Here is a 49,823-nt window from a genome sequence, read left to right on the forward strand (position 1 = left end):
GTTGCGGAAGAAGAAGATCTCGACGCAGAACTGCCCGGCCTGCTCGTCGATGGCGAAGACGTCCGCCTCCTCGACGCCCTGCGTGTTGATGTCCTGCCCGGCCTGCACGGCCGAGAGCGCCGCCAGCCGGTCGCGATAGCGCGCCGCCTTCTCGAATTCGAGCTCTTCGGCCGCCTCTTGCATGCGGGTCGAGAGCAACTGTTTGACGTTGGAGGAGCGGCCCGAGAGGAAGTCGCGCGCCTGGCCGGCCAGCGCCTGATAGTCGGGGATCGCGATCTCGCCCGTGCAGGGGCCGGCGCAGCGCTTGATCTGGAAGAGCAGGCAGGGACGCGTGCGGTTCTCGTAGAAGGAATCGGTGCAGGAGCGCAGCAGGAAGGCCTTCTGCAGCGCGTCGATGGTCCGCTCCACGGCCCAGACCGAGGCGAAGGGGCCGAAATAATCGCCCTTGCGCTGCCGCGAGCCCCTGTGCTTGGCGATCTGGGGCGCCTCGTGGTCGCCGCTCAGCAGGATATAGGGGAAGCTCTTGTCGTCGCGCAGCAGCACGTTGTAGCGCGGCCGCAGCTGCTTGATCAGGTTGGATTCGAGCAGCAGCGCTTCGGTTTCCGTCCCCGTGGTGACGAACTCCATATTCGCCGTCTCGGCGATCATGCGGGCGACGGCATTGGTGTGGGCCATGCCGCGCGCGTAGGCCGTGACCCGGTTCTTCAGGTTCTTGGCCTTGCCGACATAGAGCACCTCGCCGGCGGTATCGAACATCCGGTAGACGCCGGGCTTGTTGGGCAGATGCTTGGCGAAGCCGGCGATGACCTCGATGCCGTGCTTCAGCGCCCCAGGCGCGGTCTCGCCGAGATCAAGCGCCGGCGTCGGCAGGGCCTCCTCGGCCTCGGGTTCGGGGGCGGCCCCGGTGTCCGGCAGGTCCTCTTCGGGCGGGGGCTGGGTCGGTTCGCGATTCATCGCTCGCATGTAGGATGCGCGGGGCGTTTCGTCATGTCAGCAGTCGCGCTCGGGCACTGAAGGTGGCCGCTCCCAAGGGAGCTCGCTTGATCACAATGGCCCGCGTCGCCATGTGCAGGCGACAGAATCGAGATCGAAAGCGCCGCATGTCCTTATCCGAACGTTTGCAGATCGTTCTTGCCTCGCGTCCCGAAGGGCGCCCTGCGCCTGCCAATTTTCGGGTGGAGCGGGCTGCGATGCCGACGCCTTCCGAAGGCGAGGTCCTGCTGAAGATCCTCTATCTCTCGCTCGATCCCTATATGCGCGGGCGGATGAGTGCGGCGAAGAGCTATGCTGCGCCGACCGAGATCGGCGCCGTCATGGAGGGCGGTACGGTCGCCGAGGTGCTGGAGAGCCGGCATCCGAACTTTGCGGCGGGCGACCTCGTGCTGTCCCATTCCGGCTGGCAGTCGCATGTGCTGGCGAAGGGCGAGCAGCTGCGCAAGCTCGATCCGGCTGCCGCGCCCGTCACCACGGCGCTCGGCGTTTTGGGAATGCCGGGCTTCACCGCCTATGCCGGTCTGCTGACCATCGGGCAGCCAAAGACCGAAGAGACCGTCGTCGTCGCGGCCGCCAGCGGCCCGGTCGGTTCGGCGGTCGGCCAGATCGCGAAGATCAAGGGCGCGCGCGCCGTCGGCATCGCGGGCGGGCCGGAGAAATGCGCGCTCGTTCGTGACACCTTCGGATTCGACGCGGTCATCGACCATCGCGCGCCGGATTTCGCGGCGCAGCTCGCGGCGGCCTGTCCGGAGGGCATCGACGTCTATTTCGAGAATGTCGGCGGCAAGGTCTGGGACGCGGTCTTCCCGCTGCTCAACACCTTCGCGCGCATCCCGGTCTGCGGGCTGGTCGCGCAGTACAACGCCACCGGGGATTTCGAGGGGCCCGACCGGCTGCCCGTGCTGATGCGGCAGGTTCTTTCGAAGAGCTTGCTGATCCGCGGCTTCATCCAGCGCGAATTCATCGCCCAGCGCCCGGACTTCGAGCGCGAGATGGCGGCCTGGATCGCCAGTGGCGCGGTGCACTACAAGGAAGACATCGTCGAGGGGCTGGAAAGCGCGCCCGAGGCCTTCATCGGGCTGCTCGAGGGCGGCAACTTCGGCAAGCTGATCGTGAAGCTCTAAGTCTGGGCTGGGGGGCGGGGCCTTTTTGCTTGACCTGCTGAGGTCGCCTTGCCCAAGTCCCGCCGATCTTGATCCTCCCGCGCCGTCACCCCGGGCGACCGAAGGGAGACCCGGGATCCATGCCTGAGCCTTCTTCGTGAGGGCTCCGGAATGGATCCCGGATCGGCGCCGCTTTGCGGCTTGTCCGGGATGACGGCGCGTTGGGACGAACGCATAAGCGCCATCACCGCCAACCGGATCCTGCCCATGCCAACCTTCGCCATCGCCTTCCCGGTGATCGACCCGGTCGCGCTGCAGCTCGGGCCGATCTCGGTCAAATGGTATGGGCTGGCCTATGTCGTCGGCCTGCTCGGCGGCTGGTGGTATGCGCGCCGGCTGGTTTCGTCCGAGCCGCTCTGGGCGGGGCGGGCGCGGCCGAAGGCCGACGAACTCGACGACATGCTGCTCTTCGTCGCGCTCGGCGTCGTTCTCGGCGGGCGGCTGGGCTTCGTGCTGTTCTACGATCTGGCGCGTTATCTCGCCCGGCCGCAGGACATCCTGGCGATCTGGCAGGGCGGCATGTCCTTCCATGGCGGGCTGATCGGCGCGACGCTGGGGTTGTGGCTGTTCGCGCGGCGGCGCGGCTATCCGGCGCTGGCGGTGTTCGACATCGCCGCCGCCGTCGTGCCGATCGGGCTGTTCCTGGGGCGCATCGCCAATTTCATCAATGCCGAGCTGTGGGGCCGGCCGGCGCCGGATGTGCCCTGGGCGATGGTGTTTCCGGGTGGCGGGCCGCTGCCGCGCCATCCGAGCCAGCTTTACGAGGCCTTCTCCGAGGGGCTGCTGCTCTTCATCCTGCTGGCGCTGCTGGTGCGGGCGGGCGGGCTGAAGCGGCCCGGCCTCGTCGCGGGTGTCTTCGGCATGGGCTATGCGGTGGCGCGCATCGTCTGCGAGTTCTTCCGCGAGCCCGACCCGCAGCTCGGCTTCCTGTTCGGGACCTCGGTCGATGCGCTCTCGGGCGGCATCACCATGGGCATGCTGCTCTCGCTGCCGCTGTTCGCGGCGGGGCTGGTTCTCGTGCTGCGCGCGCGGCGGGGCGCGGCGTGACCGCGCTGAAGGCGGAACTCATCCGCCTGATCGCGGAGGAGGGGCCGCTTCCCATCTCGCGCTTCATGGCGCTGTGCCTCGGCCATCCACGGCATGGTTACTATAGGACGCGCGATCCCTTCGGCGCGCAGGGCGACTTCACCACCGCGCCCGAGATCAGCCAGATGTTCGGCGAGATCATCGGGCTCTGGGCGGCCCATCTCTGGCAGGCGATGGGTCAGCCTGCGCGCGTCGCCCTGATCGAGATCGGCCCGGGCCGCGGAACGCTGATGGCCGACATGCTGCGTGCGACCCGCGTCATGCCCGGCTTTCGGGAGGCGCTGGCGGTGCATCTGGTCGAGACCAGCCCGGTGCTGCGCGAAATCCAGGCCGCGACGCTCGCTGGCAAGGCCGAGCCGGTCTGGCACGAGCGGATCGAGACCGCGCTTGAGGGGCCGGCGATCATCGTCGCCAATGAACTGCTCGACGCGCTGCCGCTCGACCAGTTCGTGATGACGGAGCAGGGCTGGCGCGAGCGACTCGTCGGGCTCGACGGCGAGGGGCGCCTCGCCTTCGGGCTGGCGGTGGCCGCTTCCGACGGAGTCGGGCCCGCAACGGCACCGACCGGCGCGGTGCTGGAACAGCCGCTGGCGGCCCTGTCTCTGGTCTCGACCGTCGCATCGCATCTGGCGCGGGCGGGTGGCGCGGCGCTCTTCATCGACTACGGCTCGCTGCAGTCGGGCTTCGGCGACACGCTGCAGGCGATGCGCCGGCACGCCTTCGTCGATCCGCTGGAGGAGCCCGGCGAGGCGGATCTCACCGTGCATGTCGATTTCGCCCGGATGGCCCAGGCGGCGCTGCGGGCGGGCGCCGCGATCCACGGCCCCGTCCGGCAGGCGGATTTCCTGCTGGCGCTCGGCCTGGCCGAGCGGGCGCAGAACCTGTCGACCAAGGCGACGCCGCAGCAAACGGCGTCGATCGGCGCGGCGTTCGACCGGCTGACCGAGCGGGGCGAAACCGCCATGGGCGATCTGTTCAAGGTTCTGGCCATTTCGCATCCGGGCTTGCCGCCGCTGCCCGGATTTGACCTTCATCGCCTGCCAGAGCAGGGCTGACATGGGCGGCTCCGCCCGCCGAAACCGGACGATACGATGTTCATCACCTCTCCCGATCTCGCCAGCGAACCCGGCATCCGCCACGCCTTCTTCACCCGGCAGGGCGGCGTCTCGACCGGCATCTACGCTTCGCTCAATGGCGGGCTGGGGTCGGCCGACGATCCGGAGGCGATCGCCGAGAACCGGAGGCGCATGGCGGCGCATCTCTCGGTCGAGCCGACCCATCTGGTCAGTCTCTATCAGGTGCATTCGGCCGATGTGGAGGTGGTGACAGGCCCCTGGCCGGCGGAGCGGCCGAAGGCCGACGCGATGGTGACGGCGGCTTTGGGCGTGGCGCTCGGTGTCTCCAGCGCCGATTGCGGGCCGATCTTGTTCGCCGACAGCGAGGCGCGGGTCGTTGGCGCGGCCCATTCGGGCTGGAAGGGCGCCTTCGGCGGCGTCGTGGCCGCGACGGTAACCGCGATGGAGAAGCTCGGCGCGCGGCGCGAGCGCATCATCGCCGTGCTCGGGCCGACGATCAGCGCCGCCGCCTATGAGGTCGGGCCGGAATTCATCGAGCGCTTCAAGGCCGAGAACGCGACCTATGCCCGCTTCTTCACGGCTTCCGAGCGCGCGGCGCATGCGATGTTCGATCTGCCAGCCTTCATCGGGCTGCGGGCGCAGGAGGCGGGAATCGGCCGTTTCCTCGATCTGTCGCTGTGCACCTATGGCGACGAGGAGCGGTTCTTCAGCTATCGCCGCACGACCCATCGCGGCGAGGAGGATTACGGGCGGCTGATCTCGGCGATCGCGCTGGTTTGACGATTACTTCAGGTGCCGAACGACGTCCTTGCTCTGGTGCAGGATGCGAACGATCTCGATGCGGTGGGCCGTTTTGCGATAGAAGACGACGTGAGATCCGACAGGGAATCTTCGGTGGTCTCGTTTGATCTCGTCGCAGGCCGGGCCCATGTCGGGTGTCTCAGCAAGATTCTCGATCGCCTGCTGAATGCGACGGAGATAGACGTTCGCTTGCGATCGGCCCCATTCGCGTTCGGAAAAGGCGGATATGTCCATCAGATCGGCGCTGGCGCGGCGACGCAGGATGAACCGCTTCAAGCGTGCTCCCCCGCCTTCTTCGTTTCCGCTTCGATGAAGGTGTCGAAGTCGAACTCCTCGTCAAAACCACTGGCCTCGCCCTCTTCGAGCGCGGCGCGCAATGCGGCGATCCGGGCCTCCTGATCTTCAAGCAGGCGCAAGCCAGCCCGCACCACTTCGCTGGCAGAGCCATAACGCCCTTTCTCGACCTCCGCTTCGATGAAGCTGACGAAATGGTCGCTGAGGCTGATCGAGGTATTCTTGCCCATGAGCTAATCCGAGTCGTTACCAAAATCGAGTATAGCGCTGCTCGCCCACCCTGTCATGCGTGGCCGCGCCTTTCCCCGGCTGGCCGGGCCGCTATCGTGCCCGCTCCCGCGTCGCCGAAAGCCGCCTATGCCCCGCACCATCGACTACTATTTCTCGCTGCATTCGCCCTGGACCTATCTAGGCCATGCGACCTTTCTCGACATCGCGGCGCGGCATGGCTGCCGGATCGTCTATCGGCCCGTGCCGCTGCGGGCGGTGTTCGACGAGACCGGCGGGTTGCCGCTGCCGAAGCGCCATCCGGTGCGCCAGCGCTACCGGTTGATGGACCTGCAGCGCTGGCGCGAGCGGCGCGGCGTGAAGCTTGTGCTGCAGCCGAAGCATTTCCCCTTCGATCCGTCGCTTGCCGACCGTTTCCTGATCGCGATCGTCCAGGCGGGCGGGGACCCCGGCCTGTTCATGGGGGAAATCATGGCGGGCGTCTGGTCCCGCGACGAGGACATGACGCAGCCCGAGGCGGTGGCCAGGGTGGCCCGTGCCTGCGGCTTCGATGCGCAGTCGCTTGCGCTCGCCGCCGAGAGCGAGGCGGTGATCGGGACCTATGAGGGCACCATCGCGGCGGCGGTGGCGGCCGGGGTGTTCGGCGCGCCGAGCTATGTGCTCGACGGCGAGGTGTTCTGGGGGCAGGACCGGCTCGAACTGCTCGACAGTGCGCTCGCCAGCGGCCGCGCGCCCTTCCGGCCGGATCCGGCCGCCTGATCGACGAGTTCAGCCGACGATGTCGGGCGTGCGCCAGCCGAGATGCTGGCCGGCGTCGACCGCGATCATCTGGCCGGTGACCGAGCGGGCACGGGCGAGGTAGAGCACCGCCTCCGCGATTTCGGCGGCGTCGATCTTGCGGCGCAGCAGCGTGCCGGCCGCCTCCTGCTCCATCGCCTCCGGCCCGTCATGCGGGTTCGGCAGCGTCGGGCCGGGACCGACGGCGTTGACGCGGATGCGCGGTGCCAGCGCCTGCGCCATCGTCTTGGTCGCGGTCAGCAAGGCGGCCTTGGTCAGGGTGTAGGAATAGTATTGCGGCGTCAGCTTCCAGACGCGCTGGTCGATGATGTTGACGATGGCGCCCTCGCGCCCCTCCGGGAGCCGGTTGGCGAGAGCTCCGGCAAGGACCGAAGGCGCCCGCAGATTGATCGAGAACTGGCGGTTCCAGGTCGGCACGTCGAGGGTCGTGACCTCGTCGACGAGGAAGCTGGAGGCATTGTTGACGAGCAGCGTGACGGGGCCGAGAGCGGCCTCCGCGGCCGGTATCAGGGCCGCCACGGCCTCCGGATCGGCCAGATCCGCGACCAGCACCGCAGCGCGGCCGCCGTCCCGGACGATTCCCGCCGCCAGCGAATCGGCCTCGTCGCGCGCGCTGCCGCAATGGATCGCGACGGCATAGCCATTCGCGGCCAGGCGCTCAACGATGGCGCGGCCGATGCGGCGGGCGCCGCCGGTCACGAGCGCGACGTCACCCATCGATCCGCTCTCCTATCTTCGACCGGGCTTGCCCGGAAGCGTCGGTCGAGCGGCGCTGCAGCCGCCGCTCCCAGTGCTTCGCCACCCGCAGATAACGGTAGAAGGCGTAGTTCATCGCGGTCATGAAGCCGTAGACGCCGCGCAGGGCATGACGCCGGCCGATATAGGCCTTGATGAAGTTGGCGGGGAACTCGACCGCGAGCCGGAACACCGACAGCGTCTGGCCGCGGCGGTCGAGATCGTCGGCCTGGGCGTCGCTGTAACTGTTGAGCTTGCTCATCTGTTCGCCGAGCGAGCGCACGGAGTAGTGATGTACCGTCCTCTTGAGGCGCGCGACACGCGCGCCAGGCGCGAGATCGACGCGGTCATGGACGGGCGAGGGCGAGTAGCGGCCCTTGTCCTTCCGGTAGAGCCGCACGGGGGCTAGCGCATAGGCGAAGCGGTGAGGCGCGGGCTCGCCAGGGAAGATCTCCGCAATGCGAATCTGGTAGGCGTCCGCGGCCGGGCCTGGGCCAGCGAACAGGCTGGCGATCTCTGCTGCGAGATCGGGCGGGACGACCTCGTCCGCATCGATGTTGAGCAACCAGTCATGCCGACACTGCTCTTCCGCGAAGCGCTTCTGCTGGCCATAGCCCGGCCAGGGATTGAAGACGACCCGGGCTCCAAGCCTCTCCGCGATGCCCTGCGTGCCGTCGGTCGAACCCGAATCGACGAGGACGATGTCGTCGCTCAGGCCGCGCACCGCTTCGATGGTGCGGCCGATCCGGTCCGCTTCGTCGCGGGCAATGATGAAGATCGAAAGCTGCGGCACCCTGTGTCCATCATTGGCCTGAGGCGCCCGTGGCTTAAGCATGCGACGGCAGGGGCCGCAAGCGGCCCTGGAAAAATGTGGCGAGAATGGGAACTCGACGTCAGGTCGCGAGTTGAGAGTGCGGGCCGAAGCGACGTGTCACGACATCGTTAGTATTCGGTTCACCATTAGCTGTGCTTTAACAGTGATTAACACGTTTTTACGCATTCGCCGCAGTCATCCCAATCGTGCCCCATTTTTGCCGCGGTCTGTGAGGCAGATGTGGTGCCGCTGCAACAGACAAAATCGTCGGCAGGTCTTATAACCGGCTCATCGACATCACCCGCCGGTCCCGCCGGCAAAACGACGACCCTCAGGAGTTCCAAATGAAGAAGTTTCTGCTTTCGAGCGTTGCGGCCCTCGGCCTCGTCGCCGCCGGCGCTGCCTCGGCCGCTGACCTGCCGTCCCGCAAGGGCCCGGTCGTCGCCCCGGTCTACGCCCCCGTCTTCACCTGGACCGGCTTCTACGTCGGTGCGAACGCCGGCTACGGCTTCGGCAACGTGAATGCCGGTACGGTGTTCGGTAACCGCACGGTCAACATCGGCGACCTCGACGGCTTCGTCGGCGGTGGCCAGGTCGGCTACAACTACCAGATGGGCCAGTTCGTCGTGGGCGTCGAGGCCGACATCCAGGGCGCCGACCTGAACTCGGGTTCGAGCTTCTTCGGTGACCGCGTTCGTACCGAGTACTTCGGCACGGTTCGCGGCCGCGTCGGCGTCGCCTTCGACCGGTTCATGCCCTACGTCACCGGTGGTTGGGCTTACGGCAACGTGAAGACCACGATCGGCGGCGTCGGCTCGACCGACAAGACCCACACCGGCGGCTACGCCGTCGGCGGCGGTCTCGAGTACGCCTTCACCAACAACTGGACCGCCAAGGTCGAGTACCTCTACGTCGACCTCGGCGAGAAGACGGTGTTCAACTCGGGCGTGAAGGTCGGCACCGACTTCTCGGTCGTCCGCGCCGGCCTGAACTACAAGTTCTAGTCTGCCTCCCCTCGCGGGGAAAAGAGAACCCGGTGGCTTCGGTCACCGGGTTTTTTGTTGTCTGGACTGGTTTTGCCGGCCTCTGCGGCCGATGGGAAACGCGGTCCTCCCAGAAAGGCCGGCCTCTGCGGAAAAGACCGGCGATGCGAGAGGGTCAGCCCTTGAACCGGGTCGCCTCGAAGGCGGGGACCTTCGTCGCGAAGGCATCGAGCCAGGCGACGAGCCGGGGATGATCAGTGCGCCAGGTCCCGGCGAAGCGCAGATCGAGATAGCCGAGCGCGCAGGCCAGCGCGATCTCGCCGATCCGCGGAGAATCCGGATAGGCGGGCGGCGCGGCCTCGAGCGACGCGAGCGCGCGCGAAACCTTGCCAGCCTGGTTGGCGACCCAGGCGGCGTTGCGGCCCTCCTCCGGGCGGAAACGCGTCTCGTAGACCTGCAGCAGCGCGGCATCGCAGAGTCCGTCCGCCAGCGCCTGCAGGCGCAGCTGCGCGAAGCGCTCCTCGCCCGTCGGGATCAGGCGTCCGCCGCCGGCAAGGTGGTCAAGATAATCGACGATCACGCGTGAATCGAACAGCGTCGTCCCGTCCTCCAGGACCAGCGTCGGAATCTTGCCGAGCGGATTCTGCTGGCGCAGTGGCTCGGACGGGTCGTTGGTGTCGGCGACGACGATCTCGATGCGATCGCTCAGGCCGAGTTCGGCGGCGGCCATCTTGACCTTGCGGCCGAAGGGGGAGGCGGGGGAGGAGCGGAGAACGAGCATCGGCAAAGCCTCGAGACTGCGGGCGTGTCAGCCGTCCGGACGGATCGGCTCGCATAGATAGCGCGGCTGCGGTCCTTGGGCGAGGCGTTCCGACAGGGCGGGGAGGATGATTCGGGCTTCGTCGCCGAGCATCCAGGGCGGGTTGACGATCAGCATGCCGGTGGCGCTGAGCCCGCCCGCCGCCTCTGGACGATCGACATCGATTTCCAGCCGCAGCAGCCGGCCGATGCCCGCTGCCAGAACCGAATCGACCAGGCCTTCGACAGCGCGGCGGTCCTTGATCGGGTACCAGACCGCGTAAATCCCGGTCGCCCATTTGCGATGCGCGGCGATCAGCTCCGCTGCCAGGGTTGCAAACTCGTCCTTCTCCTCGAATGGCGGATCGATGAGCACGACACCGCGCCGTTCTTTCGGGGGCACATTGCCGCGCAGGGCATTCCATCCGTCGATCGCGAGCGCCTTGCAGCGCTCGTCGCGTCCGATCGCGGCGACGAGTTTCTTGTGGGTCTGGGGGTGGAGTTCGGCTGCGATCAGCCGGTCGTCGCGGCGCATGGCCTGGCGGCAGAGCCAGGGGGAGCCGGGATAGGCGCTCGGCCCGTAGAGAGCACGTGCACCGGCAACGGCATCGCGCCAGGGCTTGAGCAGAGCCTCGACAGGAGGAGCGAGCGGTGCCTGGTCCAGCCGGGCGACGCCGTCCTTCCATTCATGCGTCCGCAGGGCTTCTTCCGAGCCGAGGTCGTAGCGGCCGGCGCCGGCATGGGTGTCGATGACGCGATAGGGCGTGTCCTTGGCGTTCAGATGCGTCAAGATGCGCATCAGAACGACATGTTTGAGGACATCGGCGAAGTTGCCGGCGTGGAAGCCGTGGCGGTAGTTCATGCCGCGCTCTTACGCGGCTTTGCGCCTTCTGTCAGCGCGGCGCCGGCACGGTGATGTCGCGCGTGCGGCAGCCTGAGCGGTCGACCTCCTGGCAGGTCTGGAAACTGCGCAGGTCCTTGGACAGGCAGATGCGGACCTCCTGCAGCACGCCGCGGCGGCAGGCGACCGACATCATGTCGGTCCGCAGTCCCGGATTCGCATCGACGAAGGCGCGCTCCAGATCGATGGCGGTCCAGTTCTGCTCGCGTTTGGGGTTTGCGAGCGCCGGCGGAATGATGATCTTCTCGCGCGCCCGGCGTGTGTCGGCGAAATAGTCGCTTGGGCTGGAGCCCGAGCAGGTGCCGTGCTTGCGCCACTGGTGTCGCGCAAGCCCTTCGCTGGGAAACAACCCCTTGGCCTGGTCGAGCGCAATGCGCGAGGGCGTGCGCCCGGCCGGCCCGCATTCACTGGGGTAGCCCTGCTCATGCTGCGGCCAGAGGCCGTGCACCACGAAGCCCAGGCCCGCGCCCTCGGCGCATTGCTCGCGATTGCGGTCGCGCTCCCCGTCGAGTTCGCAGAAGCCGGGCGACCAGGACAGCGCCAGGACATAGAAATCGAAGCTGCCGGGTTCTCCGCCGCGCTGGTTGCGGGGCTGGGCCTGGGCGGTCGTGGCCAATCCCAGGAGAAGCGGCAGGGCCAGTGCGAATCGGGCGAGGCGCATCGGCGGCTCCGCCTCAGGGACGGGCCATCTTGCAATCGGGCGCATAGGCGCGGTGGCGATCGAGCCCGCTGACGCACCAGTTGACGTTCCAGGTCCAGCCGAAGAGGCCGAGATTCTCCCGGACCGAATAGTCGATGCGGTGCAGCGTCCCGTCGTTCAGGGCGATGCGGCCGGTGCAGAAGCGGCGCGGAATCAGGTCGTCGCCGAGCGGCCGGAAGCCGATCGGCCGGATGCGGTCATAGGCCACCGCCTGAAGCGGGCCCCAGAAGCGGCTTTCGCGCGTGTTGAACCAGCTCGTGATCTCGCCCAGCACTGCGGGGTCGTCGCAGGCCGGCAGGGCGCCGGTCAGCGGCACGGTGCGGTTCTCGGCCCGGTCGGCCGGGTGGACGATGCGGCGGCCGGAGGCCTCGGCCGATGCGGCGGCCGTGAGCAGGGCGAGGGAAGCGAGAGCGGTTCGCAGCAGGGCGCGGCGCATGAAAGTCGGCCTCGTGGAGGGGCAGGAAGCGATGGCGCACGATGGCGGCGGCCGTTTGCGGGGTCAAGGCGGCGGCGAGGCGCCGGGGCATCGCGGCGCCGGCTGTGGCTTTTCGATCCGCCGCCGCATCTGACGGAATGGCCGCCGTGCGGCCAGGGCGCTGGCCCGCGAGCGGCGGATCGCGGAAAGTGGCGCGCGAGGATGCAGGAGGATGCCATGACGACGGAGAGCGACCGGGCCGCGACGGCCATCGCCGAACCCGCGGAGCTGCGGGCGCATATGGGCCCGGTCAACCCGCTGGCGGAACGCAAGGTGCTGGACCGGCTTGACGGGCATTGCCGCGATTTCATCGCGCTCTCGCCCTTCCTCGTGCTGGCGACGGCCGACGGCGAAGGCCGCGCCGACGCTAGCCCCCGCGGCGATGCGCCGGGCTTCGTCGAGGTGCTCGACGAGCGGACCCTGTTCATTCCGGACCGGCGCGGCAACAACCGGGTCGACAGCTTCGGCAATGTGCTGGCCTCGCCCGGCGTCGGGCTGATCTTCATGGTGCCAGGCATCGCCGAGACCTTGCGGGTCAACGGCCGCGCGACGCTGACGCGCGATCCCGACCTGCTCGCGCCCGCGACCGTGCAGGAGCGCATGCCGACGCTCGGCCTGCTGGTTTCGGTCGAGGAGGCCTTCTTCCATTGCGGCAAGGCGCTGATCCGGTCGAAGCTCTGGGATCCGGCGAGCCGGGTCGAGCGCAGCCGCTTTCCCTCGCTCGGGCGCATCATGGCGGATCAGACGAAGGCGGTGGGCGTCGCGGAGGCGGAGGCCAATCTCGAAGAGGCCTACCGGACGCGGCTCTACTGAGGACCGCTACGCAAATGCTTCCTCTCCGGGCCGCGACGGCCCGGAGAGGTGAGAGCCATGTCGCTCAGCGGCGGCTGCGCGAGCGGATCTGGTAGGCGTCGTAGTTGAACTCGGCCACCTGCTGCCAGAGCAGCTGCTCGTTGCGATAGGCCATCATGTGGTCGTGCAGCTTCTTGAACATCGGATTCTTGGCGCCGATCTCCTCGTAGAGTTCGGCGGCGGCCTTGGCGCAGGCGTCCATGATCTCCGGCGAGAAGCCGCGCAGCTGCGTTCCCGAGGCGATCAGCCGCTTGATCGCGGCCGGGTTGACGTCGTCGTATTTGGCGATGGTCAGCGAGTTGGCCTGATGCGCGGCGGCGACGAAGATCGCCTTGTCGGTGGCGCTGAGCTCGTTCCATTTCGAGCGGTTGATCATCAGCAGGATGGCGGACGCGCCCTCCCACCAGCCGGGATAGTAGTAATAGGGGGCGACGCGGCTGAAACCGAGCTTCTCGTCGTCATAGGGGCCGACCCATTCGGCGGCGTCGATCGTGCCGCGCTCCAGGGCGGGGTAGATGTCGCCGGCGGCGATCTGCTGGGGCACCGCGCCGAGCTTGGCGATGACCTGGCCGGCGAGACCGCCGATGCGGATCTTCAGGCCCTTGAGGTCATCGACCGTCTTGATCTCCTTGCGAAACCAGCCGGCCATCTGGGCATTGGTGTTGCCGATCGGCAGGCCGATGACATTGTACTGCGCCAGCAACTCGTTGAAGAGGGCGAGGCCGCCGCCCTGGAAGAACCAGGCGTTCTGCTGGCGGGTGTTGAGGCCGAAGGGCACCGCCGCGCCGAAGGCGAAGGAAGGGTCCTTGCCGACATAGTAGAAGGCGGCGGTGTCGCAGCATTCGACCGTGCCGTTCTGCACGGCATCGAGCGCCTGCAGGCCGGGAACCAGTTCGCCGGAAGCGAAATGCTGGAGTTGGATGCGCCCGCCCGACATGTCGGACACCGCCTTGAGGAAGATGTCGCCGGCGCCGAAGACCGCGTCGAGCGCCTTGGGGTAGCTCGAGGTCATGCGCCAGTTGATCGTCGCGGCCTGGGGCGCCTGGGCCGAGGCGGCCGTCGTGCCGGCGGCGAGGGCGGCTCCGGCCAGCCCGGTCTTCAGCATGTCGCGTCTGTTCGTCATCGTCGTTTCTCCCTGCTCGGCCCGCTTGTTCGGCTGGGGCCTTCCGATGGGGCGCGCCGGCCGGGCGGCCGGAGCGCAGTGATGCTGTCGCCGGTCCGTCAGCCGAAGGAGGCCTCCAGCATCGCGGCATAGTCGGCCGCTGTGGCGGCGCGCGGGTTGGTCGCGCTCGAATGGTCCTTGGTCGCGGCCTCGGCGATGGCGGGAATCACGCCGCGTGGCAGGCCCATGGCCGAGAGGCTGCCCGGCATGCCGAGGCGCGCGACGAGGCCGGCGATCCAATCGGCGAGGTCGGTGTCGGGTGCGAGGCCGAGCACCTTGCGGATCTCGGCATATTTCGCCTCCGCCTCAGCCGCGTTGAAGCGCAGGACGGCCGGCAGCAGGACGGCATTGAGTGTGCCGTGATGCAGCGAGATTTCCTTCAGCCCCCCAAGCGGATGGGAGAGGGCATGGACGGCGCCGAGCCCCTTCTGGAAGGTCAGGCCGCCCTGGAGCGCGGCCATCATCATCTCCTTGCGGGCCTCGCGGTCGCTGCCGTCCTTGACCGCGCGCTCGATGAAGCCGACGGCCCGCTTGAGTCCGTCCAGCGCGATCGCTTCCGCCGGCGGGTTCTCGCGCGGGCTGAGATAGGTCTCGATGCAGTGGGTGACGGCGTCCATGCCGGTGGCGGCGGTGAGCCAGGCGGGCAGTCCGAGCGTCAGCTCGGGGTCGCAGATCGCCAGACGCGGGATCAGGTGAGGCGAGATGAAGCCGAGCTTGCGACCGTCCTTCAGCGTGATCAGCGCCGCGCGGCCGACCTCGCTGCCTGTGCCCGAGGTCGTCGGCACGGCGATGACAGGGGCGACCGCGGCCGTGACTTTCGGGATACCGCCGAGGATCGCGGCATAGGTCTCGAGCGAGCCTTCATGGGTCGCCAGCAGCGCCACGCCCTTGGCGAGGTCGATCGGTGAACCGCCGCCGATGGCGACGAGCCCGTCGCAGCCATGCCGGCGGTAGAGTTCAAGCGCGGCCTCGACGGCCTCCTCTGTCGGGTTCGTCGGGGTGCCGTCGAACACCGGCGCGCTGGCGAGCGCGGGTGCCAGCGCCTGGACCTTCGCGACCAGGCCGGCCGCGACGATGCCCTTATCCGCGATGATCAGCGGCTTGGCGACGCCGAGCCCCGCCAGATCGGCCCCGATGGCGTCAATCTCGCCATAGCCGAATTTGACGGTCGTCAGATAGGTGATCAGGGCCATGAGTTTCCTCGCCTGTTGGTGCCAGTTAGCGACGGGCCACAGGCCCGCCGTATCGTGGTCTTACCGGTATGGCCACGAGTTGACAGCGCGTCGCGGGAGCCGTCAACAGGCGGGTGTGGAAGGGGAGGGATGAGGCCCATGCAGGTCGAGAAGGACAGGAGGCCGGTCACCACCCAGCTGGTGCAGCAGATCCGGCGCCTGATGGCCGAGACGGGATTGAAGCCGGGAGACCGGGTGCCGCCGCAGCGGGAGCTCGCCCAGCGACTGGGGGCCAGCCGCCCGACCGTGCGCGAGGCCGTGCTGCAGCTCGAAGGGATGGGCCTGATCCGGATCGAGCCGGCGCGGGGCGCCTTCGTGGCCGAAGGCTTCGACCGCCCGGAGGCCGATCTCACCGGCTGGACTTTCGAGCAGCGCTTCTCGGAGGTGGAGATCTACCAACTGCGCTTCACGCTCGAGGCGTCAACCGTCCAGCTCGCGGCGCGGCACGCCTCGCAGGAGGATCTCGGCCGCCTCTCGGAGCTCAACGAGACGATGCGTCTGGCGATCGAGCAAGCGCGCTATCTCGACGCCATGGAGGCGGATTTCGGCCTGCATATGGCGATCGCGGAGATTGCCGGAAACCGTGCGATCCGCGATATCCTGGGCCTCTACCGGCCGATCATCACCCGCAGCCAGCGGCCGCCGGTGCAGGAGCCGGCCCGGCTGCAGGAGGCGTTCGCCGAGCATGGCGCGATCCTGCGCGCGCTCGGCCGCCGCGACGGCGAGACCGCGGCGGTCGCGATGCGGCACCACATCGTCCAGTCCTCGGACCGGATGAAGGTGCCCTTCATCGCCAGTTGATCAAGGCGCCGAAGGGCTGGTCTCGGCATCGACAGGCGCGCGGCCGGCCGCGCGCCGCTCCAGCAGGATCAGGGCGAGGCCGGCCGCCACGATGAGCGCCGCGCCGGCGAGCATGGCCGACGTCGGCCAATCGCCGAAGATCAGCCAGCCGAAGATCAGCGCCCAGACGATCAGCGTGTATTGGTAGGGCACGACGACCGAAGCTTCCGCCAGCTTGAGCGAGCGCGTGACGCAGAGATGCGCGACCATCGCGACGATGCCGAGCAGCCCCAGTAGCGCGGCGTCCGTCCAGCTCGGCGTGACCCAGCCGAAGGGCAGCAGCACGAGGCCCATCAGCAGGGCGCCCAGCGTCTGCCAGGCGACCAGCGTGACATCGGGCGTGCCGCGCAGATAGCGGCCGGCGATCATCATGCCCGCGAAGAGGACGCTGCCGAGCAGGGCCAGCAGGGCGGGCATCGACAGGCTCGCCCCCGTCGGGTTCAGCGCGATGGCGACGCCGGCGAAGCCCGCCGCGATGGCGAGCCAGCGCCCGGCATCGACCCGCTCGCCCAGCAGCAGCACGGCCAGCAGGGCCGACCAGACCGGAGCCGCCAGCCACAGCGTCATCGTATCCGCCAGCGGCAGATAGGAGACGGCAAGGTAGAACAGCGCGACCTCGCCGGAGCCGAGTGCCACACGCAGGACCTGGAGGCCCGGCCGCTCGGGCCTCAGCGTCCGCATCAGCCCCTGGCGCAGCACGAAGGGCATCAGCACGGCCAGCGCGGCGGCGCTGCGCAGCAGCAGCACCTGGCCGACCGTGTAGGTGGCCACGAGCCATTTCCCCATGACGTCGTTCAGGGAGAACATCAGGATGCCCAGCAGCATCATGAAGATGCCGGCGAGGGTGGCATTGCGGATGGCCATGGAGAGCGGTTCGCCGTTTCGGAGGTCGGACTGTGCAGCATCGCTTTGACGGAGCACGAGGCTGCGGGCAAGCGACCAGGCCGCGCAGCGGCCAGAAGCCGAGCGCCGCATTATAATTTTGTATTGACTTAATTAAGCTAAGACGGAATCATTGGCCCATGGACGCCTTCACCGCTCTTGCCGACCCGACCCGCCGCCGCATCATCGAGATGCTGGCGGAGGGTGAACTTTCGGCCGGGGAGATCGGAGAGCGGTTCACGCTGTCGGCACCGGCGATCTCGCAGCATCTCAAGGCGCTGCGCGAGGCCGGGCTGGTCCGGGTCACGGTCGCAGGCCAGCGGCGCATCTATGCGTTGGACCCGGACGGCATCGACGGCTTCGAGCAATGGGTCCGGCGCGTGCGCGCCTTCTGGCCCGACAGGCTGGCGGCCCTCGAGGCCGCGCTACGAAAGCCCGATCCGGGCGAGGAGGCGTGATGCAGACGCAGACACAGCAGGCGAATGCGAAGGCGTATGGCGAGGTGCTGGAGAGTGGGGCAGTGCGCTTCGAGCGGCTGCTTCCCGGGCCGATTGAGCGGGTCTGGGCCTATCTGGTCGAGGACGGGAAGCGTGCGAGCTGGTTCTGCGGCGGCAAGACGGAAGCCCGCGCCGGCGGCCAAATCGAGCTGTTCTTCAAGCATTCGCGCATCACCGACGAGACGCCGCCCGAGAGTCATCGCCAGATGAACGACGAGGGATCGCTGATGACCGGCACCGTCACGGTCTATGAGCCGCCGCACCGCCTGGCCTTCACCTGGGCGGGCATGGGCGACCCCGATTCCGATGTCGAGATCGAGCTGACGCCGATGGGGCAGCAGGTTCGGCTGGTGCTGATCCACCGCCGGCTGGCGACCAAGTCGCGCACGGCGATGGTGTCCAGCGGCTGGCATCTGCATCTCGGCCTGCTCGAGGACCAGCTCCTCGGTCAGAAGCCGCGGCCGTTCTGGTCGGCCCATGAGCCGCTGATGGCGGAGTATGCGCAGAGGCAGCGCGACGCAGCGCTGTAGGGCCCGCCGGCGGCCGCTCCGGTCAGGCGGATCGGCGCGCCGCGTCGGCCTGACTGGGGGCCGCCGCCGCGGGTTCGGTGGCTTCCAGCGCCAGCACGGTCCGAAGCAGCGTCGCCTGCAGCTCCGAGAGGTCGGCCGTCTCTCGGGTGCGGACGGCGATCTCGGCTTCGCGGGCTGCGGCTTCCACCGCGGAGAAGCCGAGCGTTCCCGCGAGCCCCTTGAGCGTGTGCAGCTCGCGGATCGCGGTTTCGCGGTCGCCGGCCAGCAAAGCCCTGGTGGCTTCGGCCGCGGCACGCGTGGCGTCCGGCCAGAATTGCCGGGTCAACTCGTCAAGCAGATCGCCGCCGATCTCCCGCCTCAATTCGGCGCGGATGAACGGGTCGACGGGGTCGATAACGGTCTCGCCGGCGGCGGCGTCCGCGGCCTGCGCCAGCGCTGCCGGCTTTGCTCTCTCGTCGGGGTCCGGCAGCCAGCGCGCGAGGATCGCGGCCAGCTTGGCGCGGTTGATCGGCTTGGCGACGAAGTCGCTCATCCCCGCTGCCAGGCAGGCCTCGCGGTCGCTGGCGAAGGCGTTGGCGGTCAACCCGATAATGGGCAGTTCGACGCAACCCTGCTGCCGGATCGCCTGCGTCGCCTCGAGCCCGCTCATCACCGGCATCTGCATGTCCATCAACACCAGATCGTAGCGCCCTGAGCTCACCAGGTGAGCGGCGATGCGGCCATCCGGGGCGTGATCGACCTCGACACCGAAGCGCTGGAGGAGTTCGCGCGCGACGGTGAAATTGATCGCGTTGTCTTCCGCGACGAGGATGCGGCCGGTGAAGCGCCGGTCCCCCGTCGGCTCGGGCTTCGGCTGCAGCGCTGGCTCGGGCGCACGGACCGGCTGTCGCTCCGATGGTGTGACGGGTCCGACCGGCAGGGTGAACCAGAAGCGCGTACCACTGCCTTCTCGCGATTCGACGCCGATGTCGCCGCCCATCGCGCCGATCAGCCGCCGGCAGATGGCGAGGCCGAGCCCGGTGCCGCCGAAGCGGCGGTTGATGGTGATGTCGAGCTGGCTGAAATCCTGGAACAGCCGGTCGCGCGCCTCGGGCGGGATGCCGATGCCGGTGTCGGTGTCATCGACCTCCACCGTCAGGCGATCGCCGTCGATGCGGCATGACACATGGACGCCGCCGCGATCGGTGAACTTGACCGCGTTGCCGACGAGATTGAAGAGGATCTGCCGGAGCCGCGTCGCATCCGTCGTGACCCGGGCTTGCGGCTGCTCGACATGCAAGGTGATGTCCTTGTCGCGCGCGCGGGCGCCCATCACATGGGCGACGCTGGCGAAGACCTCGCCGAGCTCGAAGGGAAGCATTTCAAGCTCGACGGCGCCGGATTCGAGCTTCGAGAAGTCGAGAATGTCATCAATGAGCGCAAGCAGGGTATCGCTGCATTCGCCGATCACAGAGAGCTTCTCGCGCTGGCTCTCGCTCATCGGTGTCCCGCGCATGATGTCGACCATGCCGATGATGCCGTTCAGCGGGGTGCGGATCTCGTGGCTCATCGTGGCCAGGAAGATCGACTTGGCGCGGGCCCCGGCTTCGGCGCGCTTGGCGGCGTCGGCGTTCTCGATGCTGAGCCGCTCGAAGCGGCGCCGCGCGATGCGGATCTGGTAGAGCTGGACGCCGAGATAGGCGACGATCATCGCCAGCGAAACGATCAGCGCCGTCATGGCGCCGCCGAGCTGCTGATAGGCTGCCGTCAGCTCGTTGCGGTCCTCCACCCGTATCCGCGACTGGGCGAGGTTGGTGACGTTGAGCAGGCGCTCGGTGTTCTGCATCAGCGGCGAAAGTTCTGCGAGCAGGGCCGCGGCCTGCGCCGTGGCCCCGGCATCCTCTGCCAGCGCATCGATGGTCGGAGCGAGCGCGAGGATGCGATCACGCGCATCCTGCGCCAGCGTCAGGATCTCCGGAGTCTGGCCGAACTTTGTCCGGTAGTGATTGCTGATGAGAACGGTGGTGCGGCTGTAGAGGATGTCGTAGCGCAGCCCGACATCGGCGCGCCGCTGGGCGCTGAAGCCCTCCCGCAGATCCTGAACGGCGCTGGCGAGTTTTTTCGCTTCGCGGTCGAGCTGGTAGGCCGCCCAGACGAGGTCCTCGCGCACGCTTTCATCCGTCGCCCGGTGACGCGTACCGAGCGCCGAAAACATCGCCATGACGACGCCTCCCAGCAGGATGCTGAGCCCGACGAGCGCCAGGATGCCCAGATTGTTCAGCCGGTTCTGTTTGCTGGGCTTATCCATCGGGCGGCGCCTCGGTGCGGTGCGCGCTTCAGCGCACCTCGATGGACTTCACCTGCCAGGCTGAGCGGCCGAAATAGAGCTCGTTGTAGAGCGAGGGCTGCTCGTCGAAGGGGTAGATCACGAAGATCGGCCCCTTGTCGCGCACGGAGATCGGCTTGTCGTTGATCTTCGTCGCGAGGATCACGGGCCATTTGCGGAAGTCCTCGACCGGAATCTCGACCGCGTAGTCGTTGAGCGCCGTCACCTTCAAGGTCGTCCCGGTCGCGCCGACCTGGTCGAGCAGCGCGGCCCCGAGGGGGCCTTCGAAGCGCATCTTGTCGGAATACCAGGGCGTGCTGGCCGTCGTCATGCGCTTGGGCAGAGCGTCCAGCATCGCCGCGTCGAAGGTCGCGCCATCCGGCCCGTTGCGATGGGCGATCTTGCCCGAGACGGTCAGGATCACCGGACCCTTGGCAGCAGGGATTTCGGCAGCGCCGGCCTGGCCGGCAGGTGCGAGGCAGGCAAGGCAGAAAAGGAGTGCGAGACGGATCAGCATGACAGGTCTCCTGTCGGTTGTAAGGGGTTCGCCGACGGCGAGCTCAGCTCGCGAGGGCGATCGGCGTAGTCAGAGGATCGGACGTGGCGTTGATCAGGGCGAGAATGTCGGTCCAGCGGGCCTCGAAAGCGGCGACGCAGGCCGGATCGAAATGGCGGCCGGAGCCGGCGAGGATGAACTGGCGGGCGTCTTCGGGCGGGCGTCCGGGCCGGTAGACGCGGTTGGCGCAGAGCGCCTCGAACACATCCGCCACGGCAGCGATGCGCCCTTCGACGGGGATGTCATGGCCCGAGAGACCGCGCGGATAGCCCTTGCCGTCCCAGCGTTCGTGATGGGTCGCCGCGATGCGTTCGGCGCAGCGCATCAGGGCGGAGCGGCCATCGGCGAGGATCGCCTCGCCGATCGACACATGCGTCCGCATCACCGCCATCTCCTCATCGGTGAGGCGGCCCGGCTTCTGCAGAATGAAGTCGGGGATGCCGATCTTGCCGACGTCGTGCATCGGCGCGGCGGCATGGATGGTCTCGCATTGCTCGGCGTCGAGACCCAGCCCCTCGGCGATGATCTTGCATAGTGCGGCCATGCGCGCGACGTGATCGCCGGTGTGTCCGTCGCGGCAGTCGATGGCGCGCGAGAGCCGCCGCGCCATGTCGCGCTGGCTCTCGACCAGATCCTGCGTCGCCTGGCGAACCTCCTTGGCGAGCCAGGCCGCCTTGTCGCGCATCGCGGTTTGCGCCTCGCGCAGCGCCAGCAGGTTCTGGACGCGAACGCGCAGTTCGACGGGCTCGATCGGCTTGCGCAGGAAGTCGGTCGCACCAGCGTCGAGTGCCGCCAGGCGGGTCTCGCGCTCCTCTGTGGTGGTGACCATCACGATCGGCTGGTCGCGATGGTTCGGCATCTGCCGCAGCGCCCGGATGAAGGAAACGCCATCCATCTCGGGCATCATGTAATCGACCATGACCAGGTCGAACTCGATGCTCGCCGCCGCCTCCAGCGCCTCGAGCGGGTTCGAGAAAACCGTGATGTGATGGTCGCCAATGTTGTTCACAACGCCGCGCAGCACCATCAGATAGGTGCGGTTGTCGTCGACGATCATGATCTTCATGCGGTTGGCCTTTGCCCGGTCAAGCGGCCTCCTGTCGTCGCATGCGGCCGAGGCGGCAGCACCCGCCCCCGCTGCGCCTGCAATTCGGCAGCCACTACTCCTGCCGTTAGGGCAAGCGGATTAAAATAAGTTCAATCCGGATGTGTAAAATGCGACGGTCCGGCAAAAAACTCGTGGCCGGACGCTTGTCTGCTGTCATTTGACCTTGCGAAGCGATGTGCGACGCTGCATCCCCATCGCGCCCCGTCCGGACGACCCATGCCGATCTCCCAGGCCTTTTTCCGCCGCACCAATCTCCTGCTGATGGCGGCGGGCATCCTTGCGCTCGTCACCATCGTGGCGGGCTCGCTGTGGCTGACGCTCGCCTCGGAGCGATCCTTCGCCCAGGTCGTCGATGCGCGCGAGGTCCGCAGCGCATCTGCCGATTTGATGTCGCTCGTTCAGGATGCGGAGACCGGCCAGCGTGGCTTCCTGCTCACGCGCGATGCGACCTATCTGGCGCCCTATACCGAGGCGGTGGCGCGCTTCGAGGAGCGGTTCCAGCGGCTGGCCGAAGCGGTCGCCGACGAGGTCGACATGGGGCCCTATGCGGCGCGTCTGCGCCGTGCGCTGGACGCGAAGATGGCCGAGCTGGCCGAGACGGTGGCTGCGTCGCAGCGCGGCGATTTCGCGGGGGCGCTGGCGCTCGTCGAGGATGGCCGCGGCAAGACGCTGATGGATGAGGCTCGTGCCGCCTTCGCCAGTATCCTCGAGCGCTCGGAGGCGCGCCTGCTCGCCGCCATCGCCGCGCAGGAGACGGCCGCCTCGCGGCTGCGCTGGGTCACGATCATCGGCGCCATCGTCATTCTCGGGCTCGCGGCGGCAGCGGCCTGGACGATCCTGAGCTACACCAACGAGATCGTCGGCGCCCGGCGTGAGCTCGAAGTGCTGAATGCCGGGCTGGAGGAACGCGTGCGCGAGCGCACCGATGCGCTGATCAAGGCCAATCAGGAGATCCAGCGCTTCGCCTATATCGTCACGCATGATCTGCGGGCGCCGCTGGTCAACATCATGGGTTTCACCAGCGAACTGGAGGAGACCCTCAAGCCGATCGGGGCCTATCTCGACGCTTCCGACGACAAGGCGGTGGCGCTGAAGGCCGAGGCCGAGGCGGCGCTGAAGACCGATGCGCCGGAGGCGCTGGAGTTCATCCGCTCTTCGACCCGCAAGATGGACGGGCTGATCAACGCGATCCTGAAGATCTCGCGCGAGGGCAGCCGGGCCCTGAAGCCCGAGCGGGTGATGCTCGATGCGCTGCTCGAGGCGGCCGCGGCGGCCGTCCACCACCAGGCCAGCGAGACGGGCGGCGGCATCGCCATCGAGGCGAAGACCGACCGCATCGTCAGCGACCGCTTCTCGCTCGACCAGATCATCGGCAATCTGCTCGACAACGCCATCAAGTACCGCGCGCCCGATCGGCCCCTGCAGATTGTCGCGCGCACGCTGGCGCCGCGCCCGGGCTGGGTGGCGATCGAGATCGAGGACAATGGCCGCGGCATCGCGGCCAGCGACCACGAGCGGATCTTCGAGCTGTTCCGGCGCTCGGGAACACAAAATACACCGGGCGAGGGGATCGGGCTTGCGCATGTACGCACGCTCGTGCGCAACCTCGGCGGAGACATCACCGTCCGGTCGGAATTCGGGGTGGGAACGACCTTCACGGTCCTGCTGCCGGCCGATCTGCGGAGCGTGAAGCGGAGCCACGAATCATGACCAACGCCAAACCCGTGTCGATCGTGATGATCGAGGATGACGAGGGCCATGCCCGGCTGATCGAGAAGAACATCCGGCGGGCCGGGGTCAACAACGAGATCATCCCGTTCACCAACGGCACCGAGGCGCTGGCCTATCTGTTCGGGCCGGACGGGTCGGGCATGGTCAGCTCGGGACGCCAGCTCCTGATCCTGCTCGATCTCAACCTGCCCGACATGGGCGGCGTCGACATCCTCGAAAAGGTCAAGGCCAACCCGCACACCAAGCGCTCGCCCGTGGTCGTGCTGACGACGACCGACGACAGCCGCGAGATCCAGCGCTGCTATGACCTCGGCGCCAATGTCTACATCACCAAGCCGGTGAACTATGACGGTTTCGCCAATGCCATCCGCCAGCTCGGGCTGTTCTTCTCGGTCATGCAAGTGCCAGAAACCCCGTGACCTCCGCGGATGATCCGGCCATGCCCCATCGGCCGCTGACGGTTCTCTATATCGACGACGACGTGGCGCTGGGCCGGCTCGTGCAGCGCATCCTCGCGCGCAAAGGCTATGCGGTCGAGCATGTCGGCGATGCCGAGGCCGGGCTGGCGCGCATCGCGGAGGGCGGCATCGACGCCGTGATCCTCGACCATGACCTCGGAACGAGTTCGGGGCTGGAGGTGCTGGCGCGTCTCGCCGGCAGCGAGGGCGCGCCGCCGGTGGTCTATGTCACCGCCTCCTCTGAACTCGCCATCGCGGTCCAGGCCTTAAAGGCCGGCGCTGTCGACTATGTGGTCAAGACGATCGGCGAGGATTTCGAGGTGCTGCTGACCGCTGCGCTGGAGCAGTCGGTCGAGCGGGCGCGTCTGCTTCGCGCCAAGGAGGAAGCCGAGCGCGAGGTCCGCGACGCGCGCGACCGCGCCATCGTGCTGCTGGCGGAGGTCAACCATCGCGTCGCCAACAGCCTTGCGCTGGTGTCGTCGCTGGTACGGATGCAGGCCGCCTCGGTGCAGGATGCCGGGGCGCGCGCGGCGCTGGCCGAAACGCAGGCGCGCATCACCGCGATCGGCAATCTCCACCGCAGCCTCTACACCTCCGACGACGTCCGTACCGTCGATCTTGCGGCCTATCTCGAGACGCTGGTGCGCGAGCTCGGCCATTCCATGTCGGCGGCCGGGCGCACGCCCGATATCCGCTTCGAGGCGGTGCCGATCCTGATGAAGACAGACAAGGCGGTGTCGATCGGCATGATCGTCACCGAGCTGGTGACGAACGCGATCAAATACGCCTATCCCGAGGGGACGGGCGAAATCCGTGTCTCGCTCGCGCGCGAGCCGGACGGCGCGACGCTGCTCGTCGTGGCCGATGACGGGGTGGGCTGGTCGGGGCAGGGACCGGCGACGGGCACCGGCCTCGGCGGCAAGATCGTCGGCGCGATGGCGCGCAGCCTCGGCACCAGCATCGACTATGCGCGGCAGGCCCAGGGGACGCGCGTGACGATCCGGATCGTGGAGGACGAGCCCGCGGCCTGAGGCTGACGGCGTCTCAGAGGCTCGCGGCAGCGCGTGCGGCCTGATCGTACTGTCCCGAGAGCGAGCGCATCGCCGTGGCGATCTCGGAGAGGCGCTTCGGGTCGAGCCCGGTCGATAGCACCGACTTGACCAGAAGCTGCTCGCGAATCCGGGCATAGGCACGGCAGGCTTCCTCGCCCGCAGGCGTCACCTCCACCGTCTTCTCCTTGCCCTTGCGACCGGCCTTGAGGAGCTTCAGGCGCTCCAGCTTCTTGAGCGCGTAGTTCACCAGATGCGTGTCCTCGATGTTGAGGACGAGGCAGATATCGGCGAGGCGCTTGGCCTTGCCGCGATGGTTGACGTTGTGCAGCACCAGCACGTCGAGCGGGGACAGGTCCGGCGTGCCGGCGGCCGCCATGGCGCGCACCATCCAGCGATGGAAGGCGTGCACCGTCATGCTCATCGCGAACTCGAATTCCGACAGAGCCGGCATCGCCCCCGCCGCCAGATGGCCGGAGGAGACGATGGGGCCGAGTTCGGTGGAGGAGGGCGGTGATGACATCGTCGCTCGCCGGAGGGGCCGCGGGGGAAGCGGACCCCGCGCCCGGTTGAGGGCGCGGGGCGGCAGCCTCACATCTTCTTGTAGGCGTCGACGATCGCCTGGCCGTCGGCACCGGCCTTCTTCAGCCAGTCGCCGGTCAGGGTGTCACCGGCCTTCTTGAAGCCGGCGGCGAGCTCGGCGCTCGGGGCCTGGACCTTCATGCCCTTGGCCTTGAGCTGCTCGAGATACCAGCCGGACTTCTCCTCCCACATCTTCCAGCCGCGCGCTTCGGCGTCGGCGGAGGCCTTGAGGATGGCGTCCTGCGTCGCCTTGTCGAGCCCGTTGAAGGCGGCCTTGTTGACGAAGGTCGCGTTCTTCGGGATCCAGGCTTGGACGTCGTAGAAATGCGTCAGCGACTCCCAGACCTTGGAATCGTAGCCGGTGCCGCCCGAGGACATGAAGGAGTTGACGACGCCGGTCGCCAGCGCCTGCGGCAGTTCCGCCGCCTGGATCGTCACCGACTGCATGCCGAGCAGATCGCCGAGGCGGGCCGTGCCGACATTGTAGGAGCGCCACTTGAGGCCCTTCATGTCGTCGATCGTGTTGAGCTCCTTCTTCGTGTAGACGCCCTGCGGCGCCCAGGGAACCATGAACAGCAGCTTCACGCCCTGGGAGTCGAGCTTCTTCTCCACGGCGGCCTTGGAGGCGGCATAGAGCTTCTTGGCGTCGGCGAAGGACGTCGCGAGGAAGGGCACGACGTCGATGCCGTAGACCGGATCCTCGTTCTCGTGGATCGAGAGGAGCACCTCACCCATCTGGGCCTGGCCGCTCTGGACCGCGCGCTTGATCTCGGGGGCCTTGAACAGCGAGGCGCCGGGATGGACGGTGATGGCGAGCTTGCCGCCGCTCGCGGCCTCCACATCCTTGGCGAAGAGCGTGAGGTTCTCGCTGTGCGGGTTGTCGGCCGGGTAGGCGGCCGGGAGATTCCACTTGGTCTGCGCGGCGGCGGGCGCGGCGAAGGCCAGAGCGCTGACGCCGAAGGCCAGGGCGGCGGCGGTAAGGGTCCTGCGGTCGATCATGATGTCATTCCCTCTCTTGTTGGTTGTGGGTGGGGTCAGTCCGGGAAAGCGAGTTTGGGCAGGAAGAGCACGATCTGCGGGAAGGTCGTGATGATGAAGACGGCGATGTTGAGCAGAATGAAGAACGGAAACGCTGCCTTCGCAATCGTCCAGGTGTCCTTGCCGCTCATGTTCTGCAGCACGAAGAGGTTGAAGCCCACCGGCGGGGTGATCTGCGCCATCTCGACATGGATAACGAGGTAGACACCGAACCAGACGAGATCGAAGCCGGCTTCCTTCACCATCGGCAGAACGATGACGGCCGTCAGGACGATCATCGAGATGCCGTCGATCAGGCAGCCCAGGATGATGTACATGATGGTCAGCGCCAGCACGAGCATATGCGTCGAGAGCTGCATGCCCTTGACCCATTCGGCCAGGGCCATCGGGATGCCGGTATAGGCCATCGCCGCGGTGCAGAAGGCGGCTCCGGCCAGGATCAGCATGATCATGCAGGTGAGCCTGGTCGCGCTCATGATGCTCTCGAAGAGCGTCTTCCAGCTCAGCGTGCCGCTCCACCAGGCGAGGAAAAGTGCGCCGGACACCCCCCAGGCCGCGCATTCCGTCGCCGTCGCGAAACCCAGGATCAGCGCCAGGAACACGGCTGCGATCAGGACGAGGCAGGGCATCAGCTTGGCGGATTGCCGCAGCTTCTCGAAGAAGGGCAGCGCGGGGTCGCGCGGTGGCGTCTTGTCCGGGTTGAGCAGCGACCAGATGATGACGTAGCCCATATAGAGCGCCATCACGAGCAGGCCCGGCAGGAAGCCGCCGAGGAAGACCTGCAGCACCGAGACGTTCGCCGTCACGGCATAGACGACCATTGGGATGGAGGGCGGGATCAGCAGGCCGAGCGTGCCCGAGCCGGCGAGGGTGCCTAGGCTGAGTTGCTCGTCATAGCCGCGCTTCTTCAGCTCCGGCAGCGAGATCTTGCCGATCGTTGCCACCGTCGCGGCCGAGGATCCGGACACGGCGGCAAAGATGCCGCAGCCGACGATGTTGGTGTGAATCAGGCGTCCCGGCAGCCATTGCAGCCAGGGCGACAGCCCCTGGAACATTTGCTCGGAAAGGCGGGTCCGGAACAGGATCTCGCCCATCCAGATGAAGAGCGGCAGGGCGGTCAGCGTCCAGCCGCTGGCGGAACTCCAGACCGTGGTGGCCAGCACCTGGCCGATCGGCACGTCGGTGACGAGCCACATCGCCAGCAGGCCGACGAGGCCGAGCCCGACGGCGATCCAGACGCCGCTGGCGAGAACGAGAATGAGGAAGCTGAGCAGAACAAGGGCGAGAACGGGAAGGCTCATGGTTCAGACGCCTCCGCCCTGCGCGACGCGCTCGACCAGTTCCTCGACCGATTTCGGCGGCTCGGGCTCATAGGTGGGGCGACCCGTCCGCAACACGATGACGAACTCGTCGAGGATCGCGATCAGCAGCGTGCCGAGTCCCAGCACGAGGGAAAGCTGCGGCATCCACAGCGGGACGGACACGACGCCGGTGGACATGTCCGAGTACTGCCAGGAATCATAGGCGAGCTTGCCGGTCTGAAAGGTGAAGTAGCCGATGAAGAGGGCTGCGACGGTGAGCGAGAACAGCTCCGCGCCTTTACGCGCCGATCCGTGCAGGCGCTCGATCAGGAGGCCGACCCGGATCATCTCGCCCTTCTTGAAGGTGTGGGCGAGACCGAAGAAGGCCATCGCAGCGAAGGCCCAACCGGCGAAGTCATCGCCAGAGGGAACGTTGAAGTTGATGTCGCGACCGACGGACAGCAGCATCATCAGGCCAAAGATCACGACCAGGAAGATGCCGGCGATGTATCCCGCTCCGAGGTAGAGCAGATCAAGGGAGCGCCGGATCATCGGGGCATCTCCCGATGGGTGGGCGGGCGCGAGCCCGCGATTGCCAGGAGCGTTCCCGTCATAGCATCCTCCGCCTCGCAACCGCCCGGCCCCTCGCCATGATCCGGTCACAATCGCGATCGTAGCCGTCGAATCCGGCTTGTCAACAACACATCGACAAATTATCGATGAAACGTCAGCGACGGTTCCGCGTCGCCCGATGGGAGGATTCGAGATGGCGCCGCGCTGGGATTTCTGGATCGATCGGGGCGGCACCTTCACGGATGTGATCGGTCGCGACCCCTCAGGCAAACTTCACGCCAGGAAGCTGCTGTCCGAGAATCCGGGCGCCTATCGCGACGCCGCGGTGCAGGGAATCCGCGACCATCTCGGTCTGAAGACCGGCGAGCCGATTCCGGCCGGGCTGGTCGGCGAGGTCCGCATGGGCACGACGGTGGCGACCAACGCCCTACTCGAGCGCAAGGGCGACCGGACGCTGCTGGTCACCACGAAGGGGTTCCGCGATGCGCTGCGCATCGGCTACCAGGCGCGGCCCGACATCTTCGCCAAGCAGATCATCAAGCCCGAGCAGCTCTACGAGGCGGTGGTCGAGATCGAGGAGCGCGTGCTGGCCGACGGCGTGGTCGAGCAGGCGCCCGACGAGGCTGCGATCCGGGCTGCACTTCAGGCGCAGTTCGAGGCCGGCTTCCGTGCGGTGGCAATCGCCTTCATGCACGCCTATCGCTATCCGGCGCATGAGCAGGTCGCAGCCCGGATCGCCCGCGAGATCGGCTTCCCGCAGGTCTCGGTCAGCCATGAGGTCTCGCCGCTGATCAAGCTCGTCGGCCGCGGCGACACCACCGTGGTCGATGCCTATCTCTCGCCCATCCTCGGCCGCTATGTGCAGCAGGTCTCGGAGGAACTCGACATCGCCCGCACCGGTGCGCGGCTGATGTTCATGATGTCCTCCGGCGGGCTCACCGCCGCCGAGCTCTTCCAGGGCAAGGATGCGATCCTGTCCGGCCCCGCCGGTGGCGTCGTCGGCCTGGCCGAAACCGGCCGCTCCGCCGGCTTCGACAAGGTCATCGGCTTCGACATGGGCGGGACCTCCACCGACGTCGCCCATTTCGACGGCGAATATGAGCGCGCCTTCGAGACGGAGGTGGCCGGCGTGCGGATGCGTGCGCCGATGATGCTGATCCACACGGTCGCGGCCGGTGGCGGCTCGATCCTGCACTATGACGGTGCCCGCTTCCGCGTCGGGCCGGATTCCGCCGGCGCCAATCCGGGGCCGGCCGCCTATCGCCGCGGCGGGCCGCTCGCGGTGACCGACGCCAACGTCATGGTCGGCAAGCTGATCCCGGACTACTTCCCGCCGATCTTCGGCGAGAAGCGCGACCAGCCGCTCGATGTCGCGGCCGTGAAGGCGAAGTTCGCGGCGCTCGCCGCGGAGGTCGGGGACGGACGCAGTCCCGAGCAGGTCGCCGACGGCTTCATCCAGATCGCGGTCGCCAACATGGCCGAGGCGATCAAGAAGATCTCGGTGCAGCGCGGCTACGACATCACCCGCTATGCGCTGAACTCGTTTGGCGGCGCCGGCGGGCAGCATGCCTGCCTCGTGGCGGATGCGCTGGGCATCAAGACCGTGCTGCTGCATCCGTTCTCCGGCCTGCTCTCGGCCTATGGCATGGGCCTGGCCGAAATCCGCGCGACGCGGACGGCCGCACTCGACGTAGCCCTCGACGGCGGCGCGCAGGCGGCGGTCGAGGCCGCGGCGGCCTCCCTCGTCGCGGAGGCGCGGGCCGAGGTCGCCGGACAGGGTGTCGCGGAGGCGGCCATCACCGCGCTGACGCGCGCCCATGTCCGCTATGCCGGCACCGATACCGCCATCGCGGTGGCAGCCGGCACGCCCGACGCGATGAAGGCGGCGTTCCAGGCGGCCCACAAGGCGCGCTTCGGCTTCATGGACGAGAGCAAGGCGCTGGTGATCGAGGCCGTCGAGGTCGAGGCCATCGGGGGCGGGGCGCGCTTCGAGGAAGCGTCGGTCGGCGAAAGCGCGGGCGAGCCGTCCGTCGCCGCCACCACCCGGATGTTCTCGCAGGGCCGCTGGCACGAGGCGGCGATCGTCCGGCGCGAGGCGATGCGGCCCGGCCAGGGGATCGCGGGACCCGCGATCATCATCGAGCCGAACCAGACGGTCGTGGTTGAGGAGGGCTGGAGCGCGAAGCTCACGGCCAAGGACCATCTCGTGCTGGTGCGCTCCAAGGCGCTCGTCCAGACCGCTGCGATCGGCACGAAGGCCGATCCGGTGATGCTCGAGATCTTCAACAATCTGTTCATGTCGATCGCCGAGCAGATGGGCGTGACGCTGCAGAACACCGCCTATTCGGTGAACATCAAGGAGCGGCTCGACTTCTCCTGCGCGGTCTTCGACAGCCAGGCGGCGCTCGTCGCCAACGCCCCGCACATGCCCGTGCATCTCGGCTCGATGGACAAGTCGGTCGAGACCGTCATCAAAAACAACCCGGTCATCAAGCCGGGCGACGTCTACTGCCTGAACGCGCCCTATAATGGCGGCACGCATCTGCCGGACATCACGGTCTGCACCCCGGTCTTCGACGAGGCCGAGAAGGACATTCTGTTCTGGGTCGCCAGCCGCGGCCACCATGCCGATGTCGGCGGCACCGCGCCGGGCTCGATGTCGCCGCTGGCGACCGTGATCGAGGAGGAAGGCGTCTATATCGACAACTTCAAGATCGTCGATCAGGGCCGCTTCTGCGAGGACGAACTGGTCGCGGTCCTGACCGGCGCCCGATATCCGGTGCGCAACGTCGTCCAGAACGTCAACGACCTGAAGGCGCAGATCGCCGCCAACGCCAAGGGCGTCGCCGAGCTGAAGAAGATGATCGCCTCCTTCGGGCTCGACGTGGTGCAGGCCTATATGGGCCATGTCCAGGACAATGCGGCCGAGAGCGTCGCGCGGCTGCTGACCAAGCTCCACGATGCCGAGTTCACCTATCCGATGGACCAGGGTTGCGCGATCAAGGTCAGGATCAGCATCGACCGCGACAAACGCGAGGCCACCGTCGACTTCACCGGCACTTCGCCGCAGCGGCCCGACAATTTCAACGCCCCGGCGCCGGTGACGCGGGCCGCGGTGCTCTATGTCTTCCGCGTCATGGTCGACGATGCGATCCCGATGAATGCCGGCTGCCTGCGGCCGATCAAGATCGTCATCCCCGAGGGCTCGATGCTCTCGCCGCGCTATCCGGCCGCGGTGGTGGCCGGCAATGTCGAGGTTTCGCAGGCTGTGACGAACACGCTGTTCGGGGCGCTGGAAGCGATGTCCTGCTCGCAGGGCACGATGAACAACCTCACCTTCGGCAACGACCAGTACCAGTACTACGAGACGATCTGCTCGGGCTCCCCGGCCGGGCCGGGCTTCCACGGCACGTCGGGCGTCCATGTCCACATGACGAATTCGCGCTTGACCGATCCAGAGGTGCTCGAGACGCGTTTCCCCGTCGTGCTGGAGGATTTCCACATCCGCGCCGGCTCGGGCGGGCGCGGCGCGTGGAACGCGGGCGACGGCACCAGCCGCACGATCCGTTTCCGCGAGCCGATGGACTGCGCGATCCTCGCCTCGCACCGCAAGGTCCGCCCCTTCGGTGTCAAGGGCGGCGAGCCGGGGCAGTTGGGCAAGACGCTGGTGCGGCGTCTGTCGGGCGCGGTCGAGGAGCTCAACCCTTGCGACCAGACGCTGCTCCAGGCCGGCGAGGCGGTGACGGTGATCACGCCGACGGCGGGAGGGTACGGCACGCCGAAGGGGTGAGGATAAGAGGCGCGTCATTCTCGGGCGAAGCGAAGCGCAGACCCGAGAATCTCGTGCCGAGCGATGCTTCGACGAGCGCGTCACGAGATGCTCGGGTCAAGCCCGAGCATGACGGCCACGCTTTCGCCGCTCTGGAAAGGTTGCCGCCACCGGCTAAGGTCTGACCGAGAGGACGGAGCCACAGCATGCCCCACACCTGGATGATCACCGGTGCCAATCGCGGCATCGGCCTTGCGCTCACCATGGAGCTGCTGCGGCGGGGCGACCATGTCGTGGCGGCGGCGCGCAATCCCTGGGGCGGGGCGCTCGGCGAGCTCGCGGCGGCGCATCCGGCGGCGCTGCTCCCGCTCGAACTCGACGTCACCTCCGACGAGAGCGTCGCGGCGGCGAAGGGCGCGCTCGACGGCCGGCCGATCGACGTCCTCGTCAACAATGCCGGCATCCACGGCCCGCGCGGCACCGAGAGCGCGCTCGCGATGGATTTCGATGTCTGGCGCGAGGTCTTCGAGGTGAATGTCTACGGGCCACTGCGGGTTTCGCAGGCCCTCCTGGCGAATGTCGAGGCGAGCAGCGGTCGCAAGATCGCGACCATCACCAGCCGCATGGGCTCGATCGGGCTAAATCCGTCGGGCTCGCTGGCCTATCGCTCGTCGAAGGCGGCGGTGAACATGGCGATGGTGGTGTTCGGCAATGCGGTGCGTGCGCGCGGCGTCGCGCAACTCCTGTTCCATCCCGGCTGGGTGCGCACCGACATGGGCGGCGGCGGCGCCGATATCGCGCCCTCCGAGAGTGCGGCCGGGCTCATCGCCACGATCGACGCATCGGGGCTGGCGCAGACGAACAGCTTCCGGACCTGGCAGGGCGAGCCGATTCCCTGGTGAGATCGGCCCGCATCACGCGTCGAGGATGAATGCGCGGATGGCGGCCAGCGCCGCCTCCGGATCGTCCGGCACGATGCCGTGTCCGCAGCGCGCGAACCGCTCGAACCGCACACGGTTTGGCGGAAGGCTTTGCGCGATCGTCTCGCTGAAGGCGATCGGCATGATCGGATCGTCCTCGCCGCCCATCACGAGAACGGGGCATTCGATGCTTGCGAGGGCTTCGCGAAAATCCATCCGCCCCTGCTCGTTGCTGGGCCCGTTGAAATGGACGCCGGTCTCATTGCGCATGATGACCCGTTGCTCCCAGTCGGCCGGGCCGATTGGTGGTCTGGCTTTGTAGAGCGGCAGGCAGATGTCGAGATAAGGCGCCCGGGTCGCCGGCGAGGGCGCCGACCAGTAGTCCCGCGCCGCCTCTCCCGCCTGCAACCCGCCGATCCGCTCGAACGCTGCATAGATCGTCGGAAAATCGATCTTGGCCGCGGTGGTGACGAGGATCAGCTTGCCGGCATGGCGGGGATGGCGCGTCGCATAGGCCTGCGCGACGAAGCCACCGAACGAGGTGCCGAGCACGATCGGTCTCTCGATGCCGATCGCGTCGCAGAGCCCCTTCAGGTCATCACCCCACTGCGCCAGCGTCCAGTTTGCGGGCAACCCGTCCTCGCTGCGGCCGCAGCCGCGATGGTCGTAGTAGACGATCTGGCAGATGTCGCTGAGCGCCGAGAAGGCCGGCTTGTAGAGACTGTGGTCGGCGCCGGGGCCGCCATGAACCAGGATCAGCGTCGGTTTCGCACGCATTCGCGGTCCATCGGGGACGAGGCCTGCGCCTTCGACATCGACGTAGAGGCGTACGCCGTTGACCATCACATGCATCGAACAGCCTCCGTCACGGCCTTTGACCTTAGCGAAGGTGCGGCCGGGTTCAATGTCCAGCCATGCCTCGCGCCATCTGTTCGCCCGCCATGCTCTTAATCGGCTAATCTATTGAAATTGATGTCAATTTCGCCTCGGCGTTAACCTGTCGTTCTTTCGCGTCTGCGAAGGGTCTCGCCAGCGTGACGATGGCGGCCTGACGATGCTGAGACTGGGACTGACGGGCAAGATCATCCTGCTCTTCGCGCTGCTCAGTCTGACGGCGGCGGCGGGGTTGGTCAGCGCGATCCGGGGCCTCGACGAGGTGCGCGGCATCGACGAAGAAGCCATCGAGGCGCTCGATCTCGCCAATGCCGCCGCTCTGCTGGCGAACCGGGTCACCTATGCCTCGCTGCTCAGCCGGCTGAACGCCGATGCCGACAGGCGGCAGATGGATGCGGCGCTCGACCAGCTCGACGGCGCGATCGAGCTGGTCGATTCGGCGCGGGCAGGCCTCGCCTCGTCGCTGCCCCCGGCCATGCGGGAGGCCAATCCGACGCTCGATCCGCGGATCCGGACCTTCATCGCCTTCCAGCGCGGCATCGTCGAGATCGGCCGGCGGGTTTCGCCGAAAGCGGCGCTGCTCGAGGCCGATGCCGAGGAGGCGCGCGAGAACGTCCGCCAGATTATCGTCACCACGACGTCGCTGCGTGATGAGCTCGGGCGGCGCGCGGACGACGCCCGGGCCCGGTCGGTGGCGCTCGCTGCGGCGGTGCGCTGGCGCACCATCGCCCTGGCGCTGCTCCTGCCGCTCGCCGGCGGGTTCGCCACGTTCCTGCTGCTGCGCCTGCATCTGGTGCGGCCGCTGCGTGACCTGATGGCGACGATCGGACGGGTGAGTTCCTCCAACGCACCGGCGCAAGTGCCGCACCAGGAGCGCTCTGACGAGATCGGGCAACTCGCCCGCGTCGTGCACAGCCTCAGCGAGGTCCGCGCGACGCTCATCACGCGCGAGGCGGAGGCCGATCTGGCGCAGCGCAACCGAAGGCAGCGCACGCAGGACCTTCACCGCATCGCCGACGAGTTCGAGCAGCGGCTCGGCACGCTGCTGTCCGAGATCGGCGTGGCGAGCGAGAGCCTGCATTCAGCGCTCCAGGACTCGGCGGTGCGGGTGCATCAGGTCTCGCGCAGTGCCGAGACGGCCGCCGCCTCGGTGGGGGGCGCGGGTGCGGAAGCCCAGCGCAGCAGCGAGGCGGCCTGGCGGCTCGAGCAGGTCATCGGGCAGATCAATGAAGAGGTCCGGCGCGTGTCGGTGATGGCAACCGAGGCGACACGGGAGGCCGTCGGCACGACGGCGCTGGTCGAGCGCCTGACCGACAATGCCACCCGGATCCGCGAGGTCGTCGGCCTGATCGAGGCGATCGCCCGGCAGACCAATCTGCTCGCCCTCAATGCGACGATCGAGGCCGCGCGCGCCGGGCCGCATGGGCGCGGCTTTGCCGTCGTGGCCAGTGAGGTCAAGGCGCTATCGGCGCAGACGGCGAGCGCGACGGGTCAGATCGTGACCCGGATCGTGCAGGTCAACGAGGCGCTGTCGCATGCCGCGGGTGCGGTCTCGGCGATCGCCTCCAGCGTCGGCGCGGTCGAGCAGGCCAGCGTCGAGATCTCGACCATGGTCGGCTCACAGGCCGAGCTGGTGAACTCTCTTGGCGAGACCGTCGCTCACATCTCGGAGGTCACCGGGACCGCGGCGGGTGCGATGTCGGAGATCGCGGTCGCCAATGCCCAGAGCGTCGGCCAGGCCGATATGGGGGCGGCGAGCGCCCGCGCGCTGGACGAGCGCATCGGCAGCCTGCAGCGCGAGGCGCTGGATTTCGTGCGCCGCCTGCGTGCAGCCTGAGGCCTTCGCCTTCGCGCTTGCCATCGTGGCGCGACTCGTCCCCATCTGCGGCATGATTTCCCTTTGCCGCATCGCTGCATGAGCTGGTCCCCGCAACAGGATGCCGCGCTGAGCGCGGTCGCGCGCTGGCTGCAGGCCGGCGAGCCGCAGCTCTTCCGCCTGTTCGGCTATGCCGGCACGGGCAAGACGACGCTCGCGCGCCACATCGCCGAGGCCGTCGACGGCGACGTCGCGTTTGCCGCCTTCACCGGCAAGGCCGCGCTCGTGCTGCGCAACAAGGGCTGCGTGGGCGCGCAAACCATCCATTCGCTGATCTACCGATCCCGGGGGGTCGACGAGGAGAGCCCGACCTTCGTGCTCAACCGCGAGAGCGCTGCGGCCAAGGCCAAGCTGATCATCATCGACGAGTGCTCGATGGTGGATGAGGATCTCGGCCGCGACCTGCTCTCCTTCGGCACGCCGGTGCTGGTGCTGGGCGATCCGGCGCAGCTTCCCCCCGTCAAGGGCGGCGGCTTCTTCACCGAGGCCGAGCCCGACATCATGCTGACCGAGGTCCACCGGCAGGCGGCGGACAACCCGATCGTGCGGATGTCGATGACGATCCGCGAGGGCGGCCGGCTGGATGTCGGCGATTACGGCAAGAGCCGCGTGATCCGGCGCAGCGAGGTCGATCCGCAGCTGGTGATGAGCGCCGACCAGGTCCTCGTCGGCCTGAACAAGACGCGGCGCAACTACAACGCCCGCATGCGCCAGATCATGGGCCGCACCGAGACCGTGCCGGTGGCGGGCGAGAAGCTGGTCTGCCTGCGCAACGACAAGAGCAAGGGCCTGCTCAATGGCGGCTCCTGGATCGTGCAGGAGCTGAAGACCTCGAAAAAGGGCCTCGTCACCATGCGCGTGACGCCGGAGGATGACCCCAACGCTAAGCCGGTCAAGGTCTCGGTGCTGCCGAACTTCTTCGACGGCACGGAGGAAGAGATCCCCTGGGAGCTGCGCAAGCACACCGACGAGTTCACCTTCGGCTACGCGCTGACCGTCCACAAGGCGCAGGGCTCGCAATGGAACGACATCGTGCTCTTCGACGAGAGCTTCGCCTTCCGCGAGCACCGGGCGCGCTGGCTCTATACGGGACTGACGCGGGCGGCTGAGACGATCACGGTGGTGGTATGAAGTGGATCGCCTGAACCAGCGCGTCATCCTGGGGTGACCGAAGGTCGGCCCGGGATCCATCGTAGCGCGCTGCCGAGCCCTACAATGGATCCCGGCCTTCGCTTCGCTCCGGCCAGGATGACGGCGCGCTTCAGGCGCCCCCTCACAACGCCTGCGACGTCGTTCCCTTCGCGACGATCGGCCCGGTCGGGCGGCCCGTCGGCGAGCCGGTGGCCGGTTCGATCGTGATCTCGAAGAGCTGATTGGTGCCCAACGGCAACTGGTCGAGTCGCAGCGGCGTGGTACGGGCGCGGTCGATCAGGCCGACGGAACGGGGGCCGACAGCACGGTCCCAGAGCGTCCAGATCTCCAGCGCCTTGCCTTCGGGAACCGCAATGTTCTGCAGCGGCACCATCTCGACGCGGCCGTCGGGATAAGTGTTGACCACGGCCGCAGCGACGTTGGTGTCCGTCAGCAGCACGGCGACCATCAGCGGCTGGCGCTTGGCGCGGTCGAGCGCGCTGTTGAGGCCAATGGCGAGCAGGATCGCGGCGAGCGCGCCGGCAAGTGCTGCTCCACGCCAGATGAAGAGGCTGTTCCACCAATCTGCGAGTGTGCCGCCGGCCTTCACCGCCTTGGCGCGGCCGCGCTCGGCAGCGGGCAGGATGGCCGCGATCTCAGCCTCGATCCGCGCCCAGAGGCCGGGCGAGGGCGGGATCGGCCGGGCTGTCGCGTCGATGGCGGCGAGATGACCGCGCCAGCTTTCGACGCTCGCGGCCAGAGCCGGCTCGCGCGCGATGCGCTGCTCGAGCCGCTCGCGATCCGCACCCTCGACGAGGCCGAGCACATATTCGCCGGCGAGCGCGTCGCGATCGGGAGCCGATTCAGGGGAGGGGCTCATCCGAGGCACTCCTTTAGGGCGATCAGCGAGCGCCGGATCCAGGATTTGACGCTGCCGATCGGCAGGCCGAGCTTGCCGGCGATCTCGCCATGGGTCAGGCCCTGGACGAAGGCGAGCAGCACGAGGCCGCGCCGCTGCGGCGGCAGCGTCTCCAGGCAGGCATGCAGCGCCTTGGCGTCGGACAGCTTCGACATCACGGTTTCCGGATCGTCCTCTTCGCTTGCGGTTTCTTCCCCGAGGGGCGCTTCGCTCGTCTCGGTCCGCTTCTCGTCGCGCAGGATGGAAAGGGCACGGTTGCGCAGAATGGCGTAGATCCAGGTCAGGCCGGCGCCGCGCTGCGGATCGAACCGCGCGGCATGCCGCCAGATCAGGACGAACGCATCCTGCACAGCCTCCTCGGCCAAGGCGCGACGCTTCAGCAGACGCTGGGCGACACCGATCATACGCGGCGACTCGGCGTCATAGATGCGCCGGAGCGCGGATTTATCTCCAGCGGCGCAAGCCAGCAGCGCCGCTTCGATCTCGCCCGCCTTCTGCGTCAACGTGAAGTCCCCCACCGTCTCCAGCCCTGCGGCACCGCCGGGGCACCGACGCCCAACACGGGAATACAGTGCCGGTTCCCCTCCGGATGCAGGATTTTCCTTTATTTTTCAGTCTGCATCCACGCGCGCTCCGCCGCGATAGCCGCTGGGAGTGCCGCGAGCTCAGCACCGAGCGGTACCGCAACAGAACCCGGAGGACAATGACATGACCAGGACACTGCGCCTTGCGCTGACCGCCTCGACTCTTCTCGGGGCGTCGCTCTCCGCCTCGCTCTCCGCCCAGGCCGGAATGCTCGCCGCGCTCACCGGCGACGACACCCTGACGATGATCGACACCGCGACGCAGAAAGCCGGCAAGTCGATGAAAGTGACCGGCATCGCCGGCAAGATCGCCGGTATCGATGTGCGCCCGGCCGACGGCATGCTCTATGCGCTATCCACCGACGGCACGATCTACACGGTCGACGCGGCCGGCAAGGCGACGATGAAGTCGAAGATGGACAAGGTCCTCTCGGCTTCGACGATGGCGACCGTCGACTTCAACCCGGCGGCCGACCGTCTGCGGGTCATGGGCGCGGACGGCACGAATTATCGCGTCAATGTCGACGACGGAAAGGTCGTGGTCGACGGCACGCTGAAATTCGCCGAGACCGACATGCACAAGGGCGAGACGCCGATGGTCGTCGCCGGCGCCTACACCAATTCCGTGAAGGGCACCAAGGAGACGGCGCTCTACGACATCGACGCCAAGATCGGCGCGCTGCTGAAGCAGGCGCCGCCGAATGACGGCGTGCTCGGCGCGGTCGGCAAGCTCGGCGCGATGCCGAAGGCGATCGCCTTCGACATCGAGACGGCGGCGGATGGCAGCAACACCGGCTGGCTGGTCGCCGACGGCGCGCTCCACAAGGTCGATCTCACCTCCGGCAAGGCGACGATGGTCGGCAAGATCGCCGGGCTGAGCGGCACGGTGCGCGACGTGGCCGTGCTGCCGGCGATGTGACGACGGGCGTCTTTCGCGCCGAAACAAGGCCACCGCCCGATCCGGGCGGTGGCTTCTTTTTGTTCAAAGTCGTCAGTTTGTGGCGTGCTGCGCGCAACTCGCGACGACAAAGCCTCGCATTGTCCCGGCCGCTTTCCGTTTTTCGCCACGATTGAGGCTCTAGTCTCTGTCACGAGAAGGACCCGGCCGGAGGCGACGCATGGCGAGCCCGAGCGTGTTGCGCAGCGAGAGCGTGGGGTTACAGCGCTTCGGGCTGGGGTTCGGCCTGGGCCAGGATGCCGGCATCCGGGGGGCGGCGCGGGAGCGCTGCCTCGCCGAGATCGAGCGACGCACCCTGCCGCAGCCGACCGGGCTGCCCTTTTCGGGTGCCGCCGAGATCGGGGCGGCACTCTACGCGTTCGAGGATGCCGAGCGGGCGGCGCGCGAGGCGAAGCCCCCTGCCGGCCAGCAGGTCGCGGCGGCTGCGGCGCCTCCGGGTCAAACCTCTGGCGCCCAGAACCAGATGGCTCAGCCCAAACCCGCCAATGAGCCGGCGCTGCCCTATCGGACCTATCGCGACGAGGTTTCGGCACGGGTGCGGCTGGCGCTGGAGGCCGAGACCGGTTTCGGGGAACGGCTCGTCCAGTTCTGGTCGAACCATTTCTGCATCGGCGCCACCAAGAGCAACATGACGCGGATCATGGCCGGCGCCTATGAGCGCGAGGCGATCCGTCCGCATGTCTTCGGCCGCTTCGCGGATATGCTGGTCGCGGCCGAGAGCCACCCGGCCATGCTGGAGTTTCTCGACAACCGTCTTTCGATCGGCCCGTCCTCGCCAGCCGGCAAGCGGCGCGGCCGCGGGCTCAACGAGAACCTCGCCCGCGAGATCCTGGAGTTGCACACGCTCGGGGTCTCGGGCGGCTATGCCCAGGTCGACGTCACCAATCTGGCGCGGATCATCACGGGCTGGACGGTGGTCGGCCGCGAGGCGGTGCTGGGCTTCCCCGGCTCCTTTGCCTTCAATGCCGGGTTGCACGAGCCGGGTGCGCCGGAACTCCTCGGCAAGCCCTATGGCCAGCCGGGCAAGGAGAAGGGGCTGGCGGCGCTGACCGATCTCGCCCGCCATCCCGCGACGGCCGATTTCATCGCGATCAAGCTCGTCCGGCATTTCGTTGCCGACGAGCCGCCGCCGGCGCTGGTGCGCGAATTGTCTGCCGTGTTCAGGAAGACCGAGGGCGATCTCGCCGCCGTGTCGCGAGCCCTGGTCGAGTCGAATGCCGCCTGGACCGCTGAGCCGACGAAGATCCGATCGCCGCAGGAGTTCCTGCTGGCCGCCTTCCGCGCGCTCGGGCGCAAGGCCGAGTTCGGCCAGATCGTCGGCCCGCTGACTGCGATGGGACAGCCCTTCTGGCAGCCGTCTGGCCCCAATGGCTATCCCGATGGCAACGAGGCCTGGGCCTCGCCCGAGGGCATCAAGACGCGCATCGACGTCGCGGCCGGCTGGGGCCGGCAGGCTGCCGGCAGCGTGCCCGATCCCCGCGCCCTGACCGAGGACATCCTCGGGCCTCTGCTCTCGCCCGAGACGCGTCAGGCGGTGGCGCGCGCCGACAGCAAGCCGCAGGCGCTGGCGCTGCTGCTGCTGTCGCCCGAATTCCAGCGGAGGTGAGCCCGATGCTCGACGACGACGATGATTGCGAAAAGATGACGCCGTCGCGCCGTGCCGTGCTGGGTGCGGCCGGGGCGCTCTTCGCCTGGTCCTTCGTGCCGAGATTCGCCTATGCGGCGGCGGGCGCCCGCGACCCGCGCTTCCTGCTGGTCGTGCTGTGCGGCGCGCTGGACGGGCTCTCGGCCGTGCCGCCGCTGGGCGACCCCGATTATGCCGGCCTGCGCGAGGGCATCGCGCTGACGAAGGACGGCCCCGATGCGGCGCTGCCGCTCGACGGATTCTTCTATCTGCACCCCGCGATGCCGAACCTCGCCCGGCTCTATGCCGCCGGCCATGCGTCGGTCGTGCATGCGGCCGCCACCGGCTATCGCGAGCGCTCGCATTTCGACGGGCAGGATGTGCTGGAGAGCGGGCAGGGCGGTCCGGGCAAGACCGAGAGTGGCTGGCTCAACCGGCTGATCGCCAGTCTTCCGGCCGGGGAGGGCATCTCGCGCAAGGGCGTGCTCGGGGTCGGCGTGGTGCCGCCGCTGGTGGTGCGGGGCGAGGCGCCGGTGCTGGGCTGGGCGCCGCCGCGGATGGCGCGGGCCGGCTCCGATCTGATCCAGCGGCTGGAGGATCTCTACGGGCAGCGCGATCCGGGGCTCGCCCGTGCGCTCGCCCAGGCGAAGTTGACCGAGGAGATCGCCAGGCGCCAGGGCATGAGCGGCGAGGCGAGGGGCGGCGGCGGGCCCGACAGCGCGGAGGGCATGAAGCGCATCGCCGACGGCGCGGCGGCGCTGGTCGGCGCCGATGACGGGCCGCGGATTGCCGCGCTCGCCTTCGAGGGCTGGGATACCCATGCCAATGAGGGTGGCGCCAGGGGCCGGCTGGCGCAGCTGTTGGGCGGGCTCGACGGCGCGCTGGCGACCTTCGAGCAGGGCCTCAAGCCGGTCTGGAAGGATACGGTGGTGATGGTCGTCACCGAGTTCGGCCGCACCGCGAAGGTCAACGGCACCGTCGGCACCGATCACGGCACCGGCACGGTCGCCTTCCTCGTCGGCGGCGCCGTCAAGGGCGGGCGGATGATCGTCGACTGGCCGGGGCTGAAGCTGGAGCAGCTCCACGAGAAGCGCGACCTGAAGCCCACCACCGACATTCGCGCCGTGGCGAAGGGCGTGGTCGCGGATCTGTTCGGCGTGTCAGGACCGGTGCTGGCGGAGAAGGTCTTTCCCGGCAGCGGCGGGATCGGGCCGATGGCGGGGCTGGTGGGGTAGGGGGCTCGCGTAACCGCAGCCCTCATCCTGAGGAGCCGCGTAGCGGCGTCTCGAAGGATGCTCCAGACTGCGCGAGATCCTCGTCTGCCTTGGAGGCTGATCTTTACCGGGAGGGAAGATGCGCGAGACGGACGGTTGCTGGGTCTACATTCTCCGTTGCGCCGACGGTGCCTATTATACGGGCTCGACCCGCAAGACGGTCGAGGTCCGTCTCGGAGAACACCAGAGCGCACAGAACCCAGAGGCATTCACCGCGACCCGGTTGCCGGTGGTGCTGGTCTTTGCCGAGCATTTTCAGGCCATCACGGACGCCATCGCGATGGAGCGACGCATCAAGGGTTGGTCGCGAGCCAAGAAGGAAGCCCTGATCGCCCAGAATTTCGACCAACTGGTGCTGTTGTCCAAGCGGGGCCATCGACCCGCAGCCCCCGTCCTTCGAGACGCCGCTGACGCGGCTCCTCAGGATGAGGGCTGCTGATTGTCGGCGCAGCGGGCCTCGATCAAGCCCAGGCGCGCGTCTTCAGCTTCTCCTCATAGGCCTCGATCTTCGGCGCCTTCTCCATGGTCAGGCCGATATCGTCGAGGCCGTTCATCAGGCAGTGCTTGCGGAAGGGGTCGATCTCGAAGCGGATCTCGCCGCCGTCCGGGCCCTTGATGGTCTGATTGCCGAGATCGACCGTGAGCGTCGCGTTGGAGCCGCGATCGGCGTCGTCGAACAGCTTCTCGAGGTCCTCGGGGCTGACGACGATCGGCAGGATGCCGTTCTTGAAGCAGTTGTTGTAGAAAATGTCGGCGAAGCTCGTCGAGATCACGCAGCGGATGCCGAAGTCGAGCAGCGCCCAGGGGGCGTGCTCGCGCGAGGAGCCGCAGCCGAAATTGTCGCCGGCGACGAGGATTTCCGACTTGCGATAGGCCGGCTGGTTGAGCACGAAATCGGGGTTCTCCGAGCCGTCCTCCTTGTAGCGCATCTCCGAGAACAGCGCGGTGCCAAGACCGGTGCGCTTGATCGTCTTGAGGTACTGCTTGGGGATGATCATGTCGGTGTCGACATTGATCACCTTCAGCGGCGCGGGCGTCGAGGTCAGGGTGGTGAAGGGCTGCATGAGGGGTTCCTTGCGGTCTTTAGATGGCATCAGGTCGCTGGAGCGGGTGTCCGGACGATGCGGGTTCCGGCCCAGAGGTCGTAGAGCGGTGCCAGCGGAAGCGAGCGTTTGACCGAGCAGGGCCGCCAGACGAGCCAGCTTAATGTTCCTGCAACGAGCAATGTCGGAACCATCAGCCATGCCGTCAGGCCGTATGCCGCGATCATCCATACCGGCCCAAAGACGATTGCGATGATGGTCAGCCATAGCAGACCTGCATAAAGCAGGCGCAGAGCAGCCCGTTTGAGACTCGCTGCACCGCCATCATCTGCGACGAGACGAAGCCCCAAGAGGCGCATGCCCGGTGTGGCTTGCCATGGCGACAAGGTCTGGCACGCCAAGATGGCCGCTAGGAAGCCCAGATACCCGATCCAGTCGAGGAAGAACGGTTTGGTTGCGCGCCCTAGATCATCCACCGCGACATCGACCGAGACGGACCGAATGACGTCGTCAGTACCCTTGTCGACCCGCGCCAGGCGCACGAAGCGATTGCGTGCTACTCCGAAGCTGCTGACCTCGCAAAGGGCCGCCTGGTTCCACTGCACGTCCGGCATCTGTTTGCGGCCTTGCGCCAGGACGCTTGGATCGAGCTTCACCGGCCCGCAATGAGATGTCGTGATCCCGAATCCCTGCAGTCGAATCGAGTCTCGGCTTCCGAAGGCGAGAACGACGAAGATGACGAACACAAGGGAATAGGCCAGGAAGTCGAGCCACGTGGCCAGCATCCGCCGCCAGAACCAGAGTTTCTCCGCTCCCATGCGCTACCCCGCCGCCTGTTCGATGGCTTCGAGATCCTCGTCCGAGAAGCCGAAATGGTGGCCGATCTCGTGGATCAGGACATGGGTGACGATGTGGCCCAGCGTCTCGTCATGCTCGGCCCAGTAGTCGAGGATCGGGCGGCGGTAGAGATGGATGGTGTTGGGCATCTGGCCGGTCTGCGGGGCATAGCCCTGCTGCGGCAGGCCGATGCCGGTGAAAAGGCCGAGGATGTCGAAGGGGCTCTCGGCCTCGAGCTCCTTGCAGACATCATCCTCGGGGAATTCGGTGACGTTGAAGATCACGTCGCTGCAGAGCGCGCGGAACTCCTCCGGCAGCCGGTCGAAGGCGGCCTGCGCCATGACCTCGAAGGCCTCGATCGAGGGCGCGCGTGTACCCTCCCAGTCGATCTCGGCCGGGTTGGCCGCGGCGGCCCGAATGGCGGGAACGCTCCCCATCACCAGACCTTCAGCTGATGGCCGAGCCACCAGGCGAGCACGACGACGCCGAGCAGCGAGAGCGAGCGCCCGATGCGCCGGCCCCAGAGCTCTATCCTGTCGCCCTCGGGGGCATCCTTCGCGCCGAAATGATCCGCCGCCCGGCCCATGGAGGAGCCGAGCAGGCTTTCGCTGTCGCGCCTGACGCGGTCGAGCGCGGCTTGCGCCTCGGCGGCGCGGGCGGATTCGCGGGGGTCCTTCGACATGGCGGTTTCTCCCCGCGAGACCCGGTCAGCCCAGCTGCCTCACATCGACGAACCGCCCCACCAGCGCGGCGGCCGCGGCCATCTGCGGCGAGACGAGATGGGTGCGGCCCTTGAAGCCCTGGCGGCCCTCGAAGTTGCGGTTCGAGGTCGAGGCGGCGCGCTGTCCCGGCTTGAGCTGGTCGGGGTTCATGCCGAGGCACATCGAGCAGCCCGGCTCGCGCCATTCGAAGCCGGCGGCGAGGAAGATCTTGTCCAGCCCCTCGGCCTCGGCCTGCTGCTTCACGAGCCCCGAGCCCGGCACGATCATGGCGTAGTCGAGCGAGCCCGCGATCTTCTTGCCCTCGACGATCTTGGCGACGGCGCGCAGATCCTCGATGCGGCCATTGGTGCAGGAGCCGATCCAGATCACGTCGAGCGGGATGTCGGTCATCTTCGTGCCGGGGGTGAGGCCCATATACTCCAGCGCGCGCTTCTTGGAGCTGCGCTTGACCTCGTCGTCGATCAGATCGGGATCCGGCACGCTGCCGGCGACCGAGATCACGTCCTCCGGGCTGGTGCCCCAGGAGACGATCGGCGGCAGGTTGTTGGCGTCCAGCTTCACGATGCGGTCGAAATGCGCGCCCTCGTCGGTGTAGAGCGTCTCCCAGTAGCGCAGGGCCTCGTCCCAGGCGGCACCCTGCGGGGCCTTGGGGCGCCCCTTGAGATAGGCGTAGGCCTTCTCGTCGGGCGCGACCATGCCGGCGCGGGCCCCGCCCTCGATCGACATGTTGCAGACCGTCATGCGGCCTTCCATCGAGAGCGCGCGGATGGCCTCGCCGGCATATTCGATGACCGAGCCGGTGCCGCCGGCGGTGCCGATCTCGCCGATGATGGCGAGCGTGATGTCCTTGGCGGTGACGCCCTTGGCGACCGTGCCGTCCACCTGGACGAGCATGTTCTTCGCCTTTTTCTGGATCAGCGTCTGGGTCGCCAGCACATGCTCGACCTCGGAGGTGCCGATGCCGTGCGCCAGCGCCCCGAAGGCGCCATGCGTCGAGGTGTGGCTGTCGCCGCAGACGATGGTCGTGCCCGGCAGGGTGAAGCCCTGCTCGGGGCCGACGATGTGGACGATGCCCTGGCGGATGTCGCGCTCGTTGAAGTATTCGACGCCGAAATCCTTGGCGTTCTTGGCGAGCGCCTCGACCTGGATACGGCTCTCCTCCTCCGCGATGCCCTTGGAGCGATCGGTGGTGGGGATGTTGTGGTCGACGACGGCGAGCGTCTTTTCCGGCGCGCGGACCTTGCGGCCGGTCATGCGCAGCCCCTCGAAGGCCTGCGGGCTGGTGACCTCATGGACGAGGTGGCGGTCGATATAGAGCAGGCAGGTGCCGTCCTCCTGCCGATCGACGACGTGGTCGTCGAAGATCTTGTCGTACAGCGTGCGGGGAGCGGACGTCGCGGTCATGGGGCTCGAGCCTCGGAAACGAAACAGCGGTGGGAAACTGGAAAGGGCCGGCTCTGCGAACCGGCCGGCACGACGCATTCGCCTGTCGCCCGCGCGCGGCGCGGGTCTCAGGCGCGGCTAAGGCCCGCGGCGATCGAGGCGGTGAAGCGGCCGAAGAAGCGCCAAGGCAGGCGGGCATGGTCATGCAGCGCCGCGAAACCCTGCGTCGTGGGCATGCGGCGCAGGTTCGCCTCGCGGCGAACCACGCAGAGCCGGCCATGCTCGCTCGCGGGGCGCTTCGTCATGGCGCGGTTCTAACAGTTCCAGACTGGCCGGGCAATGCGAGGCGGGGACAGGTGGGGGCGTCGTTGGGTGCCGCCTCGGGCCGCTCAGAGCTGTCCGCGCAGATCCCACAATTCGGGGAAGAAGCGGCGTTCGAGGGCCGTCTTCAGGAACTGCACGCCGGAGGACCCGCCGGTGCCGGTCTTGAAGCCGATGATGCGCTCGACCGTCTTCATGTGGCGGAAGCGCCATTGCTGGAACTGGTCCTCGATGTCGACCAGTTCTTCCGCCAGCTCGTAGAGATCGAAATGGCCGCGGGTGTCGCGATAAACCCCGAGCCAGACATCGCGCAGCCCGGCGTCGAAACCATGCGGCTCGCGCCAGTCGCGCGCGGTGCAGGCCGCCGGCACAGGCAGGCCGCGCCGCGCCAGCAGCAGGATCGCCTCGTCATAGAGGCTGGGCTCGCGATAGGCTTTCTCCAGCAGCGCATGGGCGGCGGGGTGATGCTTGTGGACCGCGAGCATGCGCGGGTCCTTGGCGCCCAGGCGGAATTCGAGCGCGCGATACTGCCAGGACTGGAAGCCGGAGGATTCGCCGAGCGAGGGGCGGAAGGCGAGGTAGTCCGCCGGCGTCATGGTGGAGAGCACGTCCCAGGCCGCCACCAGCTGCGACTGGATGCGCGAGACGCGCGCCAGCGACTTGAAGGCGGGCGACAGCTCGTCTTTCCGGATCGCGGCGATGGCGCCGTCGATCTCGTGGACGCAGAGCTTGAGCCAGAGTTCCTGGACCTGATGGATGGTGATGAAGAGCGGTTCGTCGGGGGCGTCGCTCAGCGGCTTCTGGGCGGAGAGCAGCAGATCCAGCCCGAGATAGTCGCCATAGCTCATCCGCTGCCGGAAGTCGGTGGTCATGCCGGGCTCGATCCGGCTTTCGGGCTGGCTCATGACGCGTATCCCCCGCTCTGGCCTCGACAAGCAATATTTTAAACTTAAAGTATCTCGCGCCACGCACAAGCCGGGAGCGGCGCCACGCATGACCAAACGGGCCTTTCCACGCGATCTTTCGCAGCATTTTTCGCTGTTCCGGCAGGCGGCCGCGGGCCGGTTGCATGTCGCCGCGCACAGCCACCATTTCTGGCCGGACGTGACGCGCGCCGCGCAGCTCCGCTGCTGGGACGATGCCGCCCGCCTCGTCGACGACAAATGGGGCGAGGTGCTAGGGCCGGTCTGGAGCCGCGTTGCGGCGGGGCTCGCGCGGCATCTCAACCTGCCGTCGCCGGAGTCGCTGGCGCTGGCGCCCAACACGCATGAATTCGTCAACCGCCTGCTGTCTTGCTGCGCGCCGGGCCGGCCGGTGCGCATCCTCACCAGCGACGGCGAGTTCCACTCCTTCCGGCGCCAGACACAGCGCCTGGCCGAGGAGGGACTGGTCGAGCTTGTCATCGTCCCGGCGGAGCCGTTCGAGAGCTTCACCGCGCGCTTCGTCGCCGCCGGACGCGAGGCGGGGCGGATCGACCTCGTCTTCGTCAGCCAGGTGCTGTTCAATTCCGGCTATGCCCTGCCGGACCTGCCTGGCCTGGTCGAGGCGCTCGTCGCCCCGGATCGGCTGATCGTCATCGACGGCTATCACGGCTTCCTGGCGCGCCCGACCGATCTGGCGCCCATCGCGGACCGCGCCTTCTACCTCGCCGGCGGCTACAAATACGCGATGGGCGGGGAGGGCATCGGCTTCCTGCACAGCCCGCCCGGCATCGCCCCGCGACCGCGCAACACGGGCTGGTATGCCGCCTTCGGGGCGCTGGCGGGCCCGCAGGACGAGGTCGCCTATGCGGAGAGCGGCTGGCGCTTCATGGGCGCGACCTTCGACCCCTCGGGCCTCTACCGCTTCGACGCCGTGCTGTCCTGGATGGCGGAGCACGGGATCGATGCCGGCGGGGCGCAGGCCCATGCCCAGGCCCTGCAGGCGCTCTTCCTCGCCGGGCTGCCGGCGCTGCGCCATCCCGTGCTGGCGCCCGCCAACCTGGTGGTGGCGCACGCCGCCGATCGCGGCAACTTCCTGACCTTCCGGCACGAGCAGGCGGCGGCGTGCCACCGCGCCCTGCACGAGGCCGGCATCATCACCGATGTCCGCGGCGACCGGCTGCGCGTCGGCTTCGGCCTCTATCACACGGAGGGCGACATCGCGGCGCTGCTGGAGCGGCTGCGGGGCTGAGCCGGGCGACGGCCCCATCACCAACGAAAAACGCGGCCCCGAGGGACCGCGTTCGCTATTGTATCGCCAGAGGCGAAATTCTTACTTGGCGTCGGCCTTGGCGCCCTTGGCGGGACGGGCCTCGACGCGCTCGGCGATGCGGGCCGACTTGCCGCGGCGGTCGCGCAGATAATAGAGCTTGGCGCGGCGCACCTTGCCCTTGCGGACGACCTTGATGGAATCGAGGTTCGGCGAGAACAGCGGGAAGACGCGCTCGACGCCCTCGCCATAGCTGATCTTGCGGACGGTAAAGCTCTGGTTCAGGCCGCCGCCGTTGCGGGCGATGCAGACGCCCTCATAGGCCTGGACACGGCTGCGCTCGCCTTCCTTGACCTTGACGTTGACCTGCACGGTGTCGCCGGGCTGGAAGTGCGGGATCTCGCGGCCTTCGCTGAGCTTGGCGATCTGCTCCTGATCGAGCTGTTCGATGATGTTCACGGGTCTCTCCAATTGCCGTTGTCGCGCTTGACTGCGCGGGCGTTCGGCACGCTGTTTTCAGTTGAGCCCGAGCGCATAGACGAAAGGCGCGGCGCTGTCGAGAGCGATGCGACGACGCCGTGCTTTTCGCGATGTCAAGTCCGGCGAGGCGGCCTCAGTGCAGCCGGAACTCGCCGCCCACCGCGCGCAGATCGGCCGGGCCGATCAGGTCCTTATGGCTCACCGTGACGCGGAAGAGCTTGCCGTCGAGCTTGGCCTGCCAGAAGTCGAGGAAGCGGTTGAGCTCCGGGAAGCGGGGGGCGAGGTCGTAGTCCTGCCAGACATATTCCTGCAGGATCGCCGGGTGGTCGGGCATCCGGTAGAGAATGCCGGCTGTGG

General features: G+C 67.8%; 54 protein-coding genes (1 of these 54 cut by a window edge). 23 read left to right on the forward strand and 31 right to left on the reverse strand.

Annotated features, from left to right (window positions below; translation table 11 throughout):
- Window positions 1-954, reverse strand: the 5' portion of a protein-coding gene (gene uvrC, locus AX750_RS16755) for an excinuclease ABC subunit UvrC (RefSeq protein ID WP_066724692.1). Its footprint begins 1,188 nt before the window's first position; 954 of the gene's 2,142 nt are visible here — the first part of the coding sequence; it begins with the start codon at window positions 952-954; its stop codon lies off the left edge, out of view.
- Between the two features lie 146 nt (window positions 955-1,100).
- On the opposite strand from uvrC, the gene AX750_RS16760 reads away from it, so the two are divergent.
- The 4 genes from AX750_RS16760 to pgeF all read left to right on the forward strand — a co-directional run bounded on the left by AX750_RS16760 (window position 1,101) and on the right by pgeF (window position 5,098).
- Window positions 1,101-2,117, forward strand: coding sequence for an NADP-dependent oxidoreductase (locus AX750_RS16760; protein ID WP_066724695.1), 1,017 nt, complete (start codon window positions 1,101-1,103; stop codon window positions 2,115-2,117).
- Window positions 2,118-2,363: 246 nt separating this feature from the next.
- Entirely contained in the window at window positions 2,364-3,203 is an 840-nt protein-coding gene (gene lgt, locus AX750_RS16765) for a prolipoprotein diacylglyceryl transferase (protein ID WP_197426702.1), read from the forward strand.
- The gene (locus tag AX750_RS16770; protein WP_066724698.1) at window positions 3,200-4,297 is read left to right on the forward strand and encodes a class I SAM-dependent methyltransferase; all 1,098 of its coding nucleotides are present in this window, start codon (window positions 3,200-3,202) and stop codon (window positions 4,295-4,297) included. Before lgt ends, AX750_RS16770 begins: the two co-directional genes overlap by 4 nt.
- A 36-nt stretch (window positions 4,298-4,333) precedes the next feature.
- Window positions 4,334-5,098 carry a peptidoglycan editing factor PgeF gene (gene pgeF / locus AX750_RS16775; protein ID WP_066724701.1) on the forward strand — a complete coding sequence of 255 codons (765 nt, stop codon included), beginning with the start codon at window positions 4,334-4,336 and terminating at the stop codon, window positions 5,096-5,098.
- Between the two features lie 3 nt (window positions 5,099-5,101).
- Here the strand turns inward: pgeF and AX750_RS16780 are convergent, their stop codons facing one another.
- Both AX750_RS16780 and AX750_RS16785 read right to left on the reverse strand, forming a co-directional pair.
- Window positions 5,102-5,395 (reverse strand): type II toxin-antitoxin system RelE/ParE family toxin, encoded by a 294-nt coding sequence (locus AX750_RS16780; RefSeq protein ID WP_066724704.1) that lies wholly within the window; start codon window positions 5,393-5,395, stop codon window positions 5,102-5,104.
- On the reverse strand, window positions 5,392-5,643 hold the full coding sequence (locus AX750_RS16785; protein ID WP_066724706.1) for a type II toxin-antitoxin system ParD family antitoxin: 252 nt from the start codon (window positions 5,641-5,643) through the stop codon (window positions 5,392-5,394). Before AX750_RS16785 ends, AX750_RS16780 begins: the two co-directional genes overlap by 4 nt.
- A 127-nt stretch (window positions 5,644-5,770) precedes the next feature.
- Between AX750_RS16785 and AX750_RS16790 the strand changes: the two genes are divergently transcribed.
- On the forward strand, window positions 5,771-6,400 hold the full coding sequence (locus tag AX750_RS16790) for a 2-hydroxychromene-2-carboxylate isomerase (protein ID WP_066724709.1): 630 nt from the start codon (window positions 5,771-5,773) through the stop codon (window positions 6,398-6,400).
- 9 nt (window positions 6,401-6,409) lie between these two features.
- On the opposite strand, the gene AX750_RS16795 is transcribed toward AX750_RS16790, so the two are convergent.
- The gene (locus AX750_RS16795; protein ID WP_066724711.1) at window positions 6,410-7,156 is read right to left on the reverse strand and encodes an SDR family oxidoreductase; all 747 of its coding nucleotides are present in this window, start codon (window positions 7,154-7,156) and stop codon (window positions 6,410-6,412) included.
- Window positions 7,149-8,009: a glycosyltransferase family 2 protein gene (locus AX750_RS16800; protein WP_066724713.1), complete on the reverse strand. Its 861-nt coding sequence runs from the start codon at window positions 8,007-8,009 to the stop codon at window positions 7,149-7,151. Before AX750_RS16800 ends, AX750_RS16795 begins: the two co-directional genes overlap by 8 nt.
- 323 nt (window positions 8,010-8,332) lie before the next feature.
- Between AX750_RS16800 and AX750_RS16805 the strand changes: the two genes are divergently transcribed.
- On the forward strand, window positions 8,333-8,992 hold the full coding sequence (locus AX750_RS16805; RefSeq protein ID WP_066724715.1) for an outer membrane protein: 660 nt from the start codon (window positions 8,333-8,335) through the stop codon (window positions 8,990-8,992).
- A gap of 154 nt (window positions 8,993-9,146) precedes the next feature.
- Here AX750_RS16805 and AX750_RS16810 read toward each other — a convergent pair whose 3' ends face one another.
- Genes AX750_RS16810 through AX750_RS16825 form a run of 4 tightly spaced genes read right to left on the reverse strand, consistent with a single transcriptional unit; the run spans window position 9,147 to window position 11,806 of the window.
- On the reverse strand, window positions 9,147-9,752 hold the full coding sequence (locus AX750_RS16810; RefSeq protein WP_066724717.1) for a glutathione S-transferase: 606 nt from the start codon (window positions 9,750-9,752) through the stop codon (window positions 9,147-9,149).
- A gap of 27 nt (window positions 9,753-9,779) precedes the next feature.
- On the reverse strand, window positions 9,780-10,631 hold the full coding sequence (gene rlmJ, locus AX750_RS16815; protein ID WP_066724720.1) for a 23S rRNA (adenine(2030)-N(6))-methyltransferase RlmJ: 852 nt from the start codon (window positions 10,629-10,631) through the stop codon (window positions 9,780-9,782).
- Window positions 10,632-10,662: 31 nt separating this feature from the next.
- Entirely contained in the window at window positions 10,663-11,331 is a 669-nt protein-coding gene (locus AX750_RS16820) for a ribonuclease T (protein WP_066724723.1), read from the reverse strand.
- A 13-nt stretch (window positions 11,332-11,344) separates the two neighbouring features.
- A complete protein-coding gene (locus AX750_RS16825; RefSeq protein ID WP_066724726.1) occupies window positions 11,345-11,806 on the reverse strand; it encodes a hypothetical protein in 462 nt (153 codons plus the stop codon).
- Between AX750_RS16825 and AX750_RS27075 the strand changes: the two genes are divergently transcribed.
- Both AX750_RS27075 and AX750_RS16830 read left to right on the forward strand, forming a co-directional pair.
- Window positions 11,805-11,939, forward strand: a complete 135-nt coding sequence (locus AX750_RS27075) for a hypothetical protein (protein WP_280939912.1) — start codon at window positions 11,805-11,807, stop codon at window positions 11,937-11,939. The genes AX750_RS16825 and AX750_RS27075 overlap by 2 nt on opposite strands.
- A gap of 83 nt (window positions 11,940-12,022) precedes the next feature.
- Entirely contained in the window at window positions 12,023-12,658 is a 636-nt protein-coding gene (locus tag AX750_RS16830) for a pyridoxamine 5'-phosphate oxidase family protein (RefSeq protein ID WP_066724844.1), read from the forward strand.
- A gap of 64 nt (window positions 12,659-12,722) precedes the next feature.
- Here the strand turns inward: AX750_RS16830 and dctP are convergent, their stop codons facing one another.
- Together dctP and AX750_RS16840 are read right to left on the reverse strand one after the other, a co-directional pair.
- Window positions 12,723-13,820 carry a TRAP transporter substrate-binding protein DctP gene (gene dctP / locus AX750_RS16835; RefSeq protein WP_066724729.1) on the reverse strand — a complete coding sequence of 366 codons (1,098 nt, stop codon included), beginning with the start codon at window positions 13,818-13,820 and terminating at the stop codon, window positions 12,723-12,725.
- Window positions 13,821-13,918: 98 nt separating this feature from the next.
- On the reverse strand, window positions 13,919-15,052 hold the full coding sequence (locus tag AX750_RS16840) for an iron-containing alcohol dehydrogenase (protein WP_066724731.1): 1,134 nt from the start codon (window positions 15,050-15,052) through the stop codon (window positions 13,919-13,921).
- 138 nt (window positions 15,053-15,190) lie between these two features.
- Here AX750_RS16840 and AX750_RS16845 point away from each other — a divergent pair, with 138 nt between their 5' ends.
- On the forward strand, window positions 15,191-15,892 hold the full coding sequence (locus tag AX750_RS16845; RefSeq protein WP_066724732.1) for a FadR/GntR family transcriptional regulator: 702 nt from the start codon (window positions 15,191-15,193) through the stop codon (window positions 15,890-15,892).
- Here the strand turns inward: AX750_RS16845 and AX750_RS16850 are convergent, their stop codons facing one another.
- On the reverse strand, window positions 15,893-16,795 hold the full coding sequence (locus AX750_RS16850) for a DMT family transporter (protein WP_066724740.1): 903 nt from the start codon (window positions 16,793-16,795) through the stop codon (window positions 15,893-15,895).
- Between the two features lie 158 nt (window positions 16,796-16,953).
- Between AX750_RS16850 and AX750_RS16855 the strand changes: the two genes are divergently transcribed.
- Both AX750_RS16855 and AX750_RS16860 read left to right on the forward strand, forming a co-directional pair.
- A complete protein-coding gene (locus AX750_RS16855) occupies window positions 16,954-17,271 on the forward strand; it encodes a metalloregulator ArsR/SmtB family transcription factor (RefSeq protein WP_066724742.1) in 318 nt (105 codons plus the stop codon).
- Window positions 17,271-17,840 (forward strand): SRPBCC family protein, encoded by a 570-nt coding sequence (locus AX750_RS16860; protein ID WP_082734978.1) that lies wholly within the window; start codon window positions 17,271-17,273, stop codon window positions 17,838-17,840. Before AX750_RS16855 ends, AX750_RS16860 begins: the two co-directional genes overlap by 1 nt.
- Before the next feature lie 22 nt (window positions 17,841-17,862).
- Here AX750_RS16860 and AX750_RS16865 read toward each other — a convergent pair whose 3' ends face one another.
- Genes AX750_RS16865 through AX750_RS16875 form a run of 3 tightly spaced genes read right to left on the reverse strand, consistent with a single transcriptional unit; the run spans window position 17,863 to window position 21,767 of the window.
- Window positions 17,863-20,127 carry an ATP-binding protein gene (locus tag AX750_RS16865; protein WP_066724745.1) on the reverse strand — a complete coding sequence of 755 codons (2,265 nt, stop codon included), beginning with the start codon at window positions 20,125-20,127 and terminating at the stop codon, window positions 17,863-17,865.
- A 28-nt stretch (window positions 20,128-20,155) separates the two neighbouring features.
- Entirely contained in the window at window positions 20,156-20,662 is a 507-nt protein-coding gene (locus AX750_RS16870; protein WP_082734979.1) for a hypothetical protein, read from the reverse strand.
- A gap of 43 nt (window positions 20,663-20,705) precedes the next feature.
- Window positions 20,706-21,767 carry an HD domain-containing phosphohydrolase gene (locus tag AX750_RS16875; protein WP_066724747.1) on the reverse strand — a complete coding sequence of 354 codons (1,062 nt, stop codon included), beginning with the start codon at window positions 21,765-21,767 and terminating at the stop codon, window positions 20,706-20,708.
- A gap of 258 nt (window positions 21,768-22,025) precedes the next feature.
- Between AX750_RS16875 and AX750_RS16880 the strand changes: the two genes are divergently transcribed.
- The 3 genes from AX750_RS16880 to AX750_RS16890 are packed head-to-tail and all read left to right on the forward strand — an operon-like array spanning window position 22,026 to window position 25,029.
- A complete protein-coding gene (locus tag AX750_RS16880) occupies window positions 22,026-23,519 on the forward strand; it encodes a CHASE3 domain-containing protein (RefSeq protein WP_066724750.1) in 1,494 nt (497 codons plus the stop codon).
- Window positions 23,516-23,959 carry a response regulator gene (locus AX750_RS16885; RefSeq protein ID WP_066724753.1) on the forward strand — a complete coding sequence of 148 codons (444 nt, stop codon included), beginning with the start codon at window positions 23,516-23,518 and terminating at the stop codon, window positions 23,957-23,959. The genes AX750_RS16880 and AX750_RS16885 overlap by 4 nt, the downstream gene beginning before the upstream one ends.
- A gap of 20 nt (window positions 23,960-23,979) precedes the next feature.
- A complete protein-coding gene (locus AX750_RS16890) occupies window positions 23,980-25,029 on the forward strand; it encodes a histidine kinase dimerization/phosphoacceptor domain -containing protein (RefSeq protein WP_066724756.1) in 1,050 nt (349 codons plus the stop codon).
- A gap of 13 nt (window positions 25,030-25,042) precedes the next feature.
- On the opposite strand, the gene AX750_RS16895 is transcribed toward AX750_RS16890, so the two are convergent.
- From AX750_RS16895 to AX750_RS16910, 4 genes are all read right to left on the reverse strand, one after another.
- Window positions 25,043-25,570 (reverse strand): winged helix DNA-binding protein, encoded by a 528-nt coding sequence (locus AX750_RS16895; protein WP_066724764.1) that lies wholly within the window; start codon window positions 25,568-25,570, stop codon window positions 25,043-25,045.
- A 68-nt stretch (window positions 25,571-25,638) separates the two neighbouring features.
- Window positions 25,639-26,628, reverse strand: a complete 990-nt coding sequence (locus AX750_RS16900) for a TRAP transporter substrate-binding protein (RefSeq protein ID WP_066724767.1) — start codon at window positions 26,626-26,628, stop codon at window positions 25,639-25,641.
- 35 nt (window positions 26,629-26,663) lie between these two features.
- Window positions 26,664-27,968 (reverse strand): TRAP transporter large permease subunit, encoded by a 1,305-nt coding sequence (locus AX750_RS16905; protein ID WP_066724770.1) that lies wholly within the window; start codon window positions 27,966-27,968, stop codon window positions 26,664-26,666.
- Between the two features lie 3 nt (window positions 27,969-27,971).
- The gene (locus tag AX750_RS16910; protein WP_066724773.1) at window positions 27,972-28,520 is read right to left on the reverse strand and encodes a TRAP transporter small permease; all 549 of its coding nucleotides are present in this window, start codon (window positions 28,518-28,520) and stop codon (window positions 27,972-27,974) included.
- 214 nt (window positions 28,521-28,734) lie between these two features.
- Between AX750_RS16910 and AX750_RS16915 the strand changes: the two genes are divergently transcribed.
- Window positions 28,735-32,331 carry a hydantoinase B/oxoprolinase family protein gene (locus AX750_RS16915; RefSeq protein WP_066724854.1) on the forward strand — a complete coding sequence of 1,199 codons (3,597 nt, stop codon included), beginning with the start codon at window positions 28,735-28,737 and terminating at the stop codon, window positions 32,329-32,331.
- A 185-nt stretch (window positions 32,332-32,516) separates the two neighbouring features.
- Window positions 32,517-33,212, forward strand: a complete 696-nt coding sequence (locus tag AX750_RS16920) for an SDR family oxidoreductase (protein ID WP_066724776.1) — start codon at window positions 32,517-32,519, stop codon at window positions 33,210-33,212.
- A 12-nt stretch (window positions 33,213-33,224) separates the two neighbouring features.
- Here AX750_RS16920 and AX750_RS16925 read toward each other — a convergent pair whose 3' ends face one another.
- The gene (locus tag AX750_RS16925) at window positions 33,225-34,007 is read right to left on the reverse strand and encodes an alpha/beta hydrolase (protein ID WP_197426703.1); all 783 of its coding nucleotides are present in this window, start codon (window positions 34,005-34,007) and stop codon (window positions 33,225-33,227) included.
- A 277-nt stretch (window positions 34,008-34,284) separates the two neighbouring features.
- Here AX750_RS16925 and AX750_RS16930 point away from each other — a divergent pair, with 277 nt between their 5' ends.
- Both AX750_RS16930 and AX750_RS16935 read left to right on the forward strand, forming a co-directional pair.
- Entirely contained in the window at window positions 34,285-35,961 is a 1,677-nt protein-coding gene (locus tag AX750_RS16930) for a methyl-accepting chemotaxis protein (RefSeq protein WP_066724781.1), read from the forward strand.
- 78 nt (window positions 35,962-36,039) lie between these two features.
- The gene (locus AX750_RS16935) at window positions 36,040-37,131 is read left to right on the forward strand and encodes an AAA family ATPase (protein WP_066724783.1); all 1,092 of its coding nucleotides are present in this window, start codon (window positions 36,040-36,042) and stop codon (window positions 37,129-37,131) included.
- Window positions 37,132-37,273: 142 nt separating this feature from the next.
- Here AX750_RS16935 and AX750_RS16940 read toward each other — a convergent pair whose 3' ends face one another.
- Together AX750_RS16940 and AX750_RS16945 are read right to left on the reverse strand one after the other, a co-directional pair.
- Window positions 37,274-38,011, reverse strand: coding sequence for an anti-sigma factor (locus AX750_RS16940; RefSeq protein ID WP_066724787.1), 738 nt, complete (start codon window positions 38,009-38,011; stop codon window positions 37,274-37,276).
- The gene (locus tag AX750_RS16945) at window positions 38,008-38,553 is read right to left on the reverse strand and encodes a sigma-70 family RNA polymerase sigma factor (protein WP_245282419.1); all 546 of its coding nucleotides are present in this window, start codon (window positions 38,551-38,553) and stop codon (window positions 38,008-38,010) included. Before AX750_RS16945 ends, AX750_RS16940 begins: the two co-directional genes overlap by 4 nt.
- Before the next feature lie 205 nt (window positions 38,554-38,758).
- On the opposite strand from AX750_RS16945, the gene AX750_RS16950 reads away from it, so the two are divergent.
- The 4 genes from AX750_RS16950 to AX750_RS16965 all read left to right on the forward strand — a co-directional run bounded on the left by AX750_RS16950 (window position 38,759) and on the right by AX750_RS16965 (window position 42,929).
- Window positions 38,759-39,553, forward strand: coding sequence for a DUF4394 domain-containing protein (locus AX750_RS16950; RefSeq protein ID WP_066724792.1), 795 nt, complete (start codon window positions 38,759-38,761; stop codon window positions 39,551-39,553).
- A gap of 199 nt (window positions 39,554-39,752) precedes the next feature.
- The gene (locus AX750_RS16955) at window positions 39,753-41,198 is read left to right on the forward strand and encodes a DUF1800 family protein (protein WP_066724794.1); all 1,446 of its coding nucleotides are present in this window, start codon (window positions 39,753-39,755) and stop codon (window positions 41,196-41,198) included.
- Window positions 41,199-41,203: 5 nt separating this feature from the next.
- Window positions 41,204-42,451, forward strand: a complete 1,248-nt coding sequence (locus AX750_RS16960; protein WP_066724796.1) for a DUF1501 domain-containing protein — start codon at window positions 41,204-41,206, stop codon at window positions 42,449-42,451.
- A 118-nt stretch (window positions 42,452-42,569) separates the two neighbouring features.
- Complete coding sequence (locus tag AX750_RS16965) at window positions 42,570-42,929, forward strand: GIY-YIG nuclease family protein (protein WP_066724798.1); 360 nt, start codon at window positions 42,570-42,572, stop codon at window positions 42,927-42,929.
- A 22-nt stretch (window positions 42,930-42,951) separates the two neighbouring features.
- On the opposite strand, the gene leuD is transcribed toward AX750_RS16965, so the two are convergent.
- The 7 genes from leuD to kynA form a co-directional block, all read right to left on the reverse strand.
- On the reverse strand, window positions 42,952-43,554 hold the full coding sequence (gene leuD / locus AX750_RS16970) for a 3-isopropylmalate dehydratase small subunit (RefSeq protein WP_066724801.1): 603 nt from the start codon (window positions 43,552-43,554) through the stop codon (window positions 42,952-42,954).
- 29 nt (window positions 43,555-43,583) lie between these two features.
- Window positions 43,584-44,351: an RDD family protein gene (locus tag AX750_RS16975; protein ID WP_066724809.1), complete on the reverse strand. Its 768-nt coding sequence runs from the start codon at window positions 44,349-44,351 to the stop codon at window positions 43,584-43,586.
- A 3-nt stretch (window positions 44,352-44,354) separates the two neighbouring features.
- Window positions 44,355-44,711, reverse strand: a complete 357-nt coding sequence (locus AX750_RS16980; RefSeq protein WP_245282422.1) for a metallopeptidase family protein — start codon at window positions 44,709-44,711, stop codon at window positions 44,355-44,357.
- Between the two features lie 95 nt (window positions 44,712-44,806).
- Window positions 44,807-45,052 carry a hypothetical protein gene (locus AX750_RS16985; protein WP_066724811.1) on the reverse strand — a complete coding sequence of 82 codons (246 nt, stop codon included), beginning with the start codon at window positions 45,050-45,052 and terminating at the stop codon, window positions 44,807-44,809.
- Window positions 45,053-45,077: 25 nt separating this feature from the next.
- On the reverse strand, window positions 45,078-46,496 hold the full coding sequence (gene leuC / locus AX750_RS16990) for a 3-isopropylmalate dehydratase large subunit (RefSeq protein WP_066724813.1): 1,419 nt from the start codon (window positions 46,494-46,496) through the stop codon (window positions 45,078-45,080).
- Window positions 46,497-46,603: 107 nt separating this feature from the next.
- On the reverse strand, window positions 46,604-46,780 hold the full coding sequence (locus tag AX750_RS26200) for a hypothetical protein (RefSeq protein WP_156446650.1): 177 nt from the start codon (window positions 46,778-46,780) through the stop codon (window positions 46,604-46,606).
- Window positions 46,781-46,864: 84 nt separating this feature from the next.
- Window positions 46,865-47,701: a tryptophan 2,3-dioxygenase gene (kynA, locus tag AX750_RS16995; protein WP_066724816.1), complete on the reverse strand. Its 837-nt coding sequence runs from the start codon at window positions 47,699-47,701 to the stop codon at window positions 46,865-46,867.
- Window positions 47,702-47,789: 88 nt separating this feature from the next.
- On the opposite strand from kynA, the gene AX750_RS17000 reads away from it, so the two are divergent.
- Window positions 47,790-48,968, forward strand: a complete 1,179-nt coding sequence (locus tag AX750_RS17000; RefSeq protein WP_066724819.1) for an aminotransferase class V-fold PLP-dependent enzyme — start codon at window positions 47,790-47,792, stop codon at window positions 48,966-48,968.
- Between the two features lie 81 nt (window positions 48,969-49,049).
- Here AX750_RS17000 and rplS read toward each other — a convergent pair whose 3' ends face one another.
- Both rplS and AX750_RS17010 read right to left on the reverse strand, forming a co-directional pair.
- Window positions 49,050-49,445, reverse strand: a complete 396-nt coding sequence (rplS, locus tag AX750_RS17005) for a 50S ribosomal protein L19 (protein ID WP_066724822.1) — start codon at window positions 49,443-49,445, stop codon at window positions 49,050-49,052.
- A 154-nt stretch (window positions 49,446-49,599) separates the two neighbouring features.
- Window positions 49,600-49,823: protein usg (locus AX750_RS17010; protein WP_066724858.1), on the reverse strand; the 224-nt coding region annotated here is incomplete at its 5' end.

The sequence above is a fragment of the Methylobacterium sp. CCH7-A2 genome (assembly GCF_001557075.1).
In the GTDB taxonomy this organism is placed as follows: Bacteria; Pseudomonadota; Alphaproteobacteria; order Rhizobiales; family Beijerinckiaceae; genus Allobosea; species Allobosea massiliensis.

Bases quoted from the DNA above. Each gene is read 5' to 3' on its own strand.
- AX750_RS16880 (WP_066724750.1), top strand. From the start codon at position 22,026: ATGCCGATCTCCCAGGCCTTTTTCCGCCGCACCAATCTCCTGCTGATG.
- AX750_RS16955 (WP_066724794.1), top strand. From the start codon at position 39,753: ATGGCGAGCCCGAGCGTGTTGCGCAGCGAGAGCGTGGGGTTACAGCGC.
- AX750_RS16985 (WP_066724811.1), bottom strand. From the start codon at position 45,052: ATGTCGAAGGACCCCCGCGAATCCGCCCGCGCCGCCGAGGCGCAAGCC.
- AX750_RS16975 (WP_066724809.1), bottom strand. From the start codon at position 44,351: ATGGGAGCGGAGAAACTCTGGTTCTGGCGGCGGATGCTGGCCACGTGG.
- AX750_RS16930 (WP_066724781.1), top strand. From the start codon at position 34,285: ATGCTGAGACTGGGACTGACGGGCAAGATCATCCTGCTCTTCGCGCTG.
- AX750_RS16925 (WP_197426703.1), bottom strand. From the start codon at position 34,007: ATGCGTGCGAAACCGACGCTGATCCTGGTTCATGGCGGCCCCGGCGCC.
- AX750_RS16960 (WP_066724796.1), top strand. From the start codon at position 41,204: ATGCTCGACGACGACGATGATTGCGAAAAGATGACGCCGTCGCGCCGT.
- pgeF (WP_066724701.1), top strand. From the start codon at position 4,334: ATGTTCATCACCTCTCCCGATCTCGCCAGCGAACCCGGCATCCGCCAC.
- AX750_RS16860 (WP_082734978.1), top strand. From the start codon at position 17,271: ATGCAGACGCAGACACAGCAGGCGAATGCGAAGGCGTATGGCGAGGTG.
- AX750_RS16890 (WP_066724756.1), top strand. From the start codon at position 23,980: ATGCCCCATCGGCCGCTGACGGTTCTCTATATCGACGACGACGTGGCG.
- AX750_RS16980 (WP_245282422.1), bottom strand. From the start codon at position 44,711: ATGGCGCAGGCCGCCTTCGACCGGCTGCCGGAGGAGTTCCGCGCGCTC.
- AX750_RS16865 (WP_066724745.1), bottom strand. From the start codon at position 20,127: ATGGATAAGCCCAGCAAACAGAACCGGCTGAACAATCTGGGCATCCTG.
- AX750_RS16900 (WP_066724767.1), bottom strand. From the start codon at position 26,628: ATGATCGACCGCAGGACCCTTACCGCCGCCGCCCTGGCCTTCGGCGTC.
- leuC (WP_066724813.1), bottom strand. From the start codon at position 46,496: ATGACCGCGACGTCCGCTCCCCGCACGCTGTACGACAAGATCTTCGAC.
- AX750_RS26200 (WP_156446650.1), bottom strand. From the start codon at position 46,780: ATGACGAAGCGCCCCGCGAGCGAGCATGGCCGGCTCTGCGTGGTTCGC.
- AX750_RS16910 (WP_066724773.1), bottom strand. From the start codon at position 28,520: ATGATCCGGCGCTCCCTTGATCTGCTCTACCTCGGAGCGGGATACATC.
- AX750_RS16875 (WP_066724747.1), bottom strand. From the start codon at position 21,767: ATGAAGATCATGATCGTCGACGACAACCGCACCTATCTGATGGTGCTG.
- AX750_RS16915 (WP_066724854.1), top strand. From the start codon at position 28,735: ATGGCGCCGCGCTGGGATTTCTGGATCGATCGGGGCGGCACCTTCACG.
- lgt (WP_197426702.1), top strand. From the start codon at position 2,364: ATGCCAACCTTCGCCATCGCCTTCCCGGTGATCGACCCGGTCGCGCTG.
- AX750_RS16940 (WP_066724787.1), bottom strand. From the start codon at position 38,011: ATGAGCCCCTCCCCTGAATCGGCTCCCGATCGCGACGCGCTCGCCGGC.
- AX750_RS16850 (WP_066724740.1), bottom strand. From the start codon at position 16,795: ATGGCCATCCGCAATGCCACCCTCGCCGGCATCTTCATGATGCTGCTG.
- AX750_RS16840 (WP_066724731.1), bottom strand. From the start codon at position 15,052: ATGGCCCTGATCACCTATCTGACGACCGTCAAATTCGGCTATGGCGAG.
- AX750_RS16965 (WP_066724798.1), top strand. From the start codon at position 42,570: ATGCGCGAGACGGACGGTTGCTGGGTCTACATTCTCCGTTGCGCCGAC.
- AX750_RS16920 (WP_066724776.1), top strand. From the start codon at position 32,517: ATGCCCCACACCTGGATGATCACCGGTGCCAATCGCGGCATCGGCCTT.
- AX750_RS16810 (WP_066724717.1), bottom strand. From the start codon at position 9,752: ATGCTCGTTCTCCGCTCCTCCCCCGCCTCCCCCTTCGGCCGCAAGGTC.
- AX750_RS17000 (WP_066724819.1), top strand. From the start codon at position 47,790: ATGACCAAACGGGCCTTTCCACGCGATCTTTCGCAGCATTTTTCGCTG.
- AX750_RS16870 (WP_082734979.1), bottom strand. From the start codon at position 20,662: ATGCTGATCCGTCTCGCACTCCTTTTCTGCCTTGCCTGCCTCGCACCT.
- AX750_RS16895 (WP_066724764.1), bottom strand. From the start codon at position 25,570: ATGTCATCACCGCCCTCCTCCACCGAACTCGGCCCCATCGTCTCCTCC.
- AX750_RS16760 (WP_066724695.1), top strand. From the start codon at position 1,101: ATGTCCTTATCCGAACGTTTGCAGATCGTTCTTGCCTCGCGTCCCGAA.
- AX750_RS16790 (WP_066724709.1), top strand. From the start codon at position 5,771: ATGCCCCGCACCATCGACTACTATTTCTCGCTGCATTCGCCCTGGACC.
- AX750_RS16950 (WP_066724792.1), top strand. From the start codon at position 38,759: ATGACCAGGACACTGCGCCTTGCGCTGACCGCCTCGACTCTTCTCGGG.
- kynA (WP_066724816.1), bottom strand. From the start codon at position 47,701: ATGAGCCAGCCCGAAAGCCGGATCGAGCCCGGCATGACCACCGACTTC.
- AX750_RS16785 (WP_066724706.1), bottom strand. From the start codon at position 5,643: ATGGGCAAGAATACCTCGATCAGCCTCAGCGACCATTTCGTCAGCTTC.
- AX750_RS16885 (WP_066724753.1), top strand. From the start codon at position 23,516: ATGACCAACGCCAAACCCGTGTCGATCGTGATGATCGAGGATGACGAG.
- AX750_RS16830 (WP_066724844.1), top strand. From the start codon at position 12,023: ATGACGACGGAGAGCGACCGGGCCGCGACGGCCATCGCCGAACCCGCG.
- AX750_RS16820 (WP_066724723.1), bottom strand. From the start codon at position 11,331: ATGCGCCTCGCCCGATTCGCACTGGCCCTGCCGCTTCTCCTGGGATTG.
- rlmJ (WP_066724720.1), bottom strand. From the start codon at position 10,631: ATGAACTACCGCCACGGCTTCCACGCCGGCAACTTCGCCGATGTCCTC.
- dctP (WP_066724729.1), bottom strand. From the start codon at position 13,820: ATGACGAACAGACGCGACATGCTGAAGACCGGGCTGGCCGGAGCCGCC.
- leuD (WP_066724801.1), bottom strand. From the start codon at position 43,554: ATGCAGCCCTTCACCACCCTGACCTCGACGCCCGCGCCGCTGAAGGTG.
- AX750_RS16845 (WP_066724732.1), top strand. From the start codon at position 15,191: ATGCAGGTCGAGAAGGACAGGAGGCCGGTCACCACCCAGCTGGTGCAG.
- AX750_RS16825 (WP_066724726.1), bottom strand. From the start codon at position 11,806: ATGCGCCGCGCCCTGCTGCGAACCGCTCTCGCTTCCCTCGCCCTGCTC.
- AX750_RS16935 (WP_066724783.1), top strand. From the start codon at position 36,040: ATGAGCTGGTCCCCGCAACAGGATGCCGCGCTGAGCGCGGTCGCGCGC.
- AX750_RS27075 (WP_280939912.1), top strand. From the start codon at position 11,805: ATGAAAGTCGGCCTCGTGGAGGGGCAGGAAGCGATGGCGCACGATGGC.
- AX750_RS16805 (WP_066724715.1), top strand. From the start codon at position 8,333: ATGAAGAAGTTTCTGCTTTCGAGCGTTGCGGCCCTCGGCCTCGTCGCC.
- AX750_RS16800 (WP_066724713.1), bottom strand. From the start codon at position 8,009: ATGCTTAAGCCACGGGCGCCTCAGGCCAATGATGGACACAGGGTGCCG.
- AX750_RS16795 (WP_066724711.1), bottom strand. From the start codon at position 7,156: ATGGGTGACGTCGCGCTCGTGACCGGCGGCGCCCGCCGCATCGGCCGC.
- AX750_RS16905 (WP_066724770.1), bottom strand. From the start codon at position 27,968: ATGAGCCTTCCCGTTCTCGCCCTTGTTCTGCTCAGCTTCCTCATTCTC.
- AX750_RS16855 (WP_066724742.1), top strand. From the start codon at position 16,954: ATGGACGCCTTCACCGCTCTTGCCGACCCGACCCGCCGCCGCATCATC.